General features: G+C 33.8%; 50 protein-coding genes, 4 tRNA genes and 1 riboswitch. Of the genes, 23 read left to right on the top strand and 31 right to left on the bottom strand.

The genetic code is table 11. The features are described 5' to 3' along the window. A partial coding sequence (locus DPN68_RS11315) for a transposase (protein ID WP_157958503.1) occupies positions 1-828 on the top strand: 828 nt, incomplete at its 5' end. 106 nt (positions 829-934) lie between these two features. On the opposite strand, the gene DPN68_RS11310 is transcribed toward DPN68_RS11315, so the two are convergent. From DPN68_RS11310 to DPN68_RS11300, 3 genes are all read right to left on the bottom strand, one after another. Next, on the bottom strand, positions 935-1378 hold the full coding sequence (locus DPN68_RS11310) for a hypothetical protein (RefSeq protein ID WP_113989755.1): 444 nt from the start codon (positions 1376-1378) through the stop codon (positions 935-937). A gap of 192 nt (positions 1379-1570) precedes the next feature. Continuing rightward, positions 1571-3976 (bottom strand): alpha-ketoacid dehydrogenase subunit alpha/beta, encoded by a 2406-nt coding sequence (locus tag DPN68_RS11305; RefSeq protein WP_113989754.1) that lies wholly within the window; start codon positions 3974-3976, stop codon positions 1571-1573. 179 nt (positions 3977-4155) lie between these two features. Next, positions 4156-6966, bottom strand: coding sequence for a gluzincin family metallopeptidase (locus tag DPN68_RS11300; RefSeq protein WP_317047783.1), 2811 nt, complete (start codon positions 6964-6966; stop codon positions 4156-4158). 187 nt (positions 6967-7153) lie between these two features. On the opposite strand from DPN68_RS11300, the gene DPN68_RS11295 reads away from it, so the two are divergent. Then, positions 7154-9148 carry an endonuclease gene (locus DPN68_RS11295; protein ID WP_113989760.1) on the top strand — a complete coding sequence of 665 codons (1995 nt, stop codon included), beginning with the start codon at positions 7154-7156 and terminating at the stop codon, positions 9146-9148. 56 nt (positions 9149-9204) lie between these two features. On the opposite strand, the gene DPN68_RS11290 is transcribed toward DPN68_RS11295, so the two are convergent. From DPN68_RS11290 to DPN68_RS11275, 4 genes are all read right to left on the bottom strand, one after another. Continuing rightward, positions 9205-9930: an LOG family protein gene (locus DPN68_RS11290; RefSeq protein ID WP_113989752.1), complete on the bottom strand. Its 726-nt coding sequence runs from the start codon at positions 9928-9930 to the stop codon at positions 9205-9207. A 32-nt stretch (positions 9931-9962) separates the two neighbouring features. Next, a complete protein-coding gene (gene uvrA / locus DPN68_RS11285; protein WP_113989751.1) occupies positions 9963-12797 on the bottom strand; it encodes an excinuclease ABC subunit UvrA in 2835 nt (944 codons plus the stop codon). An 85-nt stretch (positions 12798-12882) separates the two neighbouring features. Continuing rightward, complete coding sequence (locus DPN68_RS11280; protein ID WP_113989750.1) at positions 12883-14700, bottom strand: chloride channel protein; 1818 nt, start codon at positions 14698-14700, stop codon at positions 12883-12885. Between the two features lie 49 nt (positions 14701-14749). Next, on the bottom strand, positions 14750-15343 hold the full coding sequence (locus tag DPN68_RS11275) for an acyl carrier protein phosphodiesterase (protein ID WP_113989749.1): 594 nt from the start codon (positions 15341-15343) through the stop codon (positions 14750-14752). Between the two features lie 99 nt (positions 15344-15442). On the opposite strand from DPN68_RS11275, the gene glmM reads away from it, so the two are divergent. Both glmM and DPN68_RS11265 read left to right on the top strand, forming a co-directional pair. Next, complete coding sequence (glmM, locus tag DPN68_RS11270; RefSeq protein WP_113989748.1) at positions 15443-16831, top strand: phosphoglucosamine mutase; 1389 nt, start codon at positions 15443-15445, stop codon at positions 16829-16831. Beyond that, complete coding sequence (locus DPN68_RS11265; protein WP_113989747.1) at positions 16831-17271, top strand: hypothetical protein; 441 nt, start codon at positions 16831-16833, stop codon at positions 17269-17271. Before glmM ends, DPN68_RS11265 begins: the two co-directional genes overlap by 1 nt. Positions 17272-17304: 33 nt before the next feature. Here the strand turns inward: DPN68_RS11265 and DPN68_RS11260 are convergent, their stop codons facing one another. Beyond that, entirely contained in the window at positions 17305-17742 is a 438-nt protein-coding gene (locus tag DPN68_RS11260) for a hypothetical protein (RefSeq protein WP_113989746.1), read from the bottom strand. Between the two features lie 116 nt (positions 17743-17858). Next, complete coding sequence (locus DPN68_RS11255) at positions 17859-19424, bottom strand: protein adenylyltransferase SelO (RefSeq protein WP_113989745.1); 1566 nt, start codon at positions 19422-19424, stop codon at positions 17859-17861. 84 nt (positions 19425-19508) lie between these two features. Here DPN68_RS11255 and DPN68_RS11250 point away from each other — a divergent pair, with 84 nt between their 5' ends. The 3 genes from DPN68_RS11250 to DPN68_RS11240 all read left to right on the top strand — a co-directional run bounded on the left by DPN68_RS11250 (position 19509) and on the right by DPN68_RS11240 (position 22068). Next, on the top strand, positions 19509-20993 hold the full coding sequence (locus DPN68_RS11250) for an aminotransferase class V-fold PLP-dependent enzyme (protein ID WP_113989759.1): 1485 nt from the start codon (positions 19509-19511) through the stop codon (positions 20991-20993). A gap of 62 nt (positions 20994-21055) precedes the next feature. After that, positions 21056-21514: a hypothetical protein gene (locus DPN68_RS11245; RefSeq protein WP_113989744.1), complete on the top strand. Its 459-nt coding sequence runs from the start codon at positions 21056-21058 to the stop codon at positions 21512-21514. 50 nt (positions 21515-21564) lie between these two features. Next, a complete protein-coding gene (locus tag DPN68_RS11240; RefSeq protein ID WP_113989743.1) occupies positions 21565-22068 on the top strand; it encodes a hypothetical protein in 504 nt (167 codons plus the stop codon). A gap of 43 nt (positions 22069-22111) precedes the next feature. Here DPN68_RS11240 and DPN68_RS11235 read toward each other — a convergent pair whose 3' ends face one another. Continuing rightward, positions 22112-22981, bottom strand: a complete 870-nt coding sequence (locus DPN68_RS11235; protein WP_113989742.1) for a lysophospholipid acyltransferase family protein — start codon at positions 22979-22981, stop codon at positions 22112-22114. Between the two features lie 83 nt (positions 22982-23064). On the opposite strand from DPN68_RS11235, the gene DPN68_RS11230 reads away from it, so the two are divergent. Both DPN68_RS11230 and DPN68_RS11225 read left to right on the top strand, forming a co-directional pair. Beyond that, positions 23065-23703 carry a rhomboid family intramembrane serine protease gene (locus DPN68_RS11230; protein ID WP_113989741.1) on the top strand — a complete coding sequence of 213 codons (639 nt, stop codon included), beginning with the start codon at positions 23065-23067 and terminating at the stop codon, positions 23701-23703. 38 nt (positions 23704-23741) lie between these two features. After that, positions 23742-24431 carry an SIMPL domain-containing protein gene (locus DPN68_RS11225; protein ID WP_113989740.1) on the top strand — a complete coding sequence of 230 codons (690 nt, stop codon included), beginning with the start codon at positions 23742-23744 and terminating at the stop codon, positions 24429-24431. Positions 24432-24486: 55 nt separating this feature from the next. On the opposite strand, the gene DPN68_RS11220 is transcribed toward DPN68_RS11225, so the two are convergent. From DPN68_RS11220 to DPN68_RS11200, 5 genes are all read right to left on the bottom strand, one after another. Beyond that, positions 24487-24568 (bottom strand) — tRNA-Tyr (locus DPN68_RS11220). Positions 24569-24739: 171 nt separating this feature from the next. Then, the gene (locus tag DPN68_RS11215) at positions 24740-25858 is read right to left on the bottom strand and encodes a TlpA disulfide reductase family protein (protein ID WP_113989739.1); all 1119 of its coding nucleotides are present in this window, start codon (positions 25856-25858) and stop codon (positions 24740-24742) included. Between the two features lie 126 nt (positions 25859-25984). Then, a complete protein-coding gene (locus tag DPN68_RS11210) occupies positions 25985-27394 on the bottom strand; it encodes an MBL fold metallo-hydrolase (RefSeq protein WP_113989738.1) in 1410 nt (469 codons plus the stop codon). Positions 27395-27461: 67 nt separating this feature from the next. Beyond that, the gene (locus tag DPN68_RS11205) at positions 27462-28244 is read right to left on the bottom strand and encodes a sulfite exporter TauE/SafE family protein (protein ID WP_113989737.1); all 783 of its coding nucleotides are present in this window, start codon (positions 28242-28244) and stop codon (positions 27462-27464) included. Next, positions 28244-28876, bottom strand: coding sequence for a Crp/Fnr family transcriptional regulator (locus tag DPN68_RS11200; protein WP_113989736.1), 633 nt, complete (start codon positions 28874-28876; stop codon positions 28244-28246). The genes DPN68_RS11205 and DPN68_RS11200 overlap by 1 nt, the downstream gene beginning before the upstream one ends. 83 nt (positions 28877-28959) lie before the next feature. Between DPN68_RS11200 and DPN68_RS11195 the strand changes: the two genes are divergently transcribed. From DPN68_RS11195 to DPN68_RS11180, 4 genes are all read left to right on the top strand, one after another. Next, on the top strand, positions 28960-29538 hold the full coding sequence (locus DPN68_RS11195; protein WP_133256598.1) for a hypothetical protein: 579 nt from the start codon (positions 28960-28962) through the stop codon (positions 29536-29538). Positions 29539-29563: 25 nt separating this feature from the next. Then, positions 29564-29788, top strand: coding sequence for a hypothetical protein (locus tag DPN68_RS11190; protein WP_113989734.1), 225 nt, complete (start codon positions 29564-29566; stop codon positions 29786-29788). Between the two features lie 310 nt (positions 29789-30098). Then, positions 30099-31691 (top strand): class I SAM-dependent methyltransferase, encoded by a 1593-nt coding sequence (locus DPN68_RS11185; RefSeq protein ID WP_113989758.1) that lies wholly within the window; start codon positions 30099-30101, stop codon positions 31689-31691. 1 nt (position 31692) lies between these two features. Next, on the top strand, positions 31693-32205 hold the full coding sequence (locus DPN68_RS11180; protein WP_113989733.1) for a hypothetical protein: 513 nt from the start codon (positions 31693-31695) through the stop codon (positions 32203-32205). A 2-nt stretch (positions 32206-32207) separates the two neighbouring features. Here DPN68_RS11180 and DPN68_RS11175 read toward each other — a convergent pair whose 3' ends face one another. From DPN68_RS11175 to mnmE, 3 genes are all read right to left on the bottom strand, one after another. Next, a complete protein-coding gene (locus DPN68_RS11175; protein ID WP_113989732.1) occupies positions 32208-32765 on the bottom strand; it encodes a 2'-5' RNA ligase family protein in 558 nt (185 codons plus the stop codon). A gap of 2 nt (positions 32766-32767) precedes the next feature. Beyond that, complete coding sequence (locus DPN68_RS11170; protein ID WP_113989731.1) at positions 32768-33766, bottom strand: metal-dependent hydrolase; 999 nt, start codon at positions 33764-33766, stop codon at positions 32768-32770. 215 nt (positions 33767-33981) lie between these two features. Next, a complete protein-coding gene (gene mnmE, locus DPN68_RS11165; protein WP_113989730.1) occupies positions 33982-35382 on the bottom strand; it encodes a tRNA uridine-5-carboxymethylaminomethyl(34) synthesis GTPase MnmE in 1401 nt (466 codons plus the stop codon). 94 nt (positions 35383-35476) lie between these two features. Between mnmE and DPN68_RS11160 the strand changes: the two genes are divergently transcribed. Then, positions 35477-37024 (top strand): AbgT family transporter, encoded by a 1548-nt coding sequence (locus tag DPN68_RS11160; RefSeq protein WP_113989729.1) that lies wholly within the window; start codon positions 35477-35479, stop codon positions 37022-37024. Positions 37025-37385: 361 nt separating this feature from the next. On the opposite strand, the gene DPN68_RS11155 is transcribed toward DPN68_RS11160, so the two are convergent. From DPN68_RS11155 to DPN68_RS11145, 3 genes are all read right to left on the bottom strand, one after another. Continuing rightward, positions 37386-38516 carry an ABC transporter substrate-binding protein gene (locus DPN68_RS11155; RefSeq protein ID WP_113989728.1) on the bottom strand — a complete coding sequence of 377 codons (1131 nt, stop codon included), beginning with the start codon at positions 38514-38516 and terminating at the stop codon, positions 37386-37388. A 221-nt stretch (positions 38517-38737) separates the two neighbouring features. Continuing rightward, positions 38738-39196 carry an energy transducer TonB gene (locus DPN68_RS11150; RefSeq protein ID WP_113989727.1) on the bottom strand — a complete coding sequence of 153 codons (459 nt, stop codon included), beginning with the start codon at positions 39194-39196 and terminating at the stop codon, positions 38738-38740. Positions 39197-39199: 3 nt separating this feature from the next. Continuing rightward, complete coding sequence (locus DPN68_RS11145; RefSeq protein WP_113989726.1) at positions 39200-40105, bottom strand: energy transducer TonB; 906 nt, start codon at positions 40103-40105, stop codon at positions 39200-39202. 34 nt (positions 40106-40139) lie between these two features. Next, positions 40140-40403, top strand: a riboswitch (cobalamin riboswitch). Positions 40404-40482: 79 nt separating this feature from the next. Between DPN68_RS11145 and DPN68_RS11140 the strand changes: the two genes are divergently transcribed. Then, complete coding sequence (locus DPN68_RS11140; RefSeq protein ID WP_113989757.1) at positions 40483-42426, top strand: TonB-dependent receptor plug domain-containing protein; 1944 nt, start codon at positions 40483-40485, stop codon at positions 42424-42426. A 36-nt stretch (positions 42427-42462) separates the two neighbouring features. Here the strand turns inward: DPN68_RS11140 and DPN68_RS11135 are convergent, their stop codons facing one another. Beyond that, positions 42463-43863 carry a S41 family peptidase gene (locus DPN68_RS11135; RefSeq protein WP_113989725.1) on the bottom strand — a complete coding sequence of 467 codons (1401 nt, stop codon included), beginning with the start codon at positions 43861-43863 and terminating at the stop codon, positions 42463-42465. A gap of 89 nt (positions 43864-43952) precedes the next feature. Between DPN68_RS11135 and DPN68_RS11130 the strand changes: the two genes are divergently transcribed. The 5 genes from DPN68_RS11130 to DPN68_RS11110 are packed head-to-tail and all read left to right on the top strand — an operon-like array spanning position 43953 to position 47178. Continuing rightward, positions 43953-44468 carry an RNA polymerase sigma factor gene (locus DPN68_RS11130; protein ID WP_113989724.1) on the top strand — a complete coding sequence of 172 codons (516 nt, stop codon included), beginning with the start codon at positions 43953-43955 and terminating at the stop codon, positions 44466-44468. Continuing rightward, positions 44449-44907: a hypothetical protein gene (locus DPN68_RS11125; RefSeq protein ID WP_113989723.1), complete on the top strand. Its 459-nt coding sequence runs from the start codon at positions 44449-44451 to the stop codon at positions 44905-44907. Before DPN68_RS11130 ends, DPN68_RS11125 begins: the two co-directional genes overlap by 20 nt. A 5-nt stretch (positions 44908-44912) precedes the next feature. Beyond that, positions 44913-45443 (top strand): DUF4252 domain-containing protein, encoded by a 531-nt coding sequence (locus DPN68_RS11120; RefSeq protein ID WP_113989722.1) that lies wholly within the window; start codon positions 44913-44915, stop codon positions 45441-45443. Between the two features lies 1 nt (position 45444). After that, positions 45445-46650, top strand: coding sequence for a carboxypeptidase-like regulatory domain-containing protein (locus tag DPN68_RS11115; protein WP_113989721.1), 1206 nt, complete (start codon positions 45445-45447; stop codon positions 46648-46650). A 3-nt stretch (positions 46651-46653) separates the two neighbouring features. After that, positions 46654-47178 (top strand): DUF4252 domain-containing protein, encoded by a 525-nt coding sequence (locus tag DPN68_RS11110; RefSeq protein ID WP_113989720.1) that lies wholly within the window; start codon positions 46654-46656, stop codon positions 47176-47178. Positions 47179-47207: 29 nt separating this feature from the next. On the opposite strand, the gene DPN68_RS11105 is transcribed toward DPN68_RS11110, so the two are convergent. From DPN68_RS11105 to DPN68_RS11090, 4 genes are all read right to left on the bottom strand, one after another. Next, positions 47208-47546 carry a DUF6984 family protein gene (locus DPN68_RS11105; protein WP_113989756.1) on the bottom strand — a complete coding sequence of 113 codons (339 nt, stop codon included), beginning with the start codon at positions 47544-47546 and terminating at the stop codon, positions 47208-47210. A gap of 189 nt (positions 47547-47735) precedes the next feature. Continuing rightward, positions 47736-47818, bottom strand: a tRNA-Leu gene (locus DPN68_RS11100). 44 nt (positions 47819-47862) lie between these two features. Next, a tRNA-Lys gene (locus DPN68_RS11095) sits at positions 47863-47935 on the bottom strand. Between the two features lie 29 nt (positions 47936-47964). Further along, a tRNA-Lys gene (locus tag DPN68_RS11090) sits at positions 47965-48037 on the bottom strand. 130 nt (positions 48038-48167) lie between these two features. Between DPN68_RS11090 and DPN68_RS11085 the strand changes: the two genes are divergently transcribed. Next, positions 48168-48683: a shikimate kinase gene (locus tag DPN68_RS11085; RefSeq protein WP_113989719.1), complete on the top strand. Its 516-nt coding sequence runs from the start codon at positions 48168-48170 to the stop codon at positions 48681-48683. Here the strand turns inward: DPN68_RS11085 and DPN68_RS11080 are convergent. The 3 genes from DPN68_RS11080 to DPN68_RS11070 are packed head-to-tail and all read right to left on the bottom strand — an operon-like array spanning position 48675 to position 50133. Continuing rightward, the gene (locus DPN68_RS11080) at positions 48675-49169 is read right to left on the bottom strand and encodes a phosphoribosyltransferase domain-containing protein (RefSeq protein ID WP_113989718.1); all 495 of its coding nucleotides are present in this window, start codon (positions 49167-49169) and stop codon (positions 48675-48677) included. The genes DPN68_RS11085 and DPN68_RS11080 overlap by 9 nt on opposite strands. Before the next feature lie 6 nt (positions 49170-49175). After that, positions 49176-49754 carry a methyltransferase domain-containing protein gene (locus DPN68_RS11075; protein WP_113989717.1) on the bottom strand — a complete coding sequence of 193 codons (579 nt, stop codon included), beginning with the start codon at positions 49752-49754 and terminating at the stop codon, positions 49176-49178. After that, the gene (locus DPN68_RS11070; RefSeq protein WP_113989716.1) at positions 49741-50133 is read right to left on the bottom strand and encodes an RNA-binding S4 domain-containing protein; all 393 of its coding nucleotides are present in this window, start codon (positions 50131-50133) and stop codon (positions 49741-49743) included. Before DPN68_RS11070 ends, DPN68_RS11075 begins: the two co-directional genes overlap by 14 nt. Positions 50134-50212: 79 nt before the next feature. On the opposite strand from DPN68_RS11070, the gene DPN68_RS11065 reads away from it, so the two are divergent. Next, complete coding sequence (locus DPN68_RS11065; protein ID WP_113989715.1) at positions 50213-51145, top strand: FKBP-type peptidyl-prolyl cis-trans isomerase; 933 nt, start codon at positions 50213-50215, stop codon at positions 51143-51145. 269 nt (positions 51146-51414) lie between these two features. Here the strand turns inward: DPN68_RS11065 and DPN68_RS11060 are convergent, their stop codons facing one another. Together DPN68_RS11060 and DPN68_RS11055 are read right to left on the bottom strand one after the other, a co-directional pair. Then, entirely contained in the window at positions 51415-51714 is a 300-nt protein-coding gene (locus tag DPN68_RS11060) for a type II toxin-antitoxin system RelE/ParE family toxin (protein WP_113989714.1), read from the bottom strand. Then, a complete protein-coding gene (locus tag DPN68_RS11055; protein ID WP_113989713.1) occupies positions 51711-51959 on the bottom strand; it encodes a type II toxin-antitoxin system ParD family antitoxin in 249 nt (82 codons plus the stop codon). The genes DPN68_RS11060 and DPN68_RS11055 overlap by 4 nt, the downstream gene beginning before the upstream one ends. A gap of 771 nt (positions 51960-52730) precedes the next feature. Here DPN68_RS11055 and ltrA point away from each other — a divergent pair. Further along, a partial coding sequence (ltrA, locus tag DPN68_RS11045; protein ID WP_113988696.1) for a group II intron reverse transcriptase/maturase occupies positions 52731-53568 on the top strand: 838 nt, incomplete at its 3' end.

Genomic DNA, 53568 nt, shown 5'->3' with positions numbered 1-53568 from the left:
TATTTTGGACAAATCGCAGTAGACGATGCACACCATGTTATTACTGGAGCGTGTTCTGATTTTGCAGACAAGCGCGATAGTCAATGTTTAGAAAAAATTGTGGAACTTATCGAAGAAAACCTAAACGAAAACGACATTGAATTAGAAGAACTTTTAGCCGATGGCGGTTACAGCAGTGGCGAAGCGTTGGCGTATTTACATAAAAAAAATATTGATGCCTACATTCCTAACTTCGGGCAATACAAACCCGAGCGCGAAGGTTTTACCTTCAACAAAGAGGAAAATTATTACCAATGCACTAAACCCGAAGGCAACCAAGCCAAACTCCTTTTCAAAGGCGAAAAAACGGATAGTAAAGGCTACACCAAACGCACGTACCGAAGCAGCGAGAGTGACTGTAAAAACTGCCCACTCAGAGAACAATGTTGTGGCAAAAGCACTAAGTTTAAAAAGCTAGACGATAGCATCCACAAAGAACATTACGACCGTATGCATCAAAAACTCACACAAAATGCCAAATATGCCAAAAAGATGTCGAGAATACGAAGTAAAACAGTCGAACCTGTGATTGGAACCTTGGTCAACTTCACGAACATGAAACGAGTCAACACCCGAGGCATCAAAAACGCAAACAAACATGTACTCATGGCAAGTTTAACCTACAACTTGAAGAAATACTTGCGTTTTACCATCAAAAAACCAAGTGTTTTAGCCCAAGTTATTTCCCTAAAACAAGGGAAGTACTTTGCTTTTATAAAAACGGTCTTTTTAGACAACAATAACTCAATTTTAAGCTTTCTAAAAATTAGAATTTTGTACATGAACTAAAATAAAACCTCGCTTAAAAGTGCTTAAACGAGTTCGGAATTTTATGTTTTTTGAAATTTTATTTAAAAAATGGTAGTTATGCAACAGTTACCGCTGTTAGCAAACGTTATTTCTTTTTTATACTACTATGTTCAATTTTTTCGATATCGTATAATATTTCTATTGAGTCATTCACTTTTGGCATATTATCGAAATATTCATTAAGCTCTTCTTTTCGGATAATATCTAAGCCACTAACTGTATCAGAATTATAAAGAAATTTATATTCAATACTATAGGTATGAATCCGTGTAAGTTCCAAATCATTTATTCGCCTATATTCCGATTTAATAGAAGATATTGTTGCTGTTGTTTGGACGCCATTATTTCTTAGATGTTTCTCAGTTCGATAATTCCATATTCCAATAACAAATAATATAACTAGGGTTCCAAAAATTGTTGCTATTAACTTCTTACGATTTATTTTAGATTTTTTTACATACAAATTAGGGTTTGCTTTCTCAAGTTGTTCTCTTGTGTGTTTTTCTGTATATGGGTACTTTTTATTCATATATTACTATTATGAATTATAATATAATGTTTGCCAACTTGTATATATATTTAGTTTTTGCAATAAGATAAATAAAGCAAACTGTTTTCATATAGCTTTACTTAACCATTATTGCGTATTATTTTTTATTCAAGATCAAATATACAAAAAACCTCTTACAAAAAAATCCCGATTTTCATCGGGATTCTGGTATTAATACAAACTTGGAAATTTCTTTGGATTCGCTTCGTGCATAATGGCGTACACTTTTTCGAAGATGTCTTCTACACTTGGTTTAGAGAAATAATCGCCGTCGGTGCCGTAGGCTGGTCTATGCGGTTGTGCGGCTAATGTTTGTGGTTCGCTGTCTAAATGGCGATACGCTTTTTGGTTTTCTACAATTTCTTGTAAAATATAAGCACTTGCACCACCAGGAACGTCTTCATCAATTACTAACAAACGGTTCGTTTTCGCAACCGATTTCACAATGTCATGATTGATATCAAAAGGTAAAAGCGATTGAATATCAATAATCTCCGCACTAATACCAACAGTTTCTAATTCTTTGGCAGCTTGTTCTACTAAACGTATGGTAGAACCATAAGAAACTAACGTAATATCGCTTCCTTCTTTAATGGTTTCTACTACACCAATTGGTGTTTTAAAAGTTCCTAAATTGGTTGGCATTTTTTCTTTCAGACGGTAGCCGTTCAAACATTCTACGATTAAAGCTGGTTCGTCGGTTTCTAATAGCGTATTGTAAAATCCAGCGGCTTTGGTCATATTTCTTGGTACCAAAACATGAATACCACGAATCGCATTAATAATCATTCCCATTGGCGAACCTGAATGCCAAATGCCTTCTAAACGGTGTCCACGCGTTCTAATGATTAACGGTGCTTTTTGTTTGCCGTGCGTTCTGTATTGTAAAGTGGCTAAATCGTCACTCATAATTTGAATGGCATACAATAAATAATCCAAATATTGAATTTCTGCAATTGGTCGTAAACCACGCATCGCCATTCCAATTCCTTGTCCTAAAATAGTAGCTTCACGAATTCCAGCATCCGCCACACGGAATTCTCCGTATTTTTCTTGCATGCCTTCCAAACCTTGGTTTACGTCACCAATGTTTCCTGAATCTTCACCAAAAATCAATGTTTCTGGATATTTAGCAAAAATAGCATCGAAATTATCACGTAAAACCAAACGCGCATCTACTTCTTCCGCTGTTTCATCGTAAGTTGGTTTCACTTCTTGCACCGAAAACACATTTTTATCGGATTGCGAGAACAAATGCGAACTGAATTTCGGTTGGATCGTATTGGTATAATTGGTAATCCATGTTGCCAATTGACTTTGACCGTTTTCACCAATAATCATTCGCAAAATCTTTCTTGCGGTAGTGATGATGTCTTTTCTAATTGGTTCTTTGATTGCTGCTAAATCGTTAGCATATTTTTCAATAAATACTTTGTTAGCACTTGAAGCCGCAATCGTATTTAATAACGCTACTAATTCTTGTTGTTCGGCTTTAATTGGTGCTGTAAAAGCAGTCCAAGCGGCTTTTTTACCTTCTAAAACGTCTTTTTTAGCGGTAGTTTCAATTTCGGCTAGTTCTTCTTCCGTAGCGATATTATTGGCAAGCATCCATTGTCTCATTTGTGCCACACAATCAAATTCCGTTTCCCATGCCAAACGCTCTTTACTTTTATAACGCTCGTGACTTCCCGAAGTGGAATGTCCTTGCGGTTGTGTAAGTTCGTTTACGTGAATTAAAACGGGAACGTGTTCTTCTCTAGCAATTTTTGATGCTTTTTGATAAGTTTCTACCAATGCTGGATAATCCCAACCTTTCACACGAAGAATTTCGTAGCCATTTTTATTTTCATCACGTTGGAAACCTGCTAAAATTTCCGAAATATTTTCTTTTGTCGTTTGATGGCGTGCGTGAACCGAAATTCCGTATTCGTCATCCCAAACGCTCATTACCATTGGTACTTGTAAAACACCAGCAGCATTGATAGTTTCAAAAAACAAACCTTCTGAAGTAGAAGCATTTCCAATAGTTCCCCAAGCGACTTCATTTCCTTGTTTAGAGAAATTGGTAAATTCTTCCAAACCTTTTACATTTCTGAAAATTTTAGAAGCTTGTGCCAAACCAAGTAAACGCGGCATTTGTCCAGCAGTAGGAGAGATGTCGGCACTTGAATTTTTTTGTTCGGTTAAGTTTTTCCATTGCCCATTTTCGTCCAAACTGTGCGTAGCAAAATGCCCACCCATTTGACGACCGGCGCTCATTGGATCTTGGTTAATATCGGTATGGCCGTATAATCCGGCAAAAAATTGTTGGATATTCATGGCGCCAATTGCCATCATAAAGGTTTGGTCACGGTAATATCCTGAACGGAAGTCGCCGTTTTGAAACGATTTGGCAAGTGCTAATTGTGGTACTTCTTTTCCATCACCGAAAATTCCAAATTTTGCTTTTCCTGTTAGTACTTCTCTTCTTCCCAATAAACTACATTCTCTACTAACAGTGGCAATTTTATAGTCGTTTAAAACTTCTGTTTTGAAATCTTCAAAAGATAAAATTTCTTTTTCGGCAGCTTTATTCATAAATAAAATAATTGAATTGTTACAAATGTAATTAATTCGGCAATACCAAACAAGATGGTGAAATAGAAAATTTTAATTATTTTCAATAATCAGCCAAAACAGATGTAAATTATGTAAAAAATAAGCAAAATAAACTACTTTTGATATTGATAATGTAATAAATTAAGTAAAATTAATTACTAAAACCATTTTCTAGTGAAAAGCGAGATTAAGGTTTGAGGTGAGAGTGTTACAACAAATCGGATTTTTTCGTCATAATTGTTCTCGTTGAATGCAAATCCATTGGAAGAATATACTGGGAAAAAAAGTTCAAAATAATCAGGAACCAAATTTAAATGAAATCCAGAATCGTACACAAATCTTGGACTTTGGTATTGATTTTTAAATAGTCCAATATCGCCATAGACTTGCACCCAATTCCAAATATTGAAAGTAGCGTTGGTTGTGGTCATCCATTGATTAGCAAAACGTACATCAAATTTAGATTTAAAACCGCCTTCGGCATACACGTATTGTTGACTATACAAACCAGTAGTTTCGCTTCTTCCCAAAAGCGGTTGTTCAAACATATAATCAGTAGGTTGATCCAATCCAAAACTAAAAAAATCGGAAGTGGTACTGCGATACAAGAAAGTTCCAGCGAAGAAACGCAAACTGATTTGACGGTTGTTTTCGAAAAGTTTTCGGTAATGAATTTCGGTGTAGACTTTTCCAAAAGAATTCGCGACTTGCAAATCAGAAAGGAAACTGAAATGTTTGGTTCCTTCCGATTGGATATTGCCATATTTGATGTTGAACAAGTTGTAATCTTCGGTATTGATGTCTACAATAAAAGGCGAACTTTCTCTGCTGGCAAACAATTGGCGCATTTGAATGAATTCATTTTTGTTGCGTCGTAAATTCTTATCTCGGAATAGAAATTGAACCGTTGGGCTAATTTTGGTATAACGAGCATCAGGCGCATAATGAAACTGGCTTGCCGACATAATATAACGAATGCGGTACAAACTGCCTTCGTCTCTAAAAAGTTGATCCATAGAAAACGAAGCTTTTCCTACTAAACTTTGTGTATTGGGCGAATAAAAAGGTGTAACGCTAAAATTAAAAGGTTTATTGAGCAGTGATTTGTTATTTAAATTCATCCCAAAAGCCAAGCCGTCATACAAATTAAACTCAAATTCAGGAACATAGAACAATTGGTTGTAATAAGGTTCTTCCAAATCGCGAAAGAAATTCAATTTTAACGGACGATTGTTGTAGAAAAATCCTTTTAGTGATTTCCAGTTGTTTCTCAAATTGTATTCCGGAATTTCATTGAAATAGTTTAATGTGAGTTTGTCAGCGCCATTTCTTGGTACGACAAAAGTAGTATCGGTGGAAACATTGGTAATCCATTTTTTAAAAACAACCGTATCATTTTTGAGTCCGTAAAAGGAAATAGGAACATTAGTTTGTGTTTTGTTCTTGATGGTAACGGTTACATTTTCGTCTGTTTTCTTAACGTTTCCAAATTTAAAATCGATTAATTTTCGTGTATTGATTACCGTTTCAAAAAACCAATTGATATCTTCTTTGGTGTTTTTCTTTAGAATGTATTCCAAGTCATATTTAGAAGTGGGACATTCGGCACTATTGGTAATAAATTCTTGAATACTTTTTGCCACAATATCATTTCCCAAATAGTTATCAAGATAATTGAAACTCAATCCAGCACGATATTTACTTGAAATTTGTTCGTTAAATTTGACTAAATTTTCTTTGGATTCAGCTAACGGTTGGTCTAGATTTTTTCTAGCCATTAACATGTACAAATAGTTGTATTGTTGGTTGAAATCAATATTAATTAAGTTATACGATTTCAGGATTTTGAAGCTGGCTAAGTTTCCAGTCATTTTTAAATCGGGGTGAAATTCGCTCACATATTGCATCATTAAGAAGATTTGAATTCCATCTGAAATCCAATATTCTTTGCGGTTATTGAGTTGTAAATTGGCTTTTAAATAGTTGTTCAAATACGTTTTTAGGAACATCAATTCAAACATCAATTCATTGGGATACGGACTCAAAAATGCGGGTAACTGGTTCAACCCATAATACGGTTCACGATTGTAATCTTCCTGAGAAACAAGTATTTTTTTACTAACTGGTTTTCCAATTTTTTCAGCTGTAAATCTTGTGATTTTATCAATTACCAATGCATGTTGGATATCACTAATGCGATTGCTTCTTAAACTCGAACTTACTTCGATGAATTCATTGGAATAATTGGTAAAATCTTCATTGGGAGTTACGACTAATTCAACATCCAAATAATTTTTACCAGTTAATAGCCAATGATTGTCTCTTTTATCGGTTTTTAAATTGGAAGCTAGATAATAGTTTTTAGGGATTTCTACTTCTATGGAATAATTGGCAAGTGCATTGGTTTTGTCGTTTAGATTTTCATTGCTTTGAAGTAAAAATCGTCTGTTTTCATAACGAGCCGGACTCAAAAACCAATCTTTCAAATATAGTTTCCCGTTGGAATCATACCCGTATTTCGTAAAGCGATTATTTGGAATTTTAATCAAATACGTTAACATGATTTTTTGGCTAGAGTAGGGCGGAATAGGCTGATTTAGCGTTATTTCAACAATGTCGACTGCTTTTTCATTTCTTTTCCATTGTATGGTTTGGAATTTTTCATCTGTAACCGAATTGATTTGAGTATAACCGCGATCACTTTCATTAGCCAAGTGAAAAGCACGAACAAATTCATCTGAAAAACGGTTGGCAAGCGCAGAGCTTTTGGAAGAAAAAGCATGATTCCAATCATTCAGGATAATTGTTTTTAATGTATCGGGCGAACTGTTTTGAAAGGTCAATTCTTGTTGAACAAGTAAAGTTTTTTCATCGGTGTTCACACGAACTTTCATGGCATTAAAATGCTGTGCAAAACCAATTGTGGTAAAGCAAAACCAAATTACACTATGAAAAAATTTATTGTTCAATTGCTGTTTATTAATAAGATTACAAGTATATGAAAAAGGTTGCGTATAACACAATTTTACTTACGAAAATGATAGCTGATTTGATTTAATTTGTTTTAAATTAAACTAAATGCTAAAAAAATGTTATGATTCTCTGAGAATTAAGTTGTTACAACGTGAAAATGCTATCTTTGTTAAAAATATTGTTATGTTCCAAAAATTACTTACCTACTTTTTTTTAATTTGCGTATCCTATGGTTTTTCGCAAACGGTTGTTATTAATGAATTAGATGCTGATACTCCAGGAACCGATGTTAAAGAATTTGTTGAATTAAAGTCTTTTGATGCTGGTGGAATTGCTTTACCCAATTATCCTTTAGATGGTTATGTTTTAGTTTTTTATAGAGCTTCAACAAATTCAATTTACAGAACTATTGATCTTGATGGATTAGTAACTGATATTAATGGAATAGTTCTTTTGGGTAATTCTCAGGTTTCACCAACACCTGCATTTATTATACCAAACAATGGAATTCAAAATACTTCTTGTGTTGTGACCCTTTATCTAGGAAATGGTACAGATTTTCCTCTTGATTCAGCCACATTTGATGTTCCGAATTTGGTAGATGCTTTTGCTCACTCTAATAATACCACACAGCCAACTTATTTAATGGGACAATTAGGAATTCCTTCTACTTCCTTTTATACAGAGAATGATGTGAATTCCATTCAAAGAAAAAATGATGGAACATACGAAGTAAAAACACCAACACCAGGCGTTAATAATGACGGTTCGGGTATTCCAATTAATTATATTTCGGTTTCGTTTCCACAAACGAGTTTTACAGAAGGCGATAGTTTTAATATTACGTTTACAACTAGTGAACCTGTTCAAAACGAAAATTTGATTTTAAATTTCACTTTAGCTAATGGGAATTTCACAAATCTAGATTTTTCAGGTGGTTTAACAGTGGTAATTCCTGTTGGAGAAACTACAGTTCAAAACGGAATAAACATTATAAATGATGGTATAGATGAAGGTGATGAGGAAATGTTGTTTAAATTCCAAACTATTCCTTTTGGTTACTCTGCTAATAATGACAATATTCTTATTCGTGTTTACGATATTAATTTTGCCACAGATCCTTGGGGAACGCCATTAAATCCTACAGATGGAATTGTTACGCCACAAATTCCAGCGGGTTATTATGATTCTTTGGAAGGTTTATCAGGCGCTACTTTAAAACAAGCTGTACAAGATATTATTGCCAATCCAGCAGTTGTGCGTTTACATAGTTATGCTGATATGTGGGAAGTTTTGAGAGATGCTGATAGAAATCCAGAAAATAACAATCAAATTTGGGCAATGTATATTGAAGCACCAATGGCAAAGTTAGACCAACAAAATACTAGTAGTATTGTTGGAAAATGGAACAGAGAACACATTTTCCCACAATCGAGAGGTGGTTTTGTAATTCCAGAAATTAATATAGCAGATGGAATTAACTTTTGGACATCCACAAGTGCAAGTAATACAGTTGATGGAGTTTCCGATGCACATCATATTAGAGCAGAGAGCGGACAAGAAAACTCTTCAAGAGGGAATAAAAATTTTGGTAATACAACAACTTCAACAACTTATTCAGGTTATTCAGGAAATTTTGGTTCTTGGAAAGGTGATGTTTCAAGAGCCTTGTTTTATATGGGTGTTCGTTTCAGTGACCTGAATCTTGTAAATGGTGATCCTGCAGAATTAAGCGGAGGAAATCCTTCTTTCCAAATAGGTGATTTAGCCACTTTATTAACTTGGAATACACAAGATCCTAGAGATGACTTTGAAATGAATAGAAATAATATCATTTACAACTGGCAAATGAACCGTAATCCGTTTATTGATTATCCTTTATTGGCTGATTATATTTATGGAGCTAATTTTGGTCAACCTTGGTTTGCTGCTTTATCTTCAACAACTTTTGATGCCAATGCAATAAAAGTATATCCCAATCCAACAACAGATTATATTGTAATTTCTGGCTTATCAGGAAGCTCGAAAGCCGAAATTTACAACGTTACAGGACAATTAATTCAAGAGACAACTTTCACAAACGAAACTAGAATGGATTTGTCTTTAGCGGCTGGTGTATATTTGGTAAAAGTCTCTAACGGAAATCAATCATTAACTAGAAAAATAGTAGTGAAGTAAATAAAAATTTAAAGACATAAAAAAAGCGCTGAAGTTTTATTTTCAGCGCTTTTTTTTTAGAAGTTGGGTGATAAGTTGTATTTTTTATAGAAGTTGTCTAAAGCTTCTAATACTTCATCTTCGGTATCCACAACTTTGATTAAGTTCATGTCTTCTGGACTAGCGTTTTTCATTTTGTCAATCATAACGGTTTTAATCCAATCCAATAATCCCGACCAAAATTCAGTTCCAACTAAGATAATTGGAAATTTACCAATCTTTTTCGTTTGGATTAATGTTACCGCTTCAAATAATTCGTCTAAGGTTCCAAAGCCACCAGGCATTACCACAAAACCTTGCGAATATTTTACAAACATTACTTTTCTTACGAAGAAATAATCAAAGTTTAAGTTTTTGTCTTTATCAATATACGGATTAAAATGTTGTTCAAAAGGCAATTCAATGTTTAATCCCACTGATGTTCCGCCACCGTGATGTGCGCCTTTGTTTCCAGCTTCCATAATTCCAGGACCACCACCGGTAATTACACCATAACCACCTTTACTGATTTTGTAAGCGATTTTTTCAGCTAATAAATAGTATTTGTCTTCTGGTTTTGTTCTTGCCGAACCAAAAATGGAAACACAAGGACCAATTCTTCCCATTGATTCGTAACCATTCACGAATTCGGACATGATTTTAAATATCGCCCAAGAATCGTTAGTTCTTATTTCGTTCCAAGTTTTTTGTTTGAATTTCTCTTGAATTCTGTGATCTTCGTTTTCGTATTGCTCTTCTAACATTTTCTTTTCAGTTTTAAAATTTAATAAGCCCGCTAAGATAATTCTTTTTTCAAAAACTGTGCTGTGTAGCTTTTTTTATTTTTTATAATTTCTTCAGGAGTTCCTTTTGCTACGACTTCTCCGCCGCCTTTTCCACCTTCGTAACCAATATCAATTACATAATCAGCTAATTTGACAACATCTAAATTATGTTCGATAATTAAAACGGTGTTTCCTTTTTCAACCAACACATTAATTACATCCATTAACACTCTAATGTCTTCAAAATGTAGTCCAGTTGTTGGTTCATCTAAAATATAAAAGGTGTTTCCAGTATCTTTTTTAGATAATTCGGTTGCCAATTTAATACGTTGTGCTTCACCACCTGAAAGTGTCGTACTTTGCTGACCTAATGTGATGTAACCCAATCCAACATCTTGAATGGTTTTTACTTTTCGATAGATTTTTGGAATATTTTCAAAGAAATCTACCGCTTCATCTACTGTCATATTCAACACATCAGAAATCGATTTTCCTTTGTAGCGAATTTCCAAAGTTTCTCTGTTAAAACGTTTTCCCATACAGGTTTCGCATTCCACATAAACATCTGGTAAAAAGCTCATTTCAATGGTTCTAACCCCCGAACCTTCACAGGTTTCACATCTTCCGCTTTTTACATTAAAACTGAACCTACCTGGTTTATAGCCTCTTATTTGAGCTTCAGGAGTAAGTGTGTACAAACTTCTAATTTCCGAAAAAACATCGGTGTAAGTCGCTGGATTAGAACGTGGTGTTCTTCCAATCGGACTTTGGTCAATGTCGATTACTTTATCAATATGCTCTAAACCTTCAATTTTTTTATACGGTTGTGGTTTTTTTACTGCATTGAAAAAATGCGCGTTTAATATCGGATATAAAGTTTCGTTAATCAATGTTGATTTTCCACTTCCCGAAACACCCGTTACACAAACTAATTTTCCTAACGGAATTGTAATCGAAACATTTTTTAAATTATTTCCCGTAGCACCCGATAATTTGATGGATTTTCCGTTGCCTTCTCTACGAGTTTTCGGCACTTCAATCTTCATTTTACCGTTTAAATATTGTGCGGTAATGGTATTGTGTTTTAAAATCTCTTTTGGCGTTCCAATACTGATGATTTCACCGCCAAATCGGCCCGCTTTTGGCCCAATATCAATTACATAATCTGCACGTTCAATCATGTCTTTGTCGTGTTCTACTACGATTACTGAATTACCGATATCTCGCAAACTTTCTAGCGATTTGATTAGTCTTTCATTATCTCTTTGGTGCAAACCGATACTTGGTTCATCTAAAATATACAAAACTCCAACCAATTGCGAACCAATTTGCGTTGCCAATCGAATACGTTGCGCTTCACCACCAGAAAGTGATTTTGAACTTCTATTTAATGATAAGTAATTCAAACCAACATCTAACAAAAATTGCAATCTAGCTGTAATTTCTTTAACAACTTCTACGGCTATAATTTTTTGTTTTTCAGACAAATGATTATCTAAATCGGCAAACCATTCGGATAATTCGGCAATGTCCATTTGCACTAATTCGCCGATATTTTTTCCGTTTAATTTGAAATATAAAGATTCTTTTCTCAAACGAGTTCCTTCGCAATCGGGACAATCGTTTTCATCCATGAATTCTTTTGCCCAACGTTTGATACTTGCCGAATCCGAATTATCGTATTGATTTTTAATGAAGTTAGAAATTCCTTCAAAATCGATTTTATAATCTTTGGTAATTCCCATAACCTTTGATACGACAGAGAATTTTTCATTTCCACCATATAAAATAACATTCATTGCTTCCTGTGGAATGCTTTCGATGGCATCGGTTATTTTGAAATCATATTTTTGTGCAATAATTTCTAATTGTTTGAAAATCCAAGAACTTTTATATTCGCCCAAAGGAGCAAAACCACCATTTTTTATAGATGATTTTGGATTTGGAATGATTTTTTTTAAGTTGATTTCATTCACAGTTCCCAATCCGTTACATGTTGGACAAGCGCCTTTTGGTGAGTTGAATGAAAAATTATTAGGTTCCGGATTTGGATACGAAATTCCAGAAGTTGGACACATTAAATTACGGCTGTAAAAACGTACTTCCTGACTTTCTTGTTCAATCACCATCATCACATCATCACCATGATACATAGCGGTTTTGATACTTTCTGATAAACGCTTGTCGGTATCTTCTTCGGTATCAATTGCCATTCTATCAATTACAATTTCAATATCATGCGTTTTATAACGATCGACTTTCATACCAAATTCTAAATCCCGAATTTGACCATTTACACGAACTTTTAAGAAACCTTGTTTGGCAATTTGCTCAAATAATTCGCGATAATGTCCTTTACGAGAACGAACAACTGGTGCCAAAATATTGATGCGTTTGCCATTGAAATCTTCTAAAATCAGTGACTTAATTTGCTCGTCAGAATACGAAACCATTTTTTCACCTGAATTGTAACTAAAAGCATCGGCTCCTCTTGCGTACAACAAACGTAAGAAATCGTAAATTTCAGTAATTGTTCCCACAGTAGAACGTGGTGATTTACTAGTGGTTTTTTGCTCAATAGCAATTACTGGCGAAAGTCCGTCAATTTTATCTACATCTGGACGTTCTAATCCACCCAAAAACTGACGTGCATAAGCCGAAAAGGTTTCGATATATCTTCGTTGTCCTTCGGCATAAATGGTATCAAAAGCTAATGACGACTTTCCTGAACCCGATAAACCTGTAATAACCACAAGCTTTTCGCGTGGAATGGATACGTCAATATTTTTAAGATTATGGGCTCTGGCACCAATAATTTCAATAGTTTCTTCAGTTGTGTGTTGCATAATTTTTGGCAAAACGCAAAGATACTGATTTTGGCACGAAAATTTAGGTTGAAGTTAGAATAAGAATTTGTTAAATAAATTTTGTTTACTCAATAATCATCGACTTCAAACGCATTCTGTATTTTTCTAAAACCAAATGCTTGTGAATAAAGCCAAGGAAGATTCCATCTTTTAAAACAGGTAACACTTTACAACCCGAAGCATCAAATTTATCCATGATGGTTTCAAGTGTTTCATCATAAAAGATAATTTCTTTGGGTTGTTGCATGATTTCATTGGTAGAAGTGTATTTGACTTTGAACTGAGAGAAAACAGTTGGTCGGATTTCGTCTAATAAAATCAATCCTAATAACCTGTTTTTCTCGTCCAAAACAGGAAAAATATCCGCATCGGATTGCTGAATTTTCTCCACTAATTCGTTCAAATTAGCACTAACTGAAATCGGTTTAAAATCGGTTTGAATTAATTTGGCAACATCAATAGAATTTAAAATATTGGCATCTCGATTGTCTGTAAAAACTTCGCCTTTATCTGCAAAACCTTTAATATCAAATGAATGAGGTTCAAATCGTTTGGAAATGGCAAAACTTATTGAAGAAACTAACATTAAAGGAACCATCAAGTTATATCCGCCCGTAATTTCAGCAATTAAGAAAATAGCAGTTAGTGGTGCATGAAACAATCCGCTTAATATTCCAGCCATTCCAACTAAAGTGAAATTTCCTACGGATAGTTTAGAAATTCCTGTTAAATTAATAAAATACGCTACACAAAATCCCAAATAGGAACCAACAAATAGAGAAGGAGCGAAGTTACCACCATTTCCACCAGCTCCCAATGTTAAACTGGTTGCGTAAACTTTGATTAGCATGGTAGCACCAACAAATAGTAATAAAATCCATTTAGAGTCTTGAAAACGTTCAAAAACGGTGTTTTGTACTAGTTTTTCAGGATTAGTATCGGCTAGTAATTTGATACTTTCATATCCTTCACCAAAAAGTGATGGGAAAAAGAAAATCAAAACACCTAAAATTCCTGCTCCAAAAAGGGCTTTATTGATAACATTGAACTTCAAATGAGCAAAATAATGTTCTATTTTTCTAAAAGTTCTAGCGTAATTTATGGAAACCAATCCACACAAAACACCCAGTAAAATATAATAGGGCAAATTGTGATAATCAAAAAATTGTACTTTTTTGAACGAAAATAAAATATCTTCATTCAACATCACCGTTGAAACCAAAGCACCAGTAGCCGCACTAATCATAATTGGTATAAACGCTGTAATACTGATTTCTGCCAAAACTACTTCGATAGCAAACAAAACACCTGCAATTGGCGCATTAAAAGCAGCTCCAATTCCAGCTGCAACACCACAAGCTAATAACAGTGTTCTATCTTTATAACTCAATCGGTAATTTTGAGCATAATTACTTCCAAAAGCCGCTCCTGTAATGGTAATTGGTGATTCTAAACCAGCACTTCCACCCATACCAACCGTGAATGAACTGGTTATAATTTGGGCAAACATTTGTTTTCTTGGCATGATACCGCGCTTTTTTGCCACAGCATACATGATTTGCGAAGTTCCTTTTTCTATAGAACCATCTAAAACTTTCTTTACAATGATTACAGTGATGACAATTCCAATGATTGGTAACGTACTATTACTATAAGGTAAATGAAGAAAATCATCCAATTGTTGCGACATTTTAAAAACCCAATGTGCAAATGTTTTTAGAATAATTACCGCCAATGCAGATGAAATCCCCACCAGAACACAAGAAAGGTAAATAAATTGTCGAGGTGTAAGCAGAGATTTTAATAGAAAAACAAATCGCTCCAAACGTCTGAAGTTTTTATGTAAAAACGTAGAAATAGCGAATGATTTTTTCTTATGCATGAACTTTTAAATTTACTGCGAAGGTACTTATTTCTATTAGAATTTGAAATTAGTAAGTTTCTAATTCTATCAATTTTTGTTGGCAAGAAAGTTGTAATTCTTCAAAAAAAGCAAAAAACTCCGATTCAAATTCCGTTTCAAATTGTTTGAGTTCTTCCATTGCTTTCGGCATATTGACTCTATTCTTTGTTCGGTAGTCCATTTGGAATAAAATGGTTTCTAAGCCTTCTAAACTAGAATAACTTACGAGCCAGTTTTGAGCAATCATGTAAGGAATCATGTTTTTTGTTCGTTCTGTTAAAAGGCTTTCTTCCTTTTGCAATAATTCATAAAACGAAGCGGCATATTTTTCTAAAGAAATTTCAGAAAATGCATTCCAATTTTTAGCCAAAAAATGATCATACATAATATCCATAATTACACCCGAATAATGTCCGTATTTTTCATGCAAGCGATGTTTACTTTTTCTGTAAATGGGATGAAAATCAGTAAAACTATCAATATGACGATGCAATAAAACCCCTTTTTGAATGTCTTTGGGATAACTTAAATACTTTGAACCTCTAATGCTATCTGCCATGAAATTACCAATTTTAAGTAAATCGTTTTCACCAGATAAATAAATATGAGCAAGAAAATTCATGTTGTAAGTTATTTTCGTAAATATATAAAAAAATCTTTGCGTCATTGTGTCATTGCGAGCTACATCTTATATATTTGTATTTCAAAATTACAATTAGTCATGACATTAATAAAATCAATATCAGGAATTCGCGGAACTATTGGCGGAAAAGTAGGAGATAATCTAACTCCAGTTGACGCTGTAAAATTTGCATCTGCATACGGAACATTTCTGAAACAAAACATAGTAAAAAATAAACTAAAGGTTGTAATTGGTAGAGATGCTAGAATTTCTGGACCCATGATTCATAATTTGGTAGTCAATACATTAGTTGGATTAGGAATTGACGTTATCGATTTAGGTTTATCTACAACACCAACGGTTGAAATTGCGGTTCCAATGGAAAAAGCAGATGGTGGAATTATTCTGACAGCTTCACACAATCCAAAACAATGGAACGCTTTAAAATTATTGAATGCCAAAGGTGAATTTTTAAGCGGTGCTGATGGTGCAAAAATATTAGAAATTGCAGAAGCCGAAGCTTTTGATTTTGCTGATGTGGATGCATTGGGAGAAGTTACTGAAAACCACGCTTACATGGATATTCACATTGATGAAGTTTTGGAATTGCCTTTGGTTGATGCCGATTTGGTTAAAACTAAGAAATTCAAAGTAGTTGTGGATGGCGTAAATTCCTCAGGTGGAATTATTATCCCAAATCTATTAGAACAAATGGGTGTAGAAGTTGTTAAATTATATTGCGAACCAAACGGTCATTTTCCGCACAATCCAGAACCTTTAAAAGAACATTTGGGCGATATTTGTAAATTGGTAGTAGAAGAAAAAGCGGATTTTGGAATTGTTGTTGATCCAGATGTAGACCGTTTAGCTTTCATTTCCAATGACGGTGAAATGTTTGGGGAAGAGTATACTTTGGTAGCTGTTGCGGATTACGTTTTATCAAAAACTCCAGGAAATACAGTTTCCAATATGTCATCGTCTCGAGCTTTACGTGATATTACAGAAAAACATGGTGGAACGTATCAAGCAAGCGCTGTTGGAGAAGTAAATGTAGTTGAATTAATGAAGAAAACCAACGCTATCATTGGTGGCGAAGGAAATGGCGGAATTATCTATCCAGCATCGCATTATGGTAGAGATAGTATTGTAGGTGCGGCTTTGTTTTTAACGTATTTGGCAAATCAAAATAAAACAGTTGCCGAAATTAGAGCAAGTTTTCCTCAATATTACATGAGTAAAAATAAAATTGAGCTAACACCACAAATTGATGTAGACAACGTTTTAGCAACGTTAAACGAAAAATACAAATCCGAAAACATATCCACTATTGACGGAGTGAAAATTGATTTCCCAACAGAATGGGTGCATTTAAGAAAATCAAACACGGAACCGATTATTAGAATTTACACCGAAGCTCCAACACAATCTGAAGCTGATGTTTTAGCAGAAAGATTCGTAAAAGAATTGAAAGAAATAGCTGGGATTTAATGGATAAAAGTTTTATAAAATCTAAGATTATACCTTATCACATTCAAAATTTATTGTTAACTGTGATAGGGTTTTTTATTGTTGATTATTTTTTTGAAACGGATTCACTAACCAAATTAATTGCGTTTTTAATATTAAATTTAATTTTGATTTTTGGTAATCCATCTCAATTTTTAGTGAATTTTGAAATTGATGATGAAAAAATCATTTTTGTTTTTATAAATAGTTATTTTGCAGAAAAAAAGTTGGTAATTCCAATAAAAAAACTCCAATGTTATGAAATAGAAAGTTCAGGATACTTTTCTGAAAATTCAGAAATTATTTTTCATGAAGCATTCTCTTTTGAAAAATTTATAATATTTGATAGAAATTTAATATTTAGATTAGAAAAATTTTGTAAATCAAATGCAATTAAGTTAAAAACTGGATTTTTGCAATAACAAAAAAGCTCAACCAAAAGTTGAGCTTTTTTGTTATTTACCTTTCCCTTTTCCATTATTTCCTGGTTTCCCTTTTCCCTGATTATGAGGTTGCCCTTTATGCTTTTTAGCATGATGAGGTTTTTTACCTTTGTATTTCACAACGTGAACATTGTTATAACGATACGGACGATCTTGATAGAAATCTAGCTCTACTTGTCTAGCTCTTCCAAAATTTACTTGTGCATAAACACTTGGTACATTTGTAGAAATAGACCATCCTCCATTTCTATTGAAAATATATACTCTTTTTTGTAAGTCAAAGTACATATTATGTTCAGGGAAATAAATGTGTCGCGTTTTAGCTCTATAACCATGCGCAGGAGCCCAAGGCGGCGGTCCTTGCGAAAATAGATCTTGCGGAACTAAAAACAGAACGCTCAAAGCTAATACGAACCATATTCTTGCCATTTTTGTTTTATTAGTTTCCATACTATTTATATTTTAGTTACTTCTTTGTTAAGTCTTGCAATTTCTATGCCAGAGTAAAAATAGAATTATTCAAAGTTACCATAATTATAGGTAAGTCTGTAAAGAAAGAGAATGTTTTAAGAACTACAACTCAACATCGAGCATCCAACCTTAGTTCGTGCCCAATCCGGTCTTTTGGCAAACCATTTTTCTGCTTCAGGTTGTTCGTCGTACGGATTTTTTAAAACTTCATATAATTCCGAAATCAAACTGTAATCTTCCTTTTCTGCTGCTTCAATGGCTAATTGTGCCATATAATTGCGTAACACATATTTCGGATTTACAGCGTTCATTTTTTGTTTTCTTTCTTCATCTGATGCGGTTGCTGCTTTTAATTGGGTAAGATATTGGGTAAACCAAAACAACCACGTCGATTCATTGCGTTCCGTTATTTCTTCCAATGCATAAAAAGCTGTTTTAATTCGATCGAAAGCCATGATTTCTGTATCGTTTTTATCTACTTCAGCTAAATTTCGAAAGAAAATCGTCATATCTGTTTCTTCCAACACTAAGTTTTCTTCCAATGCTTTTACCAAGGCAATCGTAGCTTCATTTTCTTCTTGTATTCCAATTTTATCCAACATCATTTGGTTGTACTTCTTTTGGTATTGGGGACTAAAAGCATTCAAAATGGCTTCCAATGGTTCCGCTTCGTCAATCAAAGGATAAAGTGCATTGGCCAATTGCATCAAATTCCAAAGCGCCACATCAGCTTGTTGCCCGAAACGATAGCGTCTGTTTTCACTATCGGTTGTATTGGGTGTCCAATCCGGATTGTAATCATCTTGCCAACCATAAGGACCATAATCAATCGTAATCCCATGAACCGACATATTATCGGTATTCATTACACCATGAACAAAACCAACACGTTGCCAATGGATAACCATGTCCAGAGTTTTCTGGGAAACCGCTTTAAAAAAGGCTAAATATTTCGCTTTTCCTTCCAAAGTGATTTCAGGAAAATAATTTTGGATGGTGAAATCGGTTAGAAGTTGTAAGTTTTCAAAATCGTTTCGAGCTGCTAATAATTCAAAATTCCCAAAACGAATGAAACTTGGCGCCACTCGGCAAACAATAGCACCAGGTTCGTAAGCCGCGTTGCCATTGTACAAAACATCTCGTAAAACAGAATCTCCAGTAGTTAACAAACACAACGAGCGAGTAGTGGGAACGCCCAAATGAAACATCGCTTCGCTGCACAAATGCTCTCTAATTGACGAACGTAAAACGGCAAATCCATCGCCTCGACGAGAATACGGTGTTTTTCCCGCGCCTTTCAATTGAAGCATCCAAGATTGATTGTTGTGCTCAATTTCAAACAAATTAATTGCCCGACCATCGCCTAATTGTCCCGCCCAATTCCCAAATTGATGTCCGGCATATGCCATGGCAAACGGTTTGGTTTCTGGATAAACTGTTGTGCCTGAAAATGTAGCTAAAAAATCTGTCGAAGTAGCATCTTTTGGTTCCAAACCAATTAATTCTAAAACTTCTTCCGCTACATGAATTACTTTCGGATTGCTTGGTTTTTCAGGCGTTACATAAGAAAAACTAGCACCAGCCACTTGTCGCACATAATTTTCAGTAATCGAATCAGCGGGAAGTATTTCGGTGAATTTATTTTGAATTTTCAATTTCATCTTCCAAAGTTACAAAATTTAAGAACTGTCAAAATACCAAATTCCCAAAATTCGTTATCTTTGGAGCCAAATTCAAGGAAACAAATGACAACGGCAACACAAACTACAGCTTTAGAATTATATTTTGATCAATTTCGTCAAGGAATTATTGGTATCAATCAAGAATTTGAAACGCCTTTTGGTACAAAAAAAATCGTTTATACCGATTGGACAGCGAGTGGTCGTTTGTATCGTCCGATTGAAGAAAAAATTAGTAACCAATTAGGACCGTTTGTTGCCAATACACACACCGAAACTTCAGTTACTGGAACCGCTATGACGATGGCGTATCACGAAGCGCGTCACATTATCAAAAAACATGTGAATGCCAATGAAAATGACATTTTAATCACGGATGGAACGGGAATGACTGGTGTGGTGAATAAATTACAACGTATTTTAGGTCTTAGAATTCCTGAAAATTTAAAAGAGTTTACTGTTATACCCGATGTTATTAAGCCAATTGTTTTCATTTCTCACATGGAACATCATTCCAATCAAACCTCTTGGTTAGAAACTATTGCTGATGTTGAGGTGGTTCCTGCCAATGAAGAAGGTTTTTTTTGTTTGGAAAATCTGAAACAATTATTAGAAAAATATAAAGATAGAAGTTTTAAAATTGCCTCGATTACTTCGTGTTCCAATGTTACTGGTATTAAAACGCCTTATCATGAAGTAGCAAAATTGATGCACCAAAATAACGGTGTTTGCTTTGTAGATTTTGCCTGTTCTGGACCTTATGTTGCTATTGATATGCATCCAGCAGATGAGGAAGCGTATTTAGATGCTATTTTCTTTTCGCCACACAAATTTTTGGGCGGACCTGGAACTACGGGTGTTATGATTTTCAATAAGAATTTATATAAAAATAATGTTCCTGATTGTCCTGGTGGTGGAACCGTTCGCTGGACCAATCCTTGGGGTGAACACCAATACATCGATAATATTGAAGATAGAGAAGATGGCGGAACTCCTGGTTTTTTACAAGTGATAAAAGCCGCATTTGCTATTCAATTGAAAGAGAAAATGGGGATTCAAAATATTTTGGATAGAGAACATGAATTGGTACAATACGTTTTTGAACGATTAGGAAATGTAACGGGATTGAATATTTTAGCGCCCCAACATCAAGATCGATTAGGCGTATTCTCTTTTTATATTGACGATTTGCATTTTAATTTAGGGGTAAAACTTTTAAATGACCGATTTGGAATCCAAACACGTGGCGGTTGCAGTTGTGCTGGAACGTACGGCCATTATTTATTACATGTGGACCAAGAAACTTCCAATGCTATTGTGTGTAAAATTTCATCAGGTGATTTAGAAGAAAAACCAGGATGGATTCGTATGTCGATTCACCCAACGACTACAAATGCTGAGATAGAAATTGTGTGTAATAGCATTTTAGAATTAGTTGAAAACCATAAGGAGTGGGGGAAAGACTACATTTACAATAATAAAACCAATGAATTTACGCATAAAAATGCCCAGTTTCAAGAGAAAGACATTGTGAAGTCTTGGTTTAAATAGGAAATTGAATTATTGATTAAAATCAGAGTTTAATTACACTAGCAAATAGTTAAAACATTGGAATGGAAAAAAGAAAATTTTTAAATCAAGAAATAAAAAGAGAAGGCGTTGGAGAGTTAAGAATTGGAATGGATTTTAATCTTTTTCAAAAGAATTTTTTAAAGCCTGAGTTTTTTTACTATGATAAGATTGTTGAAATGAATGCTGTATATCCTTCAAATGTTACATTTACTTTTTTTAATAGTATATGTTGTTGGATTGATATTGAGAGCTCAACTTTGGAAAGAATTGATTTATTTAATGATTTCACAGGAATGTTTCAAAAAAAAATTTCTTTAGGAAAAAAATTAGATTGTATTAAAGAGTTAAAATTACCCTTAATTTTTGATGAAGATTGTGTTCAGATTTTTAACGATTGGTCAGTTTCTTTAATTGTAGATGAGGATTTAACAATTTTAGATTCAGTTGAAGAAATGTATAATTCAAATATTGAAATGATTACTATTAAAAAGGTTGATTAATTAATTTTTAATAAATATTTCTAATGTATGAATTTATCAGAATAGTTTAAATGAAATATTATATTAATCAAATGAATTATAAAAATATACAAACAGTTATTAGTACTTTAAAAATAGTAATTTATTATTGTTCTTTTTTTATTTTAATTTCATGTAGTTCAACTATTGAATTTTCATTTAGCAATGAAGAAATAAAGGATGATATTCAAGAGGATCTTTCTATGAATCTTCATCAAGGTAAAGTGTTTTTTTTATTTGAAAATTCAATGAATGATGTCAAAGTGTCTATTTTATCTCATAAATTTGGTGTCTATAATACAATTCTTAATGAAGTAATTAAAAAATCAAATAAAAGTGATTTTTCAAAAATAGTAGGAGTATTTAATGGTAGAGATTATTTGTTATTGAAAATTAATAATATCACTGTAGAATTACCCGTTAATACTAATTATAATTATCGCTTCGTTTTTATAAAAAGATGTCCAAAGAATAAAAGGAAGTTTATTATTACGTTTACAAATGAAATTTCTCAAGAAGTTTTGAGTCAAATTTGAATTAATTAAAGTTTTGAATTTAACTTAAGAATTCCTTTCTCTTTTACCTTCTATGTTTCCAACGCTTATGCGTCCATAAATAAAACTCTGGTGCTTCGTAGATTTGTTGTTCTACTTTTTTCATGAAGGCTTCTGAGATTTCGAAGTTGGGTATGGGTTTTGCGTCTTCGGTCATTAATTCAATTGTGGCTTCGTAATAACCGCGTTTTACTTTTTTGGTTTTAAGAAATACTACGGTCATATCTAATCTTTTGGCAAGTAATTCAGCGCCTACGTGAATAGGAGTTTCAATTCCCATAAAAGTTCCCCAATGCGCTTTATTTGAAGATTTTGGTGATTGGTCACTGGCAAAACCATATAAACCTAAAACGCCATTTCTTTGATTTTCTTCTATGGTCGAGATGGTTTCTTTGGTAGTAATTAAATGCGCTTTGAATTTGGAACGAATTTGATGTACTAATTTATCAAAATATTTATTAGCTATTCTTTTGTAAATGCCATAACCTTTATAGCTTGTGATGTAGTTCATTGAAACTGCCCATTCGTAACTAGCATAATGCGCGCACAATAAAGCAATACTTTTATTCTTTTTTTCAATTTCTAAATACGAGTCTAAATTAGTAATAACATAACGTTTTTCAATTTCTTTTCTTGAAATGCTCATGGTTTTGATCATTTCTAAGAACATATCGCACATGTGAATGAAGAATTTACGCTCAATTTCTTGGCGTTCTTTTGCTGATAAATGAGGTAATGCCATGGCAATATTGGCACGAACTACTCTTTTTCTATATTTAATAACTCGATAAACAAGAAAGAAAACAAAATCTGATAAGATATAAAGTAATCGAAAAGGCAAAATCGAAATCAGCCATAAGATGGGATAGAAAAAAAGGTAAAGCAACAATTGCATTCGAAATTTTTTACAAATATACTTTTTTAAATTAACAAGGGAAATAGCTTTATATTTTTTACTTTTACAGAAAATAGCATTTCATGAATATCTTTTTATTAGCCATTATTATTGGAACAGGATTAATTAGTTACAAAGGTTTTTCAGATACTTTTTTCTTTAGAAAATATGAATTTCATGTAGGAAGTATTCGGGCTGGAGAACAAATTAGAATGTTAACTAGCGGATTTTTACATGTAGATTGGATGCATTTTGGATTCAATATGCTAACCTTGTACTTTTTTGCTCCTGTAGTAATACAAAATTTTGGTGAATGGTCGTTTCTTTCGATTTACTTTGGCAGTATGCTAGCAGGAAGTTTATTAACCTTGTATTTGCATAAAGAAGATTATTATTATCGTGCTGTTGGTGCTTCTGGAGCGGTTACAGGAATTATTTATGCTTCCATTTTGTTGTATCCTGATATGACTTTGTATTTGTTTTTCGCAATTCCTATTCCGGGCTATATTTTTGGAATTGGTTATTTACTATATTCAATTTATGGAATGAAAGCCAAGAACGACAATATTGGTCATACGGCGCATTTTGGAGGTGCTATTGGCGGTTATGTGATTACGTTGATGAAAGAGCCTGCTATGTTGCACGAAAACCTTAAAATGGTCATATTATTAGCAATACCAATTCTGGTGTTATTTTATTTACATAAAACCAATAAATTATAATTGGCACGCCATTTGTTTTACATAAAAAAACACAAAAAATGAAGAAAATAGTATTATTCGCCTTACTCGTAACTAGTACGGTTACTCTGGCTCAAGAATTAAAGCAAGTTCCACAAATCACTGTTTCTGGAGAAGGGAAAATTAAAGTCGTACCGGATCAAGCGGTAATAACGGTTTCTGTTGAGAATATTGGTAAAGAAGCAAGTGAAGTAAAAAAATCGAATGATAAAACCATTGATGCAGTAATTAAAGCGATTAAAAAGCGAGGAATTCCAACTGCGGATTACCAAACCCAACAAGTTTCGTTGCATAAAAATTATGATTATACTACCAAAAAGTACAATTATAGAGCGTATCAAACGATTTCAATACACTTGAAAGATATGAGTAAATATGAAGCTTTAATGGTAGATTTGGTAGATAGTGGCATTAACGCTATACAAGGAGTGGAATTCAAATCGTCTAAAATTGAAGCTTTAGAATCGGAAGCCAGACAAAAAGCTATTTTGAACGCTAAGAAAAAAGCATTAGATTTCACTGGAGCTTTAGGTCAAAAAGTAGGTAAGGCTTTATTTATTACAGATAATTCACAAACGCATTATCCACAACCGATTTACAGAGAAGTGATGATGACAAAAATGGCTGATGCAGGTGTTCCAAATGAAACCTTAGCTGTTGGAGAAATTGTAATTAGTGCCAATGTAACGGTAAGTTTCGAATTGAATTAAGAAAAGAAAACTATAAAAATGCAAAAAGCCTTATCGTTTGATAAGGCTTTTTTTGTGGGGAGAGCAGGATTCGAACCTGCGAAGATGTAATCAGCGGATTTACAGTCCGCCCTCGTTGGCCGCTTGAGTATCTCCCCAACTTATATCAATAAGTTTCGCTGTAAGCGGTTGCAAATATAAAACTGTTTTTGATAGAAACAAACTTATTTTAGCGTAATTTCTCTACTTTTTTATAATCTTCTGTAAATGAAAAACATAAAAAAATCTTCCGAAGAAGATTTTTTATAAAATGTATTTTTTTAGGAATATTACAAGCCTAAAAGTTCTTTCACTTTAGCTTTTAATTCGTCTCCACGTAAATCTCTTGCTACGATTATACCGTTTTCATCAAGTATAAAAGTTGCAGGAATTGATTTTACATTATATTGCTCTGCAATTGGTTCTTGCCAAAACTTTAAATTTGAAACTTGTGCCCAAGTTAAACCGTCTTTTGCAATAGCTTCTTTCCATTTGTCGCCATCTTTGTCTAAAGAAACACCAATAATGTTTAATCCTTTTTCATGTAATTCATTGTACATAGCAACAACACTAGGATTTTCTTGACGACATGGACCACACCAAGAAGCCCAGAAATCAATAATAGTAACTTTTCCTAAAGATTCTTTTAAAGAGATAGTTTTTCCATCAGGTGATGGTGCTGAGAAATTTGGTGCAGGTTTTCCAATAACCACTTCAGTCGCAGCTTTTACAATTTTTTCAATACTTTTACCCGCTCTAGTTTGTTTAATTTTATCTGTGAATTTATCAAAATAAGCTTTTCCTTCTTCTGCAGTAATGGTTTGTGTAGCTAAATTGTTTTCCAATAATAAAGCACTTAAATATTTGTCATTGTTCTTGCTAATAACATCTTTAGCTAAAACAATTAATTCTTCTTGCATTGTTTTCAATTGTTTCATCAAAGCTTTCATTGTAACAGTGTCATTTACTGCTTGAGCGCCCATATATTCTTCTTGTTTAGAAGCTTGAAAATCACCTATTTTTTTGTAAACTACTTTGGTTTTTCCACTATAATCTTGGAATAACTCATTTTCTGGAGTTCCACCAACAACTGAATTTTGGATAGTATCTTTATTTACTTTAATCGTAATATTTCCATTTTCCATGATAAAAGGAATTGGATTGTTTCCTTCAACTGTAACAATAGCAATTTCTAGAGTTTCAAATGCTCCTTTAATTTCAAATTTACCACTTTGAACTTCAACAGTATCTTTGGCAATCATTTCAGTTTCTCCTTGAACTTGAAGATATACTTTTGTACCGTTTTCTATTCCTTCTGCAGTTCCAGAAATTACAAACTCATTCTCGCTTACTTTGTTACAAGCAAAAATACTTAGTGTTGCTATGGCAAGCAATACGATTTTTTTCATATTTAAAATTTTAATTAGTGTTGCAAATGTATTTATTTTTAATTCCTTACACCAAAAAACGACTATAAATTTTTCATAAAAAAAGTCGGGCAAATTACCCGACTTTAACTACTTATTTTTAATCTATTATTTTAATGTTGATGGACAAACGTAATTAGTTAGTGGAATAGTGGTATTTCTAATTCCATTCATTCCTTTTGCTACGTTAATCATGTTGTGATAACCTCTAGCTTTTAGGATAGATGCCCAAATCACCGAACGATAACCGCCAGCACAATGTACATAAAAAGTGTCATTTTTTGGAACTTCTGCCAAATGGTCATTGATATAATCCAAAGGAATATTAGTCGCTTTTTCAATTCGTTCAGCTGTAAATTCACTTGGTTTTCTCGCATCAACAATAATGGCTTTTTCATAGTTATTGGCTAAATCTTCTGGCATTACGGTTTCAACAGCATCGGTTTCAAATCCAGCTGCCTTCCAAGCGGTAATTCCACCATTTAAGTAGCCTAAAGTCTTATCAAAACCAACACGAGACAAACGCGTAATAGTTTCTTCTTCTTTTCCTTCTGGAGTTACCAATAAAATTGGTTGTTTGGTGTCTTTAATTAAAGCTCCAACCCAAGGTGCAAATTGCCCGTGAAGTCCAATAAAAATAGAACCAGGAATATGGGCTGCAACAAAATCATCTTCATGACGCACATCTAAAATTAAAGCTTCTGTTTGGTTGGCAACTGCTTCAAATTCTTTTGGATTTAATGGGGTGTCTGCTTTTTGCATAACCACATCCAAACTTTCGTAACCTTGAATATTCATCAGTACATTTTGTGGAAAATAAGCTGGAGGCGGCGTTAAACCATCCAATAATTCAGCAATAAATTCTTCTCGTGTCATATCGGCACGTAAAGCGTAATTGGTTTTCTTTTGGTTACCTAAAGTATCCGTAGTTTCTTTACTCATGTTTTTTCCACAAGCACTTCCAGCACCGTGATTTGGATATACTATCAAATCATCAGACAAAGGCATAATTTTATTGCGCAACGAATCAAACAAATAACTAGCTAGTTTTTCTTGCGTTAAATCTTCAATTAGTTCTTGAGCCAAATCTGGTCTTCCTACATCACCAATAAATAACGTATCACCAGTTATAATTCCATGATCTTTTCCACTTTCATCCGTAACCAAATAACAAGTACTTTCCAAAGTATGGCCTGGCGTATGAATAGCTTTAATTGTTACACCACCAATTTTGAACTGTTGTCCATCTTCAGCGATAATAGCATCAAAACTAGGATTAGCCGTTGGACCAAACACAATTTTAGCACCTGATTTCTCAGCTAAATCCAAATGTCCTGAGACAAAATCAGCATGAAAATGCGTTTCAAAAATATATTTGATGGTAGCGCCATCTTTTTGAGCTTTATCTAAATAAGGTTGTACTTCTCTTAGCGGATCAAAAATGGCAGCTTCGCCATTACTTTCAATATAATAAGCAGCATGTGCAATACAACCGGTATAAATTTGTTCTAACTTCATATCTTTTTCTTTTTTTAATCTATGGTGTAAAATTACGAATTTTGATTGGTTTATACTGTAACGAAAGTTACAAAACCGTTATTTCTTTCACTAAAATAAATCCAGCCATAACCAGTACGAAATAAGCGAAACCCTTTTTTAATTGGCTTTCATTGATGAATTGATTCAGATAAATACCAATGAAAATACCAACTACCGAAAGACTGCTGAAACTTAATAAAAACGTCCAATCGATGTTTAAATTTTGTACATCGCCCAAAAATCCAATTAACGAATTCAATGTGATAATGAATAGGGAAGTGGCAACCGCTTTTTTCATGGGAAGTTTTACAAATAATACCAAAGCAGGAATAATTAGAAAACCACCACCAGCGCCCACAAGACCAATAAGTATTCCAATACTGAAAGTTTGTAAGCCCAATTGGAGGAATGAAACAGAAACGTTATCCGTTTTTTCAGTTTTCTTTTTTAACATCGAATAAGCGGCTAAAATCATGATGATAGCAAAGAGCAACATCAGAAAGAAGTCTTTGGTTACCAAAATGGGTTTTTCAATAAAAACATCGGGAAGTAAAGGAACAAGAAAGCGTCGGGTCAAATACACACCAACAAAAGAAGGAATCGCAAATAAAAAACCATTTTTGAAGTCGACTAATCCTTTTTTATAATTTTGGAAAGCACCAAATCCGGAGGTTATTCCAACAATAAATAAAGAATACGCCATCGCCGTTACGGGTTGAATAGCCAGTAAATAAACCAGAATGGGAACCGTTAAAATAGAACCACCGCCACCCGTTAGTCCTAAAACTAAACCAATAAGTAGCGCTCCAATATATCCCAAAACCTCCATTAGAATTCTAAAATCTCTATTTTATTGCGGTGCAATTTGATTTTTCCTTGAATTTCCAATGCCTTTAGTAATCTTGAAATTACTACTCGCGAGGTATGCATTTCATAGGCAATTACTTGATGTGTAGTGTGAATTTCGGTATCACCAATTACTTTAGCTTTGTCCGTTAAATATTTGTACAAACGTTCGTCTAAATTCATGAAAGCCAAAGTATCAATGGCTTCTAGCATTTCCATTAAACGGATGTTGTAGCTATCGAAAACAAAGTTTCTCCACGTTTTATATTTGGTCAACCATTCTTCCATTTTTTCAACCGGAATCATAACCATAGCACCATTGGTTTCCGCAATAGCTCGTATGCGACTTTTGGATTGTCCCATACAGCAAGTAAGCGTCATGGCACAAGTATCGCCACGCTCTAAGAAATACAACAACAATTCGTCACCATTTTCATCTTCTCGTAAAATTTTAATGGCACCATTTAATAAAAGTGGCATGGTTTTGATGTAATCACCAATTTCAATTAAATAATCATCGGCTTTAAACTCTTTGTAAGTGGCAACTTTAACAATTTCATCAATTAAGGCCTCCTCAAAAATGTAGCCGTAAGCTTGCGTAAGTATATCTTTCATTTGGAATTGCTTTTTTGTAAAGATACGAGTTCTCTTTCAAAAACTAATGTTACTTTTGTTACATAACTTTTAAAAGTACTTTTTTGAGCAATTCATCGAGTTTTTCTACCGTTTACAACCGTTTTAACTTTCATAAGCATACTTTTTGTATTTTTAAGGAAGTAAAATTGGAAGAATTCCCTTCATTGTCAATTCATTACAAAAGTAAGTCGGGAAGTCAATACAGTTTTACAGAAAAAGGTGTTTTTCGAATTTCAAATCATTGGGGAAGAGCTTCTAATTGCAGATGGCGATTGATGTCAAGTTCAATAGCAAGTTCAAGTTCAAAAATCAATAATAGCCAATCACGAATTGGTTATGCCGATTGGACGGATTTTTACCCAAATAATGAAACCGAAAAACTCTTTTACATTACCATAGATTGGGAAACTCGTGTTCTCAATTTTATGCATTGCCATTCGCCCCAATTCAACAATAAAGCAGCAGTTCGAACGGCTTCGGAAACCGCCAAACGAATCAAACAAATTCAAGAAGTGTTAAAAGACAAACAATGGGCTAAACACTTGAGTTTTGAAGATTACGACCAATTGGAAAAAGAAGTAGTAGAAGAACTCATTACAACCAATTTAAGTTTTCTGGAAATTAAACGAAAATTTCAATAATTGTATCAAATTAAAACGAAAACTTATGGGTGAGAATACTACTTTTGAGCAATTAAAGCGCAACATTCAAGCTGTTATTGATTTGTTGGCAATCAGAAAATTAAAAGAAGCAAATAATCGTTTGCAATCCATTCAAGAACACATTGAAGCTATTTTGGACACTACTTCAGATGATTTGTTGCTTGTAGAAGTAAGCAAATACCAAATTTTAGTACAACATTTACAACAGAAAATTTTCCAATCGGAATAAGTCGCTAACTGCAATATATCAAAAACAAGTTCAAGTTCAAGTTCAAAAATCAACTTGAAACAAAAGTGAAACGTCTCTGTGTAACTCTCTCAACACAAACCACTTTAAGAAAACTCCGTGAAACTCTGTGTAAAACTTTGCGAGACTTTGTGCTACAAAAAAAAGCAAGCACAAGTTCAACTTCAAAAATCAACTTCAAAACTTGAAACCACAATCCACAAACTTGAAACCTGAAACAAAAAAATCACTAGTTTTCGTCTTGATTTTTTACGTAAATTTGAAACAAGACTATTAAACTATGCTAAAAAATATGATTGAAAAACCCGTACTCAGAGAATCACTATTTAGACATTTAGATGGTTTGGTAGTAGCACCAATAGCCGTTGCCTTACAAAATAGCGGAATTTTAAAAACTATTCTAGATAAAAAGTCTGCTACAGTTTCGCACTTAGCACAAGAATTTCAAGCGAATCAAGGGTATTTGAATATAGCTTTAAGAGCATTAGCTTCGCAAGGATTTCTTAATTACGAAGTAGATAACGCAACAACTGAAGTTTCGATTACGACTAATAAAAATAGCCAAATTGCCTTTTCACTTTTTAACAAATATGAAGACATAGTCAAAGTATTAGAAAAATGTGACATTTTTACTGAAATTGAGATTAATTCCAATAATTTCCATCATTTGGAACATCTTTTTGAGCAGTTTAAGAATCAAAATGTTACTAATTTTAAACAGAATGCATTAGAATATCAAATCAACAAACACCTAGAAGGATTTTTAGTTGGTCCATTAGTAGTAAGCTTAGGAATGACAGGAATGTTCCACAAGTATTTCATGGAAACCTCATTCCGACCAGAAGAATTTCATAAAGAACCTGAAATTTTCAAGAAAATACTAGACTTTTTCGTTTTTTTAGATTGGTTTACCGAAAATAAGGGCAATTACCAATTCACAGATACAGGTTTGTTTTTTGCTAAGAGAGCTTCTGCTTATGGCGTAACGGTTTCCTATTTACCCATGTTGAAGCGTACCAAAGAGTTGCTTTTTGGTAATCCCAATAGCATCCGAACAACATCAGCTTTGGAAGAAGAAATTCATGTAAATAGAGAAATGAATGTCTGGGGAAGTGGTGGTGCTCATGCAACGTATTTCAAAGTCATTGATGAAATTATCATTGAAATTTTTAACCGACCCATTCAAGAACAACCCAAAGGAATTTTAGATATGGGATGCGGAAATGGCGCTTTTTTGCAACACATTTTTGAAGTTATTGAAAGACAAACGCTTCGTGGGAAATTATTAGAAGAACATCCGTTATTTTTGGTTGGTGCCGATTACAACCAAGCGGCTTTGAAAGTAACCAGAGCCAATTTAATTAAAGCGGATATTTGGGCAAAAGTAATTTGGGGCGACATCAGTAATCCCGACCAACTGGCTCATGATTTAGCGGAAAATTATAAAATCAACTTGAGCGATTTATTGAATGTGCGTACGTTTTTAGATCACAACCGCATTTGGGAAACACCTGCAAAAAGGAATCCCAACCGAATTAGTGCTTCAACAGGAGCTTTTTCCTTCAGAGGCAAACAATTGGATAACAATGAAGTAGAAGATAATTTATTGGAATATTTTCAAAAGTGGGCAAAATACGTACAACAATTTGGTTTACTAATTATCGAATTGCATACCATTGCTCCTGAAATTACCGCAAAAAACATTGGGAAAACAGCTGCAACCGCTTATGATGTCACACACGGATTTTCCGACCAATATATTGTAGAAATTGACGTTTTACATAAAGTAGCAAGAGAAGCGGGCTTACAACCCGATGCACAATTTTTTAAAAAATTTCCCAATACGGAGTATGCAACCGTAAGTATCAATTTATTAAAAGGATAAAATGAAAAGAAAAGATGAATTAGAGGATTTTCCTTTGTATCAAAAAGCTTTAGAGATTTTCAAATTGACTAGAGGTTTAATAGAAATAGTACCAGAAGACAACGAGTTTTTACAAGAAACCACCGTAAAGTTTATGATGGAAGATGCCATGATTATTCCAGCCAAAATTGCGGGAGCACATGGTATTGGTTTGTACGATTTAAAAATGGAAAATGCCGCTATTATCAGAAAAGCAGCTAGAGAATTGATGGTACGTGCAGGAAGTTTGGAATACGAAGACGACATCAAAGACAAAGAGTATATTACGTTGTTACGCAACACCATTGAAGAATTTCGTTTCCTTTTTATCGATTGGGTAGCAAGTTTTGATACTTGGGATTACATCATTGACCGTTGGGGATTATTTAATCCACCAGGCGTTACAGCTCATGATAAAGATCCCGACGATGATATTCCGTTTAACCCTAAAGATTTTTTTGAAGGATTAGAAGATTTTGATGATGAGGAGGAATAAAATCAAAATAAGGTCCATTTTCCTATAACAGTATCATCAGAACCATTAAATGGAATAGTTTCAACTATATCGTATTGTTTTCGTTCTGGATTAAACTTTCGAATGGTAATACCGTTACAAAGAAATTCTAAGTGCACTTCTTTGAACAAACTATAAGCTATTTGTAATTGTTCTTTACTAAGCTGCCTTCCAATAGAAATATGCGGTTCCGAACTCTTGTGATTGACATGAAATTGAATTTGCTTTGGGATTTCCTTCATAATTGCAACCATTTTAGCTTTACTTTCAGTATCAGGAGCGATGAAAAAGGCACCATTTGGGTAATTTCCAAAGGCATTAAAAATTACAGAAAAGCATTTTTGATAGTGACAATAAGCAGTTATTCTACTTTTAATAGTTTCATAAGTAGTTGTATCACAATCAAACTCACAAATGGTTACATGTGCTAAAGAATTTTTACTTGGATACCAACCAATTTTAGTACTCAATTGTTCTTTAAATTCTCTTATTGTTTCAATCACAGTATCTGAAGGATGAAAAACTACCGAATACTTAGCCATAATTAATTGCCTTTAATTCGAGTAAAATTTTTTTGTAATAGTGTTTTGCCATCACGTTTCGCTTTTGGAACTTCTTTTGCCCAATATATTCCATCAGACAAGGGAATCATTTCGTAACTAAAAGCAAACTGAGGATTTTCTGGATTTTCGCTCAACAAACCAAAGCGCAAATCGTTAAAATACAAGCGATTGTTTTGTTCCGTAATCAAATACCAACCTTCACTAATCTTTCTCAATTCTTGAAAATCATGAGAATCCACCAATTTTTGTTCTAATTCCTGATTTTTGGTATAAAAAGTAAAACGAATCGGCTGTGAATCAAACATGGAATAATCCGCTAAATAATACCCTTCTGAAGTAGCCACATTTGCATTCCAAAGAATACAATTGAAAGCAGTAGGTTTTACAATTAATTCTTGAAAAGTCAGCTGCTGATTCTCTAATGCTTTTTCGAATTGATACACCGCAAAAAGTTTCAGAATACAAGTTAAAAGTAAATACGAAGAACTAATAGCTAATCCTCGAATTAGATATTTTCTTCGAATCAAATAATCTTTATTTTTCCACACGAAAACCAACGAAATCAATAGCGGAATCGTGTACAAAGGATCAATCACAAAAATAGTTTTCAAAGCAAATCGATATTGAAGTGGCCAAAGCACTTGTGTTCCCCAAGACGTAAATACATCTAGTAAAACATGCGTAAGCAAACACCAAAACGCCAATAAAGTAGCACCTTTAAAATTGATTGTGTTCTTTTCAATTTTAGAAATCACCTTACCCAAAACAGGCGACAAAAACACAAAAAAGAGTAGGGAATGACTAATACCTCTGTGAATAGCAACACCATCAACATCACTCAAAAACTTTCCTACTACAATATCCAAATCGGGAATAGTGCCCAAAATGGCGCCGTACAAAAAGGTTTTATTGCCCAGTTTTTTACCAGCTACGAGTTCAGCAGTAGCAATTCCGAGAGCGATTTGTGTTAGTGAATCCATTGGGTGTGTAATTGTGTATCAAAAATACAGTTTTTCAAACGCTTTTGCGTTATTTTTTTAAATCCCTCTAAACATTGTAAAGAATACAATAGGCATCTGCTTTACGTAGTAAAGTCTACAACCCTAAACCTAAAAACCAACTTAGTGTACTTTGTGCCTTCGTCGTGCCCTTTGTAGTTAAAAAAATCGGATTGCCAGTTCAAGTGTAACGTTAATTACTTCCCGATACAAAAGTTAGCAAAAATATTCCCAAGTAACTCATCATTAGTAACTTCCCCAGTAATCTCACCAAAGTAGTGTAGAGCAGAGCGAATATCAATCGCCATCAAATCAGAAGAAATCCCTGAGTCCAAGCCCCATTTCACCTTCTGAATCTCTTCCAAAGCTTTTAATAACGAATCATAATGACGGGTATTGGTCACAATCGTCTCGTTGTTTCTAAGCGCACCGGTGTTCACAAAAGAAAGTAATGTGTTTTTAAGTTCGTCAATACCAATTTTCTGTTTGGCAGAAATTGTTATCAGTTTCAAGTTTAAGGTTTCAAGTTCTTGACGAATGGTTTCAACTTCATCTGTAGTAAGTAAATCAACTTTGTTTAGGATAACAACAAGAGGTTTAAGAGGAAATTTGTTCTTAATTTTCTCGATTTCAACCTGAAACTTTAAACCTGAAACTTGTAATTCTTTTGCATCAAGCAAAAGGATTACTACTTGAGCTTGCTCAATCTTCTCAAAAGTCTTCTGAATCCCGATACTCTCCACCACATCTTTAGTTTCACGAATCCCAGCCGTATCAATAAATCGAAAACCAATTCCTTCTATTACCAATTCATCTTCAATCGTATCACGAGTCGTTCCCGCAATGTCCGAAACAATGGCGCGTTCTTCATTCAATAACGCATTCAATAAAGTCGATTTTCCAACATTCGGTTCACCTACAATCGCTACCGGAATTCCGTTTTTGATTACGTTTCCAACTGCAAACGAATCAATTAAACGCTTCAACACAAATTCAATGCGCTCTACTAAATCATGAAACGCCGTTCTATCAGCAAATTCTACATCTTCTTCGGCAAAGTCTAATTCTAATTCGATTAAGGAAGCGAAATTCAGTAATTCTTCACGAAGTTTAGCAATCTCGTTACTAAAACCACCACGCATTTGCTGCATCGCAATTTGGTGACTCGCCTCATTATCCGAAGCAATTAAATCAGCAACCGCTTCCGCTTGGGATAAATCCAATTTCCCATTCAAAAAAGCACGCAAAGTAAATTCACCTGCTTGTGCCATTTTCGCTCCTTTACGAAGCAACAATTGAATAATCTGTTGTTGTATAAACGTAGAACCGTGGCAAGAAATCTCCACCACATTTTCTCCTGTATACGAATTGGGTCCTTTGAAAATGGAAAGTAATACTTGGTCGTAAGTTTTTCCATTATCTAAGATATGTCCCAAATGAATCGTGTGCGTTTTCTGTTTCGTAATATCCTTCCCAGAAACCGATTGAAAGACTTCCGATGCAATCGTAATAGCATGGGTACCAGATAGTCGAATAATAGCAATAGCGCCCGCTCCCGATGGAGTAGCCAATGCAACAATGGTTTCTTGTGGAATCATAAACTAAAAATTTGGGTATCAATAGCGCAAAGATAACAAGAAGTTGTTGTTTTTCACGAAAAAGCAGTATTTTAGTCGCTAAATTAAACTAACCATGGAAGAAACAACTACTAAAAAAGGTTTTGTTACCAAAGCCCTCGATTTTATCGAAAAAAAAGGAAATAAACTACCCGATCCCGCCATTTTGTTTTTCAGCTTAATGCTATTAATTTGGGTACTTTCAGCCATATTTTCCAATTTTACCTTCACCGAAATCGACCCGCGTTCGGGCGAAGCTATTGGTGTAATTAACTTATTAAGTGGCGCTTCATTAGCAGCTTTTTTGTCCAATATGGTAACGGTTTTCACCAGTTTTGCACCACTTGGAATTGTTTTAGTAGCCATGCTAGGAGTAGGAGTAGCCGAACACGCAGGCTTCATCAACGCTGGATTAAAATCGATGTTAAGTGTGACACCTAAAAAACTATTAACGCCAATGTTAATTTTGGTTGCGATTGTTTCCCACACAGCAACCGATGCGGGTTATGTATTGGTAATTCCATTGGGTGGTGTTATTTTTTATGCCGCAGGTCGTCATCCTTTATCTGGAATTGCAGCTGCTTTTGCTGGAGTTTCCGGCGGATTTAGTGCTAATTTTATTCCTTCAGGAATTGATCCTTTATTACAAGGTTTTACGCAATCTGCAGCACAAATTATTGATCCAGCGATTCAATTGAATCCACTAAATAACTGGTTTTTCACATCAGCGTCAACTTTATTAATTGTTTTAATAGGTTGGTATATTACTGATAAAATTGTAGAACCGCGTTTACAAAAAGTAGCCGTTGAGGTAAATCCAGACGAGCAACCTAAAATGGATGCATTGACGAGTAAAGAAAAGAAAGCATTTATCATCTCTTGTTTGGTAATGTTTATATGTTTATTGGGATTACTATTTTGGGCAATTCCAGCAGATTCAGCTTTACGCGCCGAAACAGGTGAATTAGCTGTATTTACAGCACCATTAATGCGTTCTATTGTACCGTTAATCTTTATCATTTTCTTAATCCCAGGCGTAGTATACGGAATGATGTCAGGAACTTTTAGTAAAACCAAAGATATTATTGATAGCATGACAAAATCAATGAGCGGAATGAGTTATTATATTGTAATGGCTTTTTTCTGTGCATTATTTATTGATGCATTTGCTAAGTCAAATTTAGGAGCTTTATTAGCCTTAAAAGGCGCATCTGGATTAAAGGCAATGGCATTAGCACCAGAAGTTACTATTGTTGGTATTCTATTGCTAACGGCATTTGTAAACTTATTCATTGGTTCAGCATCAGCAAAATGGGCGTTAATTGCACCAATTTTTGTTCCTATGTTAATGCAATTAGGTATTTCACCAGACTTAACTCAAGCTTCTTATAGAGTAGGTGATTCGGTTTCTAATATCGTAACGCCATTAATGCCTTATTTCCCATTAGTAGTAGTCTACTGCCAGAAATATGTCAAAAGCACAGGAATTGGCACCCTAGTTTCCATGATGATTCCATACTCAATCGCCTTCATGGTTTTATGGACGATTTTCTTATTAGTTTATTGGGCAATTGGAATTCCATTAGGATTACAATCTACTTACGAATACATCCCAACACCTTAAAAGTTTTGGTCATTCATAACACAAAAGCAACTTCAAATGGAGTTGCTTTTTTAGTTTTCAGTTGATAGTCGAAGTTTTCAGTCACAGTTTTCAGTCGCAGTTTGTCACATTGTAAAGCGTTTTTTTTATGAACTTATCAATGTAATCAATAGATGTTTAAACTTATCTGACTTATATGTTTAATTAATAGTATGTAATAACCACAGATTACTTCGTCTGTTCGACTTTAGGTCTCGAGTCGCAGATTTTAACCTTTGAGTAATTTTGTGCAAAACATAGTGAAACTTTGGGTAACTAGCACCGTTGAACGTATCTAACTTATTTGTTTAAAAACAAGTAAAACAATTCGTTTTAACTTCGCTTACTTCAATTTCTCAAAAAAGAACAACTCATAATCGGGTAAGACTTCAGGATGTAAAATTTTAATCAAATCTTTGATGACTAAATCGGGACGATTGGGTGCTAATTCGTAGTAAATAACGCCACCTGTTTTTCCTTTTTTGGTACTAAAAGAATAGACGTTTTTGTTTTTTACGGCTTTAAAATATTGGTAATTAGCATTGGTTTTCAAAATTTCATCAATAGAAGTGAATTGTCCAGGACCTATCCAAAAATCAGCATCTTGCGCTTGGTCTAAAACGGTTTCGAAAGACAAAGCCAAACTTCCAGTTCCTTTTGATTCTTTCCAAAGGTAATTGCCTTGTGCTTCGTTTAAGAAAAAAGCTGCCCAACTATCGCCTTGTGGCAGAAACCATTGATCTTTGTAAACAGCTCCCGCAAAAATGGTCGGTTTAGCAGTTATTTTGGAAACCAAAGCTTTGGCCGATTCGTAATCTTTTTTGATTGTATTAAAAATTGTTGCTGCTTTTTCGTCTAAATCATACAAAGCACCAAAGAATTTGATCCATTCCGCTTTTCCTAATGGGTGTTTTTCTGTCCAATCGCTATTGAATAGAATGGTTTGGCCGTTTTTCTCTAAGTTTCGGTAGGTTTTCATATCGCCATCAACGCTAAACCCAATAATTACATCAGGTGCTACATCAAAAATCACTTCGGTATTTAAACTTTGATTGCTGCCAATTTCTCTAATTTTTCCTGTATCAATACGTTTCCTGGCTTTTTCAGAAGAAATATAATCCGTGTTAGGAAAGGCAACTAAAGTTTCTAAAACGCCCAACATTTCTAATGAAGGAATGTGTGTAGTTGAGGTAACGATGATTTTTTGAATAGGGACTTCAATTGCGGTAAACTGCTTTAAACTATCAGGAATTTGAATGCCTTTTTTATGCAAAACGTAGCGGTAATTTTCTTGTGCTTCTGGATAAGCATTAGTTACGGTAATAACAGAAAAACCATCGTATTGATGCAATGAAAAACCGCTAGCATTTTCTATACTGTTTTTTGGATGCAATGCACTATTTGAATTGTTTTCCGATTGCTTGCATTGGATAAAACCAAAAAATAAAACGACTAAAAAGAAATAGTGACGCATGAAAATGTTTTTTGCAAAAGTAGTTTTTTATTTTCTGCTCGCAAAGTTGCAAAGGTTTTTTCGTTAACTTGATATCTTTGTAACGCAAAACCATTAAATTTGTCATAAAAAAATGAGATCAGATTCTAACGAGTTTATTTATGCAGTAGCTACGATTGTTTTAGCCCATTTTGTGATTGGGTTTATTTGGTTGTTTCGAAAAATGAATAAGAAGAAGTAACTTATTCTAATCTAAAGGTTATTGGTACTGTATAAGAGACTCTAACAGGCTTTCCTCTTTGTGTTCCAGGTATTAGTTTTGGCAACTTTTTAAACATATTTCTTGCCGCATCTTCTAATATTTTGTGTGGTCCACGAACATTTACAATTTCAATACTACCATCCTTTTCAATAACAAAACGAATAAAAACCCTTCCTTGAATTTTATTCTCTTGTGCTTCTTCTGGATAATAAAAATTCTTTTGGATAAATTTCGACATCATTTCTTGAAAGCAATCTCTGTGGTTTATTTTGGGTAAAGTTTTGCATTCTTCAAATAATGGAACTTCTTCAACAATAGTTATTGGTATTTCCTCTGGTTCACTATCTGTTGTATAATCTCTAGCAATAACAACTTCAGTAGTATTTTGTCCAAAAACATTGGCAACAACAAAAAGTAAAATAAAAAGTATTTTTTTCATGGATTATTTATCTAAAGTAAAATTTATCGGAATTGAATAAGAAACTTTAAAGGGCTTTCCTCTATGTAAACCTGGAGAAAATAGTGGTAATGCTTCAATGATTCTTTTGGCTTCAGCTTCAAAAAGTGCTTGATATTCGTTTTTTTGTCTAGAGCGAACTTTAATATTGGTTACTTTTCCAGATTTATCGATTTCAAACATCGTTATCACTCTATTTTCTACTTTGTTTTTCTTTGCTTCTTTAGGATATTTCAAATGTTTTTCAACATGCTTTTTCATTTCTTCATAAAAACAGTTTACTTGCTCTTCTTTATTTAATTTTTTGCAATTTTCAAACAAAGGAATTTGCTCAATAACGGCAAAAGGTATAGTTTCATCTAAAGATTCTTCAGAAGATTCAGCAACTGCAACAGATACAGGATATTCGGGGTTATAAGCTACCATTTCATCTATTCTTATTATTTTTGAGTTTTCCAATTTGAATTCAACTTCATATTGTGCTTGTACTTTTACAACTTGATTGTTGTGTTTCGCAGGAATAAATTTTGGAAGCAAATTAAGCACCCGAATGGCTTCATTCTCAAACGCTCTTTTAAATGATGTTGGCTTTCCTTTGGCTTCAGTTACTGTTACTTTTCCACTTTCATCAATTATAAAAGTACAAAAAACTTTAGATTCTAGGTTGACTCTTTTGGCTTCTTCTGGATATATCAAATTCTTTTCAATGTGGGCATTGACATAGTTTACAACACAATCTCTTTGATTGTCTCTCTTCTCATTTTTGCAATTTTCAAAAATTGGAATTATGTCAACTTTGTTAAACGATAGAATTTCTTGATTTTCATTTGAATTCACTTGAGACAAACCATTCAAACTTAAGAGAACAACAAAGTAAAAATATTTTTTCATGTATTTTTTTTCAAATGTAAACAAAAATAAAATACCTTTGCGCTCGAATTTTGGTTGTTGTTTCTGATTTTTCAAAACAACATTAAAAGGGAATCAAGTGCAATTGATTTCAATTTAAAATCGAAATCCTTTTTGGAATTTAGAATTTTAGATTTGGAATTTATTAAATCTTGAGCTGTACCCGCAACTGTAAGCTACTAAGCTTGTTGTTATCTTCAATGCCATTGTTCGCCTAGGCGAACGAGAAGGCCAACAACAAGACGCAAGCCAGGAGACCTGCCACATTCGTTGAGTAACAAACTTTCGGGAAAAAAAGTTTGAGTATGGGTAAATTCTGTGCTTTTCTCCCAGATTTATTAAATTTTATTAACTTTAAAATGAACAAAAAGTTTATTGGCTTAAGTGTGTTTACACTGGCTACTGCTTTTGCGTATGCTCAAGAATTAGATACGCTAAAAGTGAACAACCTTAAAGAAGTGGTTGTTTCAGACACTAAATTTGCACAAAGCAAAGAAAAATCAGGAAAAATTATTGAAGTGATTACTGCTGAAGATTTAGCTAACAAACAAGGTCAATCATTACTAAACGTTCTTAGTCAAGTTGCAGGTGTTGAAGTTAACGGAAATCAATCCGCTAACGGAAAAAACCAAGGTATTTACATTCGTGGTGGTCGAAATCGTCAGGTGGCGATTTACATTGACGGTGTTCCAGTAACAGATGCTTCTAATATTAATCTGGAATATGATTTACGTTTATTACCGGTTGACCAAATTGAACGTATCGAAATTTTAAAAGGTTCTTCAAGTGTGTTGTACGGAACTGGAGCGGCAACTGGAGTAATCAACGTAGTGTTGAAAAAATCAGCTAAAAAAGCGGTAAACGGAAATGCCTATTTTTCTATTGGAACACAAAATGATGCCAATAAAAGCGACATTGATGCCAACGATTTCAACCAAGGATTGAGTATCAATGGAAATCTTGGAAAAGTAAGCTATTTATCTTCTTTAAATAGTACTGAAACCAGAGGTTTTTCAGAAGCCGCAGGAGAAAACTACGAACTTGATATGTTTTCAAGAATTAACTTGATGCAAAAAATTGGTGTTCAAGTCACAGAAAAGCTTTCATTAGATTTCTTCGGAAATTATGACAAACTAAAAAACACTTTTGATAATTCATTTGGCGGGTTTGCTGCTTTTAATGACGACTTAAATAATCGTGGTGAAACGGAGCAATTTCGTTTTGGTTTTAATCCAAAATACCAATACAACAAAGGAGAATTTGTAATTAACTCTGGTTTTGGAAGTTCAAAAAGAGCTACTTTCTTAACCAATTCATGGACTAATTCTGTTGATAATTACAATTACGAATCCAGAAATGTTTCGGTAGATGCTTTCAATCGTTATAATTTTTCGGAGCAATTGTATTTGGTTTTAGGAACCCAATTTCAGTTTTTTGATATGGATCAAAATACCAATGGGATTATTGATGTGATGCGTGAAAATGCCAAATTCAACATCATTGATCCTTATGCAACTGTTGTTTATAATTCCTCTTTTGGGTTGAATATAAATGCTGGTGTTCGTGCCAATAACCATTCAGAATACGGCAGTCATTGGGTATACAGTGTCAATCCAAGTTATCAATTTAAAAATCTTCCTTTGCGTTTGTTAACGTCTTATAGTACGGCTTATATAACGCCAAGTTTATACCAATTATACGGTCCGTTTGGCAACACTACTTTAACTCCAGAAGAAAATGCAACAGCAGAAGCTGGTTTTGAAACGAAACTTTTCAACGAAAAATTGACTATAAATGCGGTTGGATTCTATCGTCAAGAGAAAAACACGTTTGGTTTCTTTTTTGATTTCACAACATTTGATGCTTTCTACATTAACAATGAAGGAAAAAACAATGCCAAAGGTGTGGAAACCAATGTCACTTTAGAAGTAAACAAGAATATCAATTTTTCAGCGAATTATACCTTTACTGAAGTCGAGCAACAATTCAATCGTTTTATTCCAAAAAACAAAGTAAATGCGAGTGCCAACTTCAAAATCACGGAAAAACTTGGCACTTCTTTAATGTACCAATATGTTTCAGATAGAAGCGATGCTTTTTATGATGAAGCCAATTTTGTAACTGAAAATGTAAATTTAAGTGCTTATCAATTGATCAATGCCAATGTTCGTTACCAAGTAATCCCAAATCGATTATCATTATTTGGCGCAATTGACAATATTTTCAATGAAGAGTTCCAAGAAGTCATTGGTTACAATACCAGAGGAAGAAATTTTAGAATTGGGATGAATTTTCAGTTTTAATCGCAAACAAAAAGAGAGCATTTTCGCTCTCTTTTTTTATTCCAAATACATTTCAGTTCCAAACAGTCGCATGGATTTACTATCTTCAAAATGTTGGAAAATTTTATCTGGTTGTAGAATACGAATTCTTCCATTGGTTTGAATGTAATTCAATGCTGTATTTAAAAGCGGATCTGAAGTTTCTCCAATTACTCCTAAATTTCCAATATCTTCCAATTGTTCTACGGTTGCTGGAAGTCCGTTAGTGTAATCACTAAAATTATCATTATTGGCAATTTTCAAAACAATAGGTTGCATCGCATATTTATGCCTTGGGTTCACATTTTGTTTTCTGAATGTTGGCGAGTCGTAAACGGTAATAGAGCCCACATTTTTTCCTGCGGTTGCATCACCAATTTGAATCACATCAATATACGGTTTCAAACCGTTAATTACCAATTCACTTGCCGAAGCAGAGCGTTTAGTAGTTAAAACATACACTTTGTCTAAATTCAAATGGTTGATGCTAGAGCCGTTATTTAAAGTTGCTGTAAATCGGTTTAAAAGTTGTTCTGGATTAAAAATGCTCTCTAATTTGTAATTCCATTGTTGTTTAGCAAACACTTGAGTGTTGAATTGCCCTGTAATCATGCTCGCCAATCGTGTTGCTGTATTTACAGAACCACCCGAATTGTAACGTAAATCCAAAACCAAATGGGTAATTCCTTCACCTTGGAAGAAAGCAAACGCATTGTTCAGTTCTGTTTCATAAGCACCATAAAATCCGTTATACATCAAATAACCTACTTTTTGACTTCCTTGTGTAATCACTTTTCTTACATATACAGGATTTTCAGAAAAAGTAGTTTTGGTTAATGAAACACTTAATCCATTAGGAGTAATGGATCCACTATCAAAATCAGCCATATTAAGCGTGTAGTTGTCTTGCCCTAATAAACTTCTGAAATTAGAAGTTGTTAGACTAATTCCATTAACAGCATAAAAAATATTGCCACGTGCAATTGGTTTTGAAGCAGCATCCGAATTGGGTAAAATATAGCGCACCCAACCAAAAACTTCTGTTGTGCTTCCATTTTTTAGTCGTAATTCATAATCCACACCATTGTTTTTTTGTGTACCACTTAAGGCTTGTTCTAGTGCAGTATAATCCGAAAAAATAACACTATAACGATCAATTTCTGGAGCCACTAATAAATGATTAAAAAACGCTTCTGGCGTTCCAAAAGAATTGATGAAATTTTGATAATCTTGCGTATTTGCAAAACGATTGTCTGCCAAATCTGCCGAATCTTCTAACCAATAATAATATTGATTCAATCCTTTCCAAATAAAATCATTCACTGAAGTACTTCTTGGGTTGTCGTCAAAATCTTCTGAGCAATTTACAAACGACGTAATTAATAGTAATCCTAGTACTATAGCTATAAACTTTTTCATAGTTAATATTTTTTTATAAATTTAAAATTATTTTATGATGTAACAAAAACAAATAACATTCGTCTAGCTAATATAACCAATTACGAAAAATGAAGCCACTTGAGTTTGAAAATCTAATTGCTCCTTTCAAAGACAAAGTCTTTCGGTTTGCCAAACGATTATTGGTAAGTACCGAAGAAGCAGAAGATGCTACTCAAGAAGTGATGGTTCGTTTGTGGCACAAAAAGGAAACTTTAACAAATTACAATAGCGTTGAAGCTTTAGCCATGACCATGACGAAAAATTTTTGTTTGGATCAACTCAAATCAAAAAGGGCATCAAATTTGCAATTGGTACATAGTAATTACCGTGATAATCAAGTTGGAATTGACCAACAATTAGAAGCGAAAGACAGTTGGAATTGGGTAGAAAAAATGATAAACGAGCTTCCCGAGCAACAACGATTAATTATACAAATGCGTGATGTTGAAGAGTTTGAATTTACAGAAATTGCAGCCATTTTAGAAATGAATGAAACTGCTGTTCGAGTAGCCTTATCGCGCGCCAGAAAAACCATTAGAGAACAATTAGTAGCAAAACATAATTATGGACTTACAAACAGTTGAAATACTACTAGAAAAATATTTTGAAGGAACTACTTCAATTGCTGAAGAAAAACAATTAAAGGCCTATTTTTCTTCGCAAGATGTAGCGCCACATTTGGAGCATTACCGCAACTTATTTGGCTACTTCAAAACAGAAAAGGAAATAGAATTTGACAAAAAACTTCCATTACAACCTAGCAAACAGCCTACTGTAAAATGGATTGGTATAGCCGCAAGTTTTGTATTCCTTTTCGGAACTGCTTGGTTTTTTCTTAATGAGAATGCCCAATCAAGCAAGGATTTAGGAACCTTTGAGAATCCTGAAGAAGCTTTTCAAGCTACACAAGAGGCTTTGCAGCTTTTATCTGGAGAAGTGAACCAAGGAATAGAAGGTGTTGCCGTGTTAAAACAATATGAACAAACCAAAAGAATCATTTTTAAAAAATCTAATAAAAAATAAACAAGATGAAAAATATAATTTTAAGTGCCGTTTTTTTATTGAGTACAACTTTAGTTTCGGCTCAAGGTGTTTTTGATAAATTTGAGAACAACGAATCTGTAGCAACTGTAGTCGTGAGCAAAAAAATGTTCGAAATGATGAGTAAAGTCAAAGTAGATGCCAAAGACAAAGAAGCGCAAAAGTATATGGGTTTACTCAAAAAATTGGATAATTTAAAAGTTTTCATGACAAGTAATTCCAAAACGGCAAACGAAATGAAATCGACTGTTACGAGTTATTTGAAATCAAATCCATTAGAAGAATTAATGCGCATGAACGATGGTGGTCGTCAGGTGAAAATTTATGTAAAATCAGGAGCGAATGAAAACATTGTAAAAGAATTGCTGATGTATATTGAAGATCCGTCATCAAAAGACAAGCAAGCCATTGTAATGTCGTTAACAGGAACGTTTTATTTGGATGAGATTTCTGCTTTAACAGAAAAAATGAATTTACCTGGTGGAAACGAATTGAAAAAAGCATCAAAAAGCAAGTAATATGCGTCAAATTACATTGATTTTATTGTTGTTTTTTACTTTCGGATACAGTCAAAAAACGATTAAAGGAAAAGTCTTAGAAGCTACAACTTCTGAGGCTTTGCCTTTTGTAAACCTTTTTTCTTCAGAAAGTAATCAAGGTGTTTACACCAATCTAGAAGGTTATTTTGAGTTTCAAATTCCAAATAGCGTTCAATCCATTACCATAAGTTGTTTGGGTTATAAAACGATTGTTATTCCAATTGAAAATTTTAACGAAAAAGAACAAATCATTCGTTTGGAGGCCGAAGAATATGCATTGGAAGAAGTTGTTGTGGTCAATAAACCGCTTCATGAAATTATGAATAATTTGGTATCCAATTCTAAAAATCAATTGGATAGAGATGTAAAATTGGACACGTATTATCGTGAATTTCTAAAAATAAACAATCAATATTCTAAATTTTCCGACGGATTAGTTACTTATTATTTGCAACCCAAACGAAAAGACAAAGTAAAAGCCAATGTAGTAGTAAACGAGAGTAGAGCGTTTGAAATTACGGCTGCCAATGATTTAGAGTACGAAGGAAAAGCAGATTTGGCCGCTATGGATACGTTTTTTAACTTCAAAGATGCTACTGATAACTTTTTTAATTTCAATATGATTGAAAACTTTTTAACGAATGCGAAAAGTTCTAAAAAGTATGATTTTCAAATTAAAACTTACCAAACGCAGTCGGGAGTTTCGTTTGAAAAAATTGTGATTAAACCATTGCCAGAAGTTCAAGAATTGTTGGTAGAGGGTTATATTATTTATGATGCTGCATCAAAAGTGATTATGGAATACGATTTGCAATTGGCTGACACGCACAAACAATATTCAGAACTTCGAAATATGGTGCTTTTTAAATTCAAACTAAACGATTTACAAGTGAAAGTTTCGTTCCGAATGGAAAACGGCAAGTATATTCCTAATTACAACAAAACGGTTTTTGATTTGTATATGAAATTTGGTAAGCAAATCAATGATAATTTGTCGGGAGTTTGTGATTTATTGGTGAATAATTATTCCAATACCAATGTAATTTTACCAGCCAAAGAAACGTTTTACACCAAACGCTCTTTATATGAAAATGGCATGAAACACCATTCTAATTATTGGAAAAGCAATTTAGCCATGCCGCTTTCTGCCAATGAAGAAGCCGTTTTGAACCAATTAATGAATTAAGCTATGAGAAATATAATTTTACTACTGACTTTCGTATTCGTCTCTTGTTCCAATGAACCTACTTTGCAAAAATACTTTGTAGAAAATTCAGAATCAACGGAGTTTTTCGCTATCGATATTGCGCCATCTATTTTAAAAACCGATGCATTGACTTTAACAAGTGAAGAAACTGCTGCGCTAGATGCTTTCAAAAAGATGAACATTTTGGCATTCAAGAAAGATTCTATCAATGACGATAAATACAATTCGGAAATAACCAAAGTAAACACCATTTTAAAAGACGAACAATACGAATCGCTTATAAAATATGGTTCCAATACAAATGGTGCCGCTATTTATTTTGCAGGAGAAACTGATAAAATTGATGAATTTGTATTAGTAGCCAACCAAAAAGAAACCGGTTTTGCTATAGTGAGAATTTTAGGTGATGATATGGATGTCAATCACGTAATGACTTTATTCCAATTGCTCCAGAAATCAAATGTAGATATGGAACAATTAAAGCCGTTGCAACAATTTATGAAGTAGTTATTGAAAAGTCCCGATTGGGGCTTTTTTTAACTAAATTTTTTTGGAATTTGAATCAATCGACTAAAATCAGTTTTCCAAATATCTAATTCAAAAAGTTCATTATTCTTATCTACATTTAACACAGCTGTTACAATAACATCATCTAAATCTTTAAAAACACATTCAGCAATTTGTTTCCCAAAGTCACGTTTGTTTTCGCTAACGTTTTTTGGAAACAAAAGTAAGCTTCCCATACCACCATCATTCATATCTACTACTTGCAACTCTTTTTCTAAATCATAAGGTATCATAAAAGAAGATTTACTTAATAAGTGCATTATTAAAGATAATTCAAAATCTTTTAAATTTCTTTTATCAGATTTCATAAAATTCAACTTTATTAATTTTTATAAGTCAATTAAGCTTATTTGAAAAATGCTATGGTTAATGTTGAAAAACTAACTTCACAATTTCAAAAATAACTATATTTGATAAGTATTATTTGATTTAAAGAAACAATTTTACAAAAATTGATTGTTTCAAAAGCAATGGAAAGAAGAAAATTTAAAATTTTGTGACCATGGAGGGATTTGAACCCTCACGCCCTTGCGAGCACCACCCCCTCAAGATGGCGAGTCTACCGTTTCTCCACATGGCCTAAAATAGAAAAGACGCTGCTGGGCAACGTCTTTTAAGGTTTTGTGACCTGGCTGGGGCTCGAACCCAGGACCCCATCATTAAAAGTGATGTGCTCTACCAACTGAGCTACCAAGTCAATGCATTCTTGAAAATAATTTACTTTTGTGACCTGGCTGGGGCTCGAACCCAGGACCCCATCATTAAAAGTGATGTGCTCTACCAACTGAGCTACCAAGTCATTTTCTTTTCTTGAATGCGGGTGCAAATATATAACCTTAAATTTATTTTTCAATGGCTTTTTCTTATAAATTTGTCTTTTTTTTGAAATTAATTTTTAACTCCTTAATTTATAAGGAATTATTTAAAATATGAAAATAATACTCTTGGGTTATATGGCTTCTGGAAAATCTACAATTGGAAAAGAACTTTCTGAAATTGTAGGAATTCCCTTTTATGATTTGGATGGAATTATATCCGAAAAAGAAAATGCATCAATCAATTTTATTTTTGAAACCAAAGGAGAAATTTACTTTAGAAAAGTAGAACACCAACTGTTACAAGAATTTCACCAACAAAAAGATTCTTATATTTTAGCATTAGGTGGTGGCACGCCTTGTTATGCCAATAATCACTTGTTGCTACAAGACGAAACCGTTCATTCGTTTTATCTTAGAGGAAGCATAGCGACATTGGTAGCGCGTTTACAGAAAGAAAAAGCATTACGTCCGTTAGTTGCGAATATTCCAAATGAAGAATTAACTGAATTTGTAGCCAAACACTTGTTTGATCGCAATTATTATTACCAACAAGCGAAACACACCATCGCAATTGATGCTAAATCAATAGAAGAAATAGTTGCAGAAATTACTAGCAAACTAACTTAAATACGCATAACTCGTTTCTTCTTCAAAAACAACTTGAATGTGTTCTTGTAACGATGTAGAAAGTGACAATCCTTTGAAATCAGCTTTAACTGGGTATTTTTTGTGATTTCTGTCGATTAGCACGGCTGTTTTGAATTTTCTAAGCGGTACATCTAGAAAATGTTTTACGCCATAAATTAGCGTAGTTCCTGAATTCAGCACATCATCTACTAAGACCAAACCTTTATTGCTATACATTTCTTTGGTAAGCGAAGTTGTAATTGGTTCTTGTGGATTTTGCTTGTTGATTTGAACTTCACACAAAATCACTTTTAAATCGGATATGCGTTCCAATTCGGTAGCAATTTTTTGAGCAAACTTGAAACCACTGTTGGCAATACCAGCAATAACTACTTCTTCTTCATTGGCAAAAGTTTCGAAGATTTGGTAACTAATACGCTTGGTTTTATGAACAATTTCTTGGTGCGTTAAAATGATGTTTTGCATGTTGTGTTATTTTGCTTCAAAGATAAAAAAGAGTTCTTTACCTTCACGTGGTTTTATGGAATTATGTGCTTTTTCTAAGGTTTTAATTTCGAATTTATTTGAAAATAGTTCCGAATATTCTTCTTTGCTTCCTCCAAACGGCGGACCTTCATTGGTAAGCGGAAAATCGAATAGCAAACCCGCTAATTTTCCATTGGGATGCAATAATTGGAGCATTTTGGAAACATAATCGGTTCTTAATTTGGGATCCAATGCACAGAAGAAAGTCTGTTCCAAAATCAAATCGAAAGTCTCGTTTAATTCGAAGAAATCGCCAAGCAATAAATGGCTGCTGTATTCAGGGTTTCTTTTTTTAATGGCTTCCAATGGAGATGGAGCAATGTCAATCACAAAAACATTGGTAAAACCTTTTTGGATGAGGTAATCAAACTCATATCCATTTCCAGCACCTGGAATTAGAATTTTTAAGTCTTTATTGGTTAATTGATCAATATAATCTTTTAAAGGTGTGGTTATTGTTCCTGCATCCCAACCTGTTTCGTTGTTTTGGTAGCGGGTTTCCCAATAGGTTTTATTCAGTTCCATCTTCATCGGTATCAAAGTCATTGGTATAATCATCTATATCGCGACGTTCTTTTTTGGTAGGTCGACCTGTTCCATGGGCACGATAATGGTCTTTACTTAGTTTTAAAAGTTCCAAATGCGCAAAAGCTTCTTCTGGTGTTTCATCTTTGCGATACATATCCACTAATTTGGCTCCTAAACGATTTAAAGGAATGTCTAGCACTTTAATTTGGTAATTGATTTGGTCTTTTCGAAGCACAATTTTATCCATAGGAAATACCTCACGAGAAGCTTTTGCCGTTTGTCCATTTACGCTTACATGTCCTTTTTTAATGGCTTCAGTAGCCAAACTTCGGGTTTTATAGTAGCGTATGCACCATAAATATTTATCTATTCGCATCTAAAATCAAAAATCAGTGTTAATATTTGTACAAAAATAAAGGAAAATTGTATCTTGCGGCATTAAATTTTAAATAATAATGAAGCAGTTAAACAAGTATTTTTTACTTTTAATAAGTTTGGGTTTTTTGGTGTCATGTAAAAAAGATGATGATGTAACAATTCCACCACCAAGAGACAGACAAGAAGTGTATGATGAAAACCTTTCGGAGATAGAAACCTATTTGCAATTGAGTTACATGACTTTAGATGGCGATATGAATGTAACTATTGATTCTATTCCTGATGGAGGAAGTCAGGTTTCTATTTGGGATCAAACGGCTTATCCTTTGCAATACATTACTGTTAAAAATGATTTAAGAGTATCTTTGTTAACAGATGGAAGAATTGTTGATCCTGTAGACTATAAATTGTATTACATTGTGTTGAACGAAGGAGGAGGGCAAACGCCTACATCTATTGATTCAACTTTTACTGCATATAAAGGATGGAATTTAAGTAACACAACTGTTGATCAGAACAATACAGGTATTTGGTTTAGTTTTCCAGAGAATCAAATTTCTTCAATTTCAGGATTTAGACAAATTTTATCGGTTATTAAAACAGCAACAGGTTCAACAGCAAATTCAAATGGAACTGTGAGTTATACCAACTTTGGAAATGTTATAGTTTTTATTCCATCGGGCTTAGCTTATTTTAATACGATACGACCAAATGTAGCAAGATACAAACCAATTGCTTTTCAGATTAAATTATTGGCTCGAAAACAAAGAGATCACGACAGTGATAGAGTGCTATCAAATTATGAGGATTTAAATGGAAACAATGACTTTTTTGATGATGATACTGATGGCGACAAGATTCCAAATTTCCTTGATAAAGATGACGACGGTGATAGTATATTAACAAAGAATGAATTAACTTATGACGTTAATGGAAATGTAATTTTACCATTTGATGATTGTGATGGCGATGGTATTCCTAATTACCTAGATACTGATCCTTGTCCTTAAATATAGAATCCCGATGTAAATCGGGATTTTTTTTGTCTTGCCGTTTTTTCGTTTTTTTAAGTAGAAAGTGTTATTCTTTCCTTACACTTTAAAAATGGCGAGTAGCCATAAACAGCTTTTTGAAATTTTGAGTTAACGTTTGGTAGCTTGCATTAGAGGTGAAACTTTTAGCACTGACCAAACAAATATAACTAACATTTTATTTATTACCCCAGCGTACTTTCCTGACTTTTCATTGGTACAAACCGCTACTAGCTGCTGTCGTTTATTTATTCATTCAATCGATTCTCAATATCCATTTGTTGATGGAGAATTCTAATAATTTCTATTTCGTTTTTTTTCTCGTTGATTATATAGAAAATCAAATGAGATTTAACCCTCGAACAAAAGTATCCTTTTCTTACGTGTCCAAAATCTGATCCTGATTTTGGTTTTAAACATAAATATTCAATCTCGTCAAAAAGTAAATTCAAATACCTGTCTGCTTGTTCTACAGACCAAGTTTCGATTGTATAGAGCCAGATTTTTTCAAGGTCATTTGATGCTTCTTTACTTATTTTGTAAATCATTTACTCAAATGTTTGTTTTGCAAATCTTTTAAAAAAGTATCTTTATTAAAATTTTTTACAAATCCAGATTTTTCTCCTTTTTTGAGCTCTTTGATTAGTTCTACTTTTTTTGATTCTTCTTGCTCAAACATTCTTAATGCTGTTCTCACAACTTCACTTGCTGAAGAAAACCGACCACTTTTTACTTGCTGATTGATAAAATCATCAAAATAATCTCCCAATAAAATTGATGTGTTTTTTGCCATGACATATTTATTTAAAAAAACAAATATACCAATTTTTGGTATAATGTTAAATTTTATGAAGATTTTTTTATGAATGAAGGTAACGTTTCGCGGCTTTAAGAAGTTGGGGATTTGTAAGTCCGAAACTTTCGATTAAACACCTAAAATCAAAAGTACAAAACAAACTTTAAATTAATCCCGAAAACCCCAATTTCTTAAAACCGCTGTGTGTGCCCTGCATATGCAGGACACACCCCGAAAGCTTTTCAAATAGTTCAAAAATACAAATTTTGACTACAAAAACTAATTTTCGGGGTGTTATTTTTCCAGAGGGTGTGAGTCCCTTAACCGCGAGAGTAACGTCTCGAAGGTTTAGTACGTGACAAGGTGGTTTACCGCGAGGTATGCACTGAAGGAAGTCAAACGGCAAAAGTCTGTACTGACGAACAGAAAGTACATAAGAGGCATAGCAGTAAGGATGAGTATCCACAGCAATACGAAGTCCAAAACAGTGTTCTGAACATGCTACTAAATCAGATTACTGTCATGTAGATGTACCAGGAATAGACGGAAGGAAAAAGCGGTTACTAGGGGAGGTCTCTTAGATTACGAGTTAATCACAAAGAGAAGTCAGCAGAGGTCATAGTACTTGAAAGCAACGAGGTGTGAATAGATACCGCACAGGTCTCACAAACAAGGAAGGACTGAACGCAAAGAGGTTTTCAATAAGTAATGGAATCTTGCCTAGGTAGATAGCCCTACTTAACGAAAACAGGTTAAAACAAAACTAAGATGATTGAAAAAGTAGTACATCCATACAACTTTCAAAAAGCATTGGAACACGTCATTGCCAATAAAGGTAGTGCAGGTGTTGATGGCGTTTCTATCAAAGAACTCCGCAAGGTATTCCCAGAAAAGAAAGACCAGTTAATTATGGAAATAAAACAAGGAAATTATCAAATTCAACCCATTTTAGGAATAGAAATTCCCAAAGGCAACGGAAAAACCCGATTATTGGGAGTTCCCACAACAAGCGAACGAGTGTTGCAACAAGCGGTTTCACAAAGCATCGCACCTTTATTTGAACCCGAATTCAAACCCAGCAGTTTTGGATTTAGACCTAACAAAAATGCCCGACAAGCCGTTGGACAAGCACGGGACTACATCCATTCAGGACTGAACCACATTGTGGATATTGACTTGAAAAATTTCTTTGATGAAGTTGACCATTGTTTACTTCTGAATTTGTTGTTTCAAAAAGTGAAATGCAAAACCACAATGCAACTCATTCGCAAATGGCTTCGAGCACCGATTAAAATCAACGGAAAGCTACGAAAACGAAGAAAAGGCGTTCCGCAAGGTTCTCCTTTAAGCCCACTATTGTCTAACATCTTACTCCATCAATTGGATAAAGAAATGACCCGAAGAGGACATAAATTCGTTCGTTACGCTGATGATTTTAGTATCTACTGCAAGAGCCATAATCAAGCGAAAGCTACGAGCGTAGTGATTGAAAAGTTCCTTAAGAACAAGCTCAAACTAACCATCAACGAGGAAAAGAGTGGGATTAGAAAACCCTCTAACTTTACGTTACTTGGCTTTGGATTTGTGCCCGTTTACAATAAAGGAA

Origin of the sequence: Flavobacterium tibetense (assembly GCF_003293845.1) — a bacterium.
Lineage (GTDB): Bacteria > Bacteroidota > Bacteroidia > Flavobacteriales > Flavobacteriaceae > Flavobacterium > Flavobacterium tibetense.
The sequence above is the reverse complement of the archived record's forward strand: the minus strand, read 5'-3'. Positions and strand labels throughout refer to the sequence as shown.

Bases quoted from the DNA above. Each gene is read 5' to 3' on its own strand.
- DPN68_RS11125 (WP_113989723.1), top strand. From the start codon at position 44,449: ATGGACTTACAAACAGTTGAAATACTACTAGAAAAATATTTTGAAGGA.
- DPN68_RS11295 (WP_113989760.1), top strand. From the start codon at position 7,154: ATGTTCCAAAAATTACTTACCTACTTTTTTTTAATTTGCGTATCCTAT.
- DPN68_RS11120 (WP_113989722.1), top strand. From the start codon at position 44,913: ATGAAAAATATAATTTTAAGTGCCGTTTTTTTATTGAGTACAACTTTA.
- DPN68_RS11275 (WP_113989749.1), bottom strand. From the start codon at position 15,343: ATGAATTTTCTTGCTCATATTTATTTATCTGGTGAAAACGATTTACTT.
- DPN68_RS11155 (WP_113989728.1), bottom strand. From the start codon at position 38,516: ATGCGTCACTATTTCTTTTTAGTCGTTTTATTTTTTGGTTTTATCCAA.
- DPN68_RS11250 (WP_113989759.1), top strand. From the start codon at position 19,509: ATGACAACGGCAACACAAACTACAGCTTTAGAATTATATTTTGATCAA.
- DPN68_RS11115 (WP_113989721.1), top strand. From the start codon at position 45,445: ATGCGTCAAATTACATTGATTTTATTGTTGTTTTTTACTTTCGGATAC.
- DPN68_RS11055 (WP_113989713.1), bottom strand. From the start codon at position 51,959: ATGGCAAAAAACACATCAATTTTATTGGGAGATTATTTTGATGATTTT.
- DPN68_RS11070 (WP_113989716.1), bottom strand. From the start codon at position 50,133: ATGCGAATAGATAAATATTTATGGTGCATACGCTACTATAAAACCCGA.
- DPN68_RS11130 (WP_113989724.1), top strand. From the start codon at position 43,953: ATGAAGCCACTTGAGTTTGAAAATCTAATTGCTCCTTTCAAAGACAAA.
- DPN68_RS11265 (WP_113989747.1), top strand. From the start codon at position 16,831: ATGGATAAAAGTTTTATAAAATCTAAGATTATACCTTATCACATTCAA.
- DPN68_RS11080 (WP_113989718.1), bottom strand. From the start codon at position 49,169: ATGCAAAACATCATTTTAACGCACCAAGAAATTGTTCATAAAACCAAG.
- mnmE (WP_113989730.1), bottom strand. From the start codon at position 35,382: ATGATTCCACAAGAAACCATTGTTGCATTGGCTACTCCATCGGGAGCG.
- DPN68_RS11240 (WP_113989743.1), top strand. From the start codon at position 21,565: ATGAAATATTATATTAATCAAATGAATTATAAAAATATACAAACAGTT.
- DPN68_RS11305 (WP_113989754.1), bottom strand. From the start codon at position 3,976: ATGAATAAAGCTGCCGAAAAAGAAATTTTATCTTTTGAAGATTTCAAA.
- DPN68_RS11160 (WP_113989729.1), top strand. From the start codon at position 35,477: ATGGAAGAAACAACTACTAAAAAAGGTTTTGTTACCAAAGCCCTCGAT.
- DPN68_RS11255 (WP_113989745.1), bottom strand. From the start codon at position 19,424: ATGAAATTGAAAATTCAAAATAAATTCACCGAAATACTTCCCGCTGAT.
- DPN68_RS11200 (WP_113989736.1), bottom strand. From the start codon at position 28,876: ATGAAAGATATACTTACGCAAGCTTACGGCTACATTTTTGAGGAGGCC.
- DPN68_RS11310 (WP_113989755.1), bottom strand. From the start codon at position 1,378: ATGAATAAAAAGTACCCATATACAGAAAAACACACAAGAGAACAACTT.
- DPN68_RS11225 (WP_113989740.1), top strand. From the start codon at position 23,742: ATGAAGAAAATAGTATTATTCGCCTTACTCGTAACTAGTACGGTTACT.
- DPN68_RS11190 (WP_113989734.1), top strand. From the start codon at position 29,564: ATGGGTGAGAATACTACTTTTGAGCAATTAAAGCGCAACATTCAAGCT.
- DPN68_RS11110 (WP_113989720.1), top strand. From the start codon at position 46,654: ATGAGAAATATAATTTTACTACTGACTTTCGTATTCGTCTCTTGTTCC.
- DPN68_RS11145 (WP_113989726.1), bottom strand. From the start codon at position 40,105: ATGAAAAAATATTTTTACTTTGTTGTTCTCTTAAGTTTGAATGGTTTG.
- DPN68_RS11280 (WP_113989750.1), bottom strand. From the start codon at position 14,700: ATGCATAAGAAAAAATCATTCGCTATTTCTACGTTTTTACATAAAAAC.
- DPN68_RS11170 (WP_113989731.1), bottom strand. From the start codon at position 33,766: ATGGATTCACTAACACAAATCGCTCTCGGAATTGCTACTGCTGAACTC.
- DPN68_RS11290 (WP_113989752.1), bottom strand. From the start codon at position 9,930: ATGTTAGAAGAGCAATACGAAAACGAAGATCACAGAATTCAAGAGAAA.
- DPN68_RS11060 (WP_113989714.1), bottom strand. From the start codon at position 51,714: ATGATTTACAAAATAAGTAAAGAAGCATCAAATGACCTTGAAAAAATC.
- DPN68_RS11065 (WP_113989715.1), top strand. From the start codon at position 50,213: ATGAAGCAGTTAAACAAGTATTTTTTACTTTTAATAAGTTTGGGTTTT.
- DPN68_RS11075 (WP_113989717.1), bottom strand. From the start codon at position 49,754: ATGGAACTGAATAAAACCTATTGGGAAACCCGCTACCAAAACAACGAA.
- DPN68_RS11150 (WP_113989727.1), bottom strand. From the start codon at position 39,196: ATGAAAAAAATACTTTTTATTTTACTTTTTGTTGTTGCCAATGTTTTT.
- uvrA (WP_113989751.1), bottom strand. From the start codon at position 12,797: ATGCAACACACAACTGAAGAAACTATTGAAATTATTGGTGCCAGAGCC.
- DPN68_RS11235 (WP_113989742.1), bottom strand. From the start codon at position 22,981: ATGCAATTGTTGCTTTACCTTTTTTTCTATCCCATCTTATGGCTGATT.
- DPN68_RS11140 (WP_113989757.1), top strand. From the start codon at position 40,483: ATGAACAAAAAGTTTATTGGCTTAAGTGTGTTTACACTGGCTACTGCT.
- DPN68_RS11205 (WP_113989737.1), bottom strand. From the start codon at position 28,244: ATGGAGGTTTTGGGATATATTGGAGCGCTACTTATTGGTTTAGTTTTA.
- DPN68_RS11230 (WP_113989741.1), top strand. From the start codon at position 23,065: ATGAATATCTTTTTATTAGCCATTATTATTGGAACAGGATTAATTAGT.
- DPN68_RS11180 (WP_113989733.1), top strand. From the start codon at position 31,693: ATGAAAAGAAAAGATGAATTAGAGGATTTTCCTTTGTATCAAAAAGCT.
- DPN68_RS11105 (WP_113989756.1), bottom strand. From the start codon at position 47,546: ATGAAATCTGATAAAAGAAATTTAAAAGATTTTGAATTATCTTTAATA.
- glmM (WP_113989748.1), top strand. From the start codon at position 15,443: ATGACATTAATAAAATCAATATCAGGAATTCGCGGAACTATTGGCGGA.
- DPN68_RS11210 (WP_113989738.1), bottom strand. From the start codon at position 27,394: ATGAAGTTAGAACAAATTTATACCGGTTGTATTGCACATGCTGCTTAT.
- DPN68_RS11260 (WP_113989746.1), bottom strand. From the start codon at position 17,742: ATGGAAACTAATAAAACAAAAATGGCAAGAATATGGTTCGTATTAGCT.
- DPN68_RS11215 (WP_113989739.1), bottom strand. From the start codon at position 25,858: ATGAAAAAAATCGTATTGCTTGCCATAGCAACACTAAGTATTTTTGCT.
- DPN68_RS11185 (WP_113989758.1), top strand. From the start codon at position 30,099: ATGATTGAAAAACCCGTACTCAGAGAATCACTATTTAGACATTTAGAT.
- DPN68_RS11175 (WP_113989732.1), bottom strand. From the start codon at position 32,765: ATGGCTAAGTATTCGGTAGTTTTTCATCCTTCAGATACTGTGATTGAA.
- DPN68_RS11245 (WP_113989744.1), top strand. From the start codon at position 21,056: ATGGAAAAAAGAAAATTTTTAAATCAAGAAATAAAAAGAGAAGGCGTT.
- DPN68_RS11085 (WP_113989719.1), top strand. From the start codon at position 48,168: ATGAAAATAATACTCTTGGGTTATATGGCTTCTGGAAAATCTACAATT.
- DPN68_RS11135 (WP_113989725.1), bottom strand. From the start codon at position 43,863: ATGAAAAAGTTTATAGCTATAGTACTAGGATTACTATTAATTACGTCG.